Source organism: Ottowia flava (genome assembly GCF_008017535.1).
GTDB classification, from domain to species: domain Bacteria; phylum Pseudomonadota; class Gammaproteobacteria; order Burkholderiales; family Burkholderiaceae_C; genus Ottowia; species Ottowia flava.
Genome location: NZ_VRUA01000012.1, coordinates 1 through 54,609, shown reverse-complemented (window position 1 = coordinate 54,609; position 54,609 = coordinate 1). Strand labels below are relative to the sequence as shown.

The following is a 54,609-nucleotide window of genomic DNA, read 5'->3' as shown; positions in this document are numbered from 1 at the left end:
CGTAGGGGTTGTAGTCGTCGTTGAAGTTGCGCACCGCGCGCAGCACCACCAGGCGGCCCCCTGTGCCGGGGCGCACTCCGCTGCGGGCGATCATCCATTGGAAGGCGCTGTCCACGTCTGCCGGGCCGCCGCCCATGATCATGGTGGACGGCTCGAGCGGCTGGGCGGTTTGCGCTTTGGCGTCCGGGTTGCCGACCCAGAAATGTTCGTACGTGGCGGGCGTGGGCGGCGCGTCGTCACCGTCGTCGCCGCCGCCGCAGGCGACCAGGAGCGCAGGCAAAAGAAGGAGCAGCAGAAAACGGTACAAAGGCATGGTGACGATGGGTTGCAGCAAGAGGGGGGTACATCGGTGCAGGTTTCAAAGTGTAATTTGACGCCGATTTTTGCGGCACCTCACACACCGCACAACCCAGGGCCAACTGCCAAAAACCTGCGCAAAAGGCGCCGACTGCTACGCTTAGAGTAGCTGCCTGCGCAGGCAGTTGAATGGCCAGTGGCCTGTTGGGTCTGAATTCAGAGGCCGCGACGAGCGGTGTTCATGGGGGGCGTTTCATGGATTCCATTTCCCAGATCGTGCTGGGCGGCGCCGTCGCCGCGGTGGCCGTGCCGCCCGGGCACCGGCGCGCGGCGCTGCTGGCGGGTGCGGCGCTGGGCACGCTGCCGGATCTGGACAGCCTGCCGATCGCGCTGTTCACCGACGACCCGGTCGCCCTGATGACCTGGCACCGCAGCCTGACGCATTCCGCGCTGGTGCTGCCCTTCGTCGCGTGGGCGATCTGGGCCTTTTTTCGGCGGCGCGGCGGGCGCGTGGCCGAAGCGCCGCGCGCCTGGTTCTGGGCCATTCTGCTGGCGCTGGTGACGCACCCGCTGCTCGACGGCTTTACGGTGTACGGCACACAGCTGTGGTGGCCGCTGCCGCTGCAACCGACCATGTGGTCCAGCGTGTTCATCATCGACCCGCTCTACACCGTCTGGCTGCTGGCCGCCTGCGTGGTGGCCTGGGCGGTGCCGCGCAGGCCGTTGGCGCAGGGCGCATTGGTGGCGGGGCTGATGTTGTCGACGGCGTACCTGGGCTGGTCGGTGCTGGCCAAGTCGATGGTCGAGCGCGCCGCCGAGGCCGCGCTGGCGCAGCTGGGGCTGGCGGACGTCCCGCGCTTTTCGGTGCCCATGCCTTTCAACACCTTGCTGTGGCGCGTGGTGGCGATGACGCCGGAGGGTTACGTGGTGGGCGACCGTTCGCTGGTGGCGGACCGTGGGCCGATGCGCTTTGAAGCGCACACCAGCGACCGCGCGGCCCTGCAGGCGGTGGCCACGCTGCCGGCGGTGCAGCGCCTGACCTGGTTCAACCACAGGTTCATGCGGGCCGAGGCGCGGCCAGAGGCACCCGCCGTGGGCACTTCGCAGGTCAGTCCGGGCACGGAGTTGCTGGTCTTGAGCGATTTGCGCATGGGGCTGGAGCCGGCCTACACCTTCAACTTCGGCGTGGCGCGGCGCGCGGCCGGTGGCCCCTGGGAAGAAGTCGCACCACCGCTGCGGGCGCCGGCCGACGCTGGCGCGGCGCTGTCGCGCGAGGGCATCGGCCCGGCCTGGCGTGCCGTGTGGCAGCGGATCTGGCACGAACCGTCGCCTTGACATCGTCAATTTCGCTGGCCGCTCCGTGTCACACGTGGGTGAAAGCCCGGCTTGTGGGCGTGCATGGGCGCCGATAAGCTGCACTTCGTATAGCAACCCAGCGGCCAGTTGCGTCGGCCGCCGCATCGAACCCCGCGCACCAGGCGCCTGCCTCGCCCATGTCAGAAACCCCTTCGACCAGCCCTTCGCCCGCACCGCCTGCTGCCAACGGCGATGGCACCGCCTACCAGCCCTACGTGCCGCCGCCGTCGACTGTGCCGATGGCGGTGATGGTGCCGCTGGGCTTGATGGACCCGCTGCGCTGGCTGCGCCAGGGTTGGGCCGACTTCATGGCGGCGCCGGGGATCGGCATTTTCTACGGCCTGTGCTTTTGGGCGATGGCGGCGGTGCTGACGCTGGTGTTCCGCAACAGCCCGGAATACGTGATGTCGATCGCGTCGGGCTGTCTGCTGGTCGGCCCATTTCTGGCGATGGGCTTGTATGAAGTGAGCCGCCGGCGTGAATTGGGCATTGCGCCCGAGCTGTCGGCCTCGCTCACCTGCTGGGACCAGCACCTGCGCAGCATGGGCATGCTGGTGCTGGTGCTGATCGTGCTGGAGTTGCTGTGGGGCCGCGCGTCGCTGGTGGTGTTTGCCGTGTTCTTCAACACCGGCATGCCGTCCACCGCAGGCGTGTTGCAGGCGATCTTCAACCCGGAGAACCTGGAATTCGTGCTGGTCTACCTGGCCGTGGGCGGTGTGTTTGCGCTGCTGGTGTATTCGACGGCGGTGGTGTCGATTCCGATGATCCTGGACCGCGACACCGATGCCATCAGTGCCGCCATCACCAGCATCCGCGTCATGTTTGCGAACCCAATCACGATGCTGTGGTGGGGCTTTCTGATCACGCTGCTCATCGCCGTGGCCTTGGCCACCTGGGGCGCGGGCTTTGTGCTGATCGGCCCGCTGCTCGGCCACGCCACTTGGCACGCCTACCGCGGCGCCGTGCGCTGGCAGGAGCCGCCTGCGGCGACGGCTGAGGGTGCGGATGGTAAAGTGGATCGCATCTGAAGGAGACTGCTGAATTGGCAACCCCCAACTACGGTTACGAAAAGCGCCAGCGCGAGCTGGAAAAGAAACGCAAGAAGGAAGACAAGGCGCGGGCCAAGGCCGACCGCAAGGCAGGCCTGATTCCTGACGGCGAAGGCCAGGGTCCGGATGAAACCGGCGAAGCTGGAGACGGTGCGGGCGGCGAGGGCGGCGGCGAAGGTGGGAACGGCGGCAGCGGAGACTGAAGCCGGGCACCGCCACCGATGCCGTTCATCTGCGTCGGACGAATCCAGAAACGGGCGCTGTGCGCCCGTTTCTTTTGGGCGAGACAGAGCCCTTGTCTATCGGCTCGCTTCAGGCGATGACGTAGTGCACGCCGCTGAAGCGCCGGCGGAACGCCGCCACTTCTGTGGCCACCGTTTCCCCCGCCAGCGCGCGGGCGATCAGCCCCGCCAGCACGGGCATGTCGGCCGGGCCCATGCCCAGGCGCACGATCTCGGGCGTGCCCAGGCGCAGCCCGTTCAAATCCCCGTCCACCGCTTTGATCGGCAGGCCAATGCCGCAGGCCAGCAGACCGGACTGGGCCATCTGCCGCGCGGCGCGCTGCCCGCCACCCCAACGCGCGGCTTCCAACGCCAATTGGTGCGAGCTGGTGGCGCCACGGTCCATCGCGTAGACCGGCAGGCCCAGCGCCGCCAGCGCCTGCGCCAAGGCCTGGGCCGTGGCCTGCATCGCGCGAGCATAGTCAGGGCCGTGCACGGTCCAGTCGATCAGCCCACGCGCCAGCGCGGCCACGCGGCCGGGGTCGAAGTTGGCGGTCAGGCCCGGGTAGGCAATGGCGTCCAGGCGCTCGGCCAACTCGGCTTCATTCGTCACGATCAGGCCGCCGGCGGGGCCGCCCAGGCTCTTGTAGGTGCTCATCGTCATGGCGTGCGCACCTTCGGCCAGCGGGTTCTTCCACGCGCGGCCGGCGAACATGCCCGACAGGTGCGCCGCGTCGAACATCAGCCAGGCGCCGACCTCGTCCGCGATGGCGCGCAGGTCGGCCACCGGGTGTTCGAACAGGTTGAGGCTGCCGCCCGCGGTGATCAGGCGCGGCTTGACCTCGTGCGCCAGCTTGCGCAGGGCGTCCACGTCGATGCTGTAGCGCTGCGCGTCGATGGGCGCGGCCACGGTCTGCAGGCCGAACCAGCCCGCCGCGCCGGCCTGGTGGTGCGTGACGTGCCCGCCCACGTCCGGCGGCGGCGCGATGATGCGGTCGCCCGCGCGGCAGGTGGCCATGAAGACGTACAGGTTGGACAACGCGCCGGAGGCCACACGCACTTCGGCAAAGCGCGCATCGAACACCTGCGCCGCCAGACTGGCGGCCATCACTTCGATCTGCTCGATCGCTTCCAGGCCCACTTCGTACTTGTCGCCGGGGTAGCCCAGTGAGGCGCGGCTGCCCAGGCCACGCGCCAGCAGCGCCTCGGCCGCCGGGTTCATGACGTTGCTGGCGGGGTTGAGGTTGATGCCCTGCTCGTCGTGGATGCGGTGGTTGTCGGCCACCAGTTCGTCCAGACGTGCGACCAGCGCGGACGCGTCCAGCGTGGCCATCTGCTTGGCCAGGGCTTGCACGTGCGCTTCCGGCGCAGCGGGAACCCAGGGGCGGGTGGCGAGTGAGGACATGGTTCTGGGTTCCTTTCGCGCCACGGCGCGGGGTCAGGGCGACGGTGAGTGGGGCGGCGGCGCGGCCAGGATCTCGGCGCTGGCATGCGCCAGCGCGGTGCCCGAGCGGTCGGCCAGCACGACGGGCTGGGCCGCATCAAAGTGCGTGAAGTTGCGCCGCGTGGACGTGGCGTAACCCGGGTCGTAGTGGCGCGCCAGCAGGTCGCGCACCACGGCCTCGGTCTGGCCGCTGCGCACCAGCGCCTTCCATTCGTCCACCACGGCGCGGCCGCGCAGCGCGACCAGGGTGTCCAGCCGCTGGCAGAAGAAGTCGGGGTCTTGCACGAAGAACGGGTAGTCCTCCAGCAGCAGCGCCACGCGCTCGTCTTCCGACAAATCCACGCGCAGGCAGGGGCTGGCGCGCATGGCGTCGATCAGCGCATCGGACAGGGTGACGTTGCCGACCTTCTTGCTTTCGGCCTCCACGTACACCGGCCGTGCCGGGTCGAAGGCGCGCAGCGTTTCCCACACCAGCATTTCAAAGCGCTTTTGTGACGGCTGCGGTTGGCCGGGAATCAGCCCCAACACCGACGCGCGGTGGCTGGCCAGCCCTTCGAGGTCCAGCACCTGCGCGCCGGCGTCGCGCAGCGCATGCAGCAGGCGCGTCTTGCCCGAGCCCGTGGGCCCGCACACCACGCGGTAGCGCAGGCGCGCGACCTGCACTGGCAGGTCAGCCAGCATGGCGCGGCGAAAGGCCTTGTAGCCGCCTTCGATCAAATGCACCTTGAAGCCGATCTGCCCCAGGATCAGCGCCAGCGAACCGCTGCGTTTGCCGCCGCGCCAGCAGTACAGCAGGGGCTGCCAGTTCTTGGGTTTGTCCAGCACCTCGCGCTCGATGTGCGAGGCGATGTTGCGCGCCACCAGCGCGGCGCCGACCTTCTGCGCTTCAAACGGGCTGACCTGCTTGTACAGCGTGCCCACGCGCACGCGCTCGTCGTCGTGCAGGCTGGGCCAGTTCAGTGCCCCCGGCAGCCGGTCGTGCGCCCATTCGCTTTCACTGCGCGCGTCGATCACGGCGCTGAACGTGGCCAGACGCGCCAGCGCGTCTTCGGCGGCGATGGCATGGACGCTCACTTCAGCAGCTTCTGCAGTTCGGGCCAGATGTTGGCCAGGATGGTCGGGTGCGCCGACGCCGTCGGGTGGATGCGGTCGGCCTGGAACAGCGCGGTGGGGTCCGCGCCGTCGGCCACGCCCTTGAGCATGAAAGGCACCAGCGCCGTCTTTTCGGCCTTGGCCACTGTGGCGAACAGCTCGCTGAACTGCTTGCCGTAGGCGGCGCCGTAGTTGGGCGGCATCTGCATGCCCACCAGCAGCACCTTGGCGCCGGTTTTTCGCGCGGCCTGCGCCATGGCGACCAGATTGGCTTCGGTCATCTGCAGCGACAGCCCGCGCAGCGCGTCGTTGCTGCCGAGTTCGATCACCACCACGCCGGGCTGGTGCGTCTTCAGCAGACTGGCCAGGCGTGCGCGGCCACCGGCCGTGGTGTCGCCCGAGATGCTGGCGTTGACCACGGTGGCGGGTGATTTTTCTGCTTTCAGCTTCTGGTCCAGCAGCGCCACCCAGCCGGTACCGCGCGCCAGGCCGTATTCGGCGCTGAGCGAATCGCCCACCACCAGGATCTTGGGCGCGCTGGCCGCGCGGCCCAGCGTGGCGCCGAGCGCCAAAGCCGAACCCAGCAGAGTGGAGCGGATAAAGTGTCGTCGGAACAAGAAACTACCTCTCAATGACGGAACCCATGCCCGGCGCCACGCCGAACAGCCCTCATCCCCAGATCATCACGGTGGAGCATGTTTTCAAGTCGGTCACCGACTCCACCGGCACGCTGGATATTCTGCGCGATATCGATTTCGCCCTGGCCGCGCGCGAAACCGTGGCGATCGTCGGCGCATCGGGCTCGGGCAAGAGCACCTTGCTGTCGATCATCGCCGGGCTGGACACACCCACGCGCGGCACCGTGCGGCTGGACGGCGAAGACCTGTTTGCCGTGGGCGAAGACCAGCGCGCCGCGCTGCGCGCGCGCAAGGTCGGTTTCGTGTTTCAGGCCTTTCAGCTCATGGGCAACCTCACGGCACTGGAAAACGTGATGCTGCCGCTGGAGCTGGCCGGCCGCCGCGACGCGCGCGCGGCCGCTACCGACATGCTGGCGCGCGTGGGCCTGGCCGAGCGGCTGGACCGCTACCCCAAGGTGCTGTCGGGCGGCGAGCAGCAGCGCGTGGCGCTGGCGCGCGCCTTCGTCGTGCACCCGGCCGTGCTGCTGGCCGACGAGCCCACCGGCAGCCTGGACTTCGCCACCGGCGAAAAGATCATGGAGCTGATGTTTGCGCTGAACCGCGAGCAGGGCACGACCCTGGTCATGGTCACGCACGACCGCGCCATCGCCGCGCTGTGCGAACGCCAGCTGACGGTGGAAGCTGGGCGCATTGCGGCCGACGAGCGCGGCCCGCGCTGAGGATCAGTATTTCAAGGGTTTTTTGGCTGTAGCCCTACAGCCATCTGCGCGAGCAGCTATCGTTGAAATAGCAAAACGACGCGACTATCAAGGCCAGATGGCACATATCTCCCAGCCGGTGTCGCCGCGCCGCACCCACTTTCACAACTGAAAGGCGAAGGTGGCGATCACGCCTTCGCCGATGTCGCGCAGCCACGACGGCGGTGCGGCGCTGGCCGGCGTGCCGGTCTGCGCGACGCCGTCGATCCAGTCGGCCAGCCAATCGATTTCGTACGCACCGTAAAAAGCCGCCATCGCCTCGAAGTTGACGAACAGGCTGCGGCTGTCGAGGTTGGCCGATCCGCACAGCGCCAGCTGGTGGTCGACCACGACCGCCTTGGCGTGCAGCATCGCCGGCACCAGGCGCACGTCGGCGCCGGCCTCGACCATCTCACGCAGCGCGCGGCCACGGGCGATGTCGGGCAGCCGGTGGTTCGACTGGGCGGGCACGGCCAGCACCACGCGCACGCCGCGGCGCGCGGCCAGCATCAGCGCTTCGAGCAGGCCGTCGTCGGGCACGAAGTAGGGCGTGGACAGCAGCAGACGTTCGGTCGCGTGGAAGGCCGCCGACACCAGCAGCGCGTGCAGCACGTCGTCGTGGAAATCCGGGCCCGAGGGCACCCACTGCGCCAGGGGCACGCCGCGCAGCGCCGGGTCGCCCGGGCGCGGCTCGGCGCTGATCCAGGGATGCGGGCGGGCGTCGGCGCTGGCGCCGCTGGCGTCGGCCTGCGCCTCGATGGCCTGCTGCTCGTACAGATGGACCCGCTCGGCGTAGCCCAGGCGCGGGGCGCGGTTGAGTCCGCGCGCCAGGCGCCAGTCGCCTTCGAACAGGGCGTGCGCCTGCACCGCCAGCGTGCCGGTGGCGGTGAAGCTCAAGTCAAGCCACGGCGGATGGCCCGCGCTGCCGATGAAGTATTCGTTGGCCAGGTTGCGCCCGCCGCCCCACACCCGCAGGCCGTCGGCCACCACCAGCTTGCGGTGGTTGCGCAGGTTGGTGCGACTGCGGCGCGGGTTGTGGCGCAGCGGCATGAACAGGCGCGTTTGCACGCCGGCGGCTTGCAGCTGCGCGTCGTGGCTGCGCGCGCTTTTCAGGCTGCCGATGGCGTCGACCAGCAGGCGCACGCGCACACCGGCGCGGGCGCGCTCGCACAGCGTGCTGGCGACGGCGGCGCCGACCTCGTCGTCGCCCAGCACGTAGGTGCTCACGTCCAGCGTGTGTTCGGCCGACCGCATCAGTGCCTGCAGCGCGCGCAGGGCGTCGTCGCCGTCGGCCTGGAAGGCGACGGCCTGCTGCGGGTGCGCCTCGGCCACGCCCAGCGCGGCCAGCAGGCGCGTGGCCCAGGGCGGCGCCAGCACAGCCCAGGCGCCCTGCGGCGCGGGCTGGGCTTCGGTGCGCGGGCGCACCACCTTGCGCGTGCCAAAGACCAGAAAGAGTGGTACGCCCAGGTACGGAAAGGCGGCGATCGACATCACCCAGGCCAGCGCGGCGTAGGGGGCGCGGCGCTGGCGGCGGATGCGCGTGACGACCACGTAGGTCAGCAACCCGGCGGCGACAAAGGCCAGGTGTTCAAGCGGCGTCAGCGTGGGCAGGCGGATCATGGGCGGTGCCTGAGTCTAGGCGCTGGCGCGCGCCGCCTGCGGTGGCGAAGGGCGACGGCACGTGCGCGGCGGCCGCAGTGCCGACGCTGGATGGCTATAGGAAACTATGAAAATAGTAGCTGCTTGCGCAGGTGGTTGTAGGGCTGGGGGTCAAATTGGCTGAAAAACCCGCTTCCGGGCCTATGCCCGTGGGCGCGCGCCCGGATAATGCCGGGCATGTCTTCTCCCAAAGTTTTGTTCGGTTTTCACGCCGTGGGCGTGCGCCTCAAGACCGCGCCCGCGTCGGTGATCGAGGTGTATGCCGACCCCACGCGGCGCGACGCGCGCATGAAGCAGTTCCTGAACCGCGCGGCCGAAGCCGGCGTGCGCGTGATCGAAGCCGATGCCGCACGCCTGGCCAAGATGGCGGGCAGCGCCGGCCACCAGGGCGTGGTCGCGCGCGTGCAGGCGCTGGAAGGCGCTCGCTCGCTGGACGACTTGCTGGAAGACCTGGAAGCCGAAGGCGTGCCGCCGTTGCTGCTGGTGTTGGACGGTGTGACCGACCCGCACAACCTGGGCGCGTGCCTGCGCGTGGCCGACGGCGCCGGCGCGCACGCCGTGATTGCGCCCAAGGACCACGCGGCGGGCATCAACGCCACCGTGTCCAAGGTGGCCAGCGGCGCCGCCGAGACGGTGCCGTACTTCATGGTGACCAACCTGGCGCGCACGCTGAACGAGTTGAAGGAGCGCAACATTTGGGTCATTGGCACCAGCGGCGACGCCGAGCAGACGCTGTACCAGGCGGACATGAAGGGCGCGACCGCGCTGGTGCTGGGCGCCGAAGGCCCGGGCATGCGCCAGCTGACACGCAAGACCTGCGACGCGCTGGTGCGCATCCCGATGATGGGCGCGGTGGAAAGCCTGAACGTGTCGGTGGCCAGCGGCGTGTGCCTGTACGAGGCGCGCCGACAGCGCGGCGGCTGACGACCCAATTGCCCACGCGGCGCAGGCGTGGCTCAACCTGCCGGCATCTTCGATGGGTCGGCGTGCATGGCCTCCCAGACGTGCCCGTCCCGGTCGTCAAACGAAGATGTCGGTGGCTTTCATCGGGCGCTCTCTGGCGGAGCGGCTTCGCACACCTGCTTGAGCGACTGCAGCACCAAGGCCCAGGCGTGGTTGTTGAAGCCGGCAAAGCGCCCGTTCAGGTCGTAGCCGGGCTGGCGGAAGTCGAGCGTGGTCAGCGGGTCGATGGGCTGGGCGCTGACGGCGCGCTCGACCATCGCCGCGCCGCTGTTCGCGTCGTCGCTGAGGGTGAACACGAACTCCGTACCCACCCAGGCCGACGCCGGGTTGTCGGGCGGGTAGTCGCCGATGCAGGCCCACACCACGCGCTCGCCCGGCGTCTGCTCCAGCACGCGCAGCCGCACGGTGCCGTAGGGGCCGGCCTGGTGCGACAGGACCGTGCCTTCCGGTGTTTCGGCAACGCTTTGTTCGCCCCACCAGCGGCCGATCAGCGCGGGCTCGGCGATCATTTGGTAAACGCGTTCGCGCGGGGCGCGGATGGCCAGTTGGTGGTGGATGCCGTTCATGGGCGGTGCACTCGGGTTACAGCGTCTTGGCCAGGGCTGCCAGCTGGTCGGCGCAAATGCCCCAACCTGTCTCAAAGCCCATTTTCTCGTGCTCGGCCTTGGTCTCGGCCGTCCAATGGCGCACGCGCGCGGTGTAGCGGGTGTGCTCGCCTTCGGGCTCAAAGCTGATGATGCCGGTCATGAAAGGCTTTTTGGACGGCACCCAGCCGGCGGTGTACGCATCGGTGAACACCAGCCGGCGGTCGGGCACCACTTCTAGGTAGACGCCGGGGTTGGGCATTTCGTTGCCGTCCGGGTCGCGCATGACGATCAGGCTCTGGCCGCCCGGGCGCAGATCGACTTCGGCACGCGCCACGCTCCAGGGCTTGGGGACGAACCATTGGCGGATCAGCTCGGGCTCGGTCCAGCAGCGGAACAAGTCGTGGGGCGAAGCGGCGATGGTGCGCGTCAGCACCAGGTCGAGCGGATGGTCGGGAATCTGTGCGGGGTGGGTCATGGGAGGCCTTTCAAACAGCGGGAGAGGGAGAGGCGGGCGCCAGAAAGCGGGCAGGCACCTGATCGCAGAAGGGATAGAACTGCAGGTAGGGCTGGGCTTCGCGCAGCACGCGTTCGACCGAGGCGCGCGCCATCAGCCGGTCGAAGTAGGCCAGCAGATTGGGGTAACGCGGCGAGATCGGCTGCAGCGTGCTGCCGTAGAAGAGGGCGGGCGCGGCGGCACAGTCGGCCATCGAGAACTGCGCGCCGCAGACCCAGGGGCCACTCGTGCGCAGGTGGGTGTCGATCAGGGCCCAGGCGCGTTCCAGCGCGTCGCGCTGCGGCTGCATGTCGTCCTGGCGCGCGAACAGGCGGTCGGCCACGATGGCCTGCATCGGCGACTGCACGTGCAGGTCGAACACGCGGTCCCACAGGCGCACGTCCAGGGCTTCCTCGCGGTTGGCGGGCAACAGCGGTGTGGCGCCCGCGTAGCGCAGGTCCAGGTACTCGATGATCACGGACGATTCGGCCACGTTGCGGTCCCCGGCGCTGTCGTGCAGCACCGGAAACTTGACCAGCGGCCAGACCGCCGCCAGCGCGGCACGGTCGTCCGACTGGCTCAGGTCGATCAGCCGTGGCGTGAACGGCGTGCCCCCTTCGTACAGCGCCACCAGAGCCTTCTGGCAGTACGAGGACAGCGGGTGGTAGTAAAGGGTCAGGGCCATGCTGTTTGCCAGACGGGCGAGCGCCGCGCAGATCCGCGGCGCGCACGCGTCATTTCATGGAGTGCAGGCCGACCATGTTGCCCTCGGTATCGACCATAAGCGCGCAGAAGCCGAACTCCCCGATTGAGAACTTGGCCTGGTGCACCCGGCCGCCGGCTTGTTCGACACGCGCCTGCTCCACGGCGCAGTCCTCGCAGCCGAAGTACACCAGCGTGCCACCGGGGCCGGGCGGTGCGCCTTCCATCCTGACCAGCGCGCCACCCGCGCCACCGAGGTTCATGTCGGCGGGAAAGGCCAGCATTTGCATGCCGTTGGCGCTGGCATCGCCGGGCGGGGTGGGCAGGGCATTGAGCTGGACCTGGAAAACGGCTTCGTAGAACGCCTTGGCGCGCGCCATGTCGGTGACATGGATCTCGAACCAGACGACGGGGTTATGTTTCATGTTCGACTCCTGAGGTAACGGATGGACAACGGGGGTGGAAGCGCGGAGCGGGTCAACGGCGGTGTCAGGACTTGGGGGGTTCGGACACCACATTCACCATCCACGGCGTGCCAAAGCGGTCGGTCACCATGCCGAAGCCGGGCGACCAGAAGGTGGCTGCGAAAGGCATGGTGACCTGGCCGCCTTGCGCCAGACCGTCGAACACGCGCTGGCCTTCGCCCTGGCTGTCGACGCCGATCGACACCCACATGCCCTGCGGCTTCTTGTAGCCGCCGCCGCAGGCTTCCAGGTCCACGCCCGGGGCGTTGGGCATGGTGTCCGAAGCCATGATGGCCTGGGCGCCGACCTGCAGGTGTGCGTGCATGATGCGGTTCTTGGCAGCCTCAGGCAGCGGCGGCATGTCGGCGCCAGCGGGCATCTCGCCAAACGTGCCCTGGTACACGATCTGGCCGCCGAACAGCTTGGCGTAGAAGGCCATGGCTTCGGCGCAGGTGCCGTCGAAATTGAGGTAGGGAACGAATTGCATGGAAAGCTCCTTGGGGTAAGAGGAAAAAACAGTTCAGGGCAGGTTGATCTGCCAGGACACGCCGAAGCGGTCCGCCAGCCAGCCAAAGCGCTGGCTGAAGCCGTAGTCGTTCAGCGGCATCAACACGCCGCCGCCGTCGGCCAGTGCATCGAACAGGCGTTGCTGCTCATCGGGTGTCGTGCAGTCCACGAAGATTGAGCAGGCGGGCGTGAAATCGAACGCATGCCGGACCGGGCTGTCCGACACCAGAAATTCGCGCCCGCACACGCTCAGGCGAGCGAGCTTGACGGTGCCGCCGGTGGCTGTGGTGCCGCCGTGGCGCTCGACGCTGACGACCTGGGTGTTTGGCAGCGTGGCGGCGTAAAAGTCCATGGCCGCCTGGGCCTGCCCCTGAAACATCAGAAACGGCGTGGCGGTGGTCACGGCGCTGCCGCCTTGCCGTCGAACGCGGCCTGCAACTGGGCGATGTCGAGCTTCTTCATACCCATCATGGCTTTCATCGCGCGCTGGGCGCCGGCCTGGTTGGATGAGGTGTACATGGCCTCCCAGTCACGCGGCGTGATCTGCCAGGACACGCCGTAGCGGTCGGCCAGCCAGCCGCATTGCTGGGCGGCGGGGTCGCCGCCTTCGCCCAGGCGCGCCCAGTAGTGGTCGATCTCGGCCTGGCTGTCGCAGTTGACCATCAGCGACACGGCGGGGTTGAACTTGAACATCGGCCCGCCGTTGAGGCCCAGCATGGCCTGGCCGTCGAGCGAGAACGACACCGTCATGACCGAGCCCACCGGGCGGCCGTGCTGTTCGATGCCGACTTCGCTGTAGTGCGTGACGGCGTGTATCTGGGCGTTGGGGAAGATGTCCACGTAAAAGCGGGCGGCTTCTTCGGCCTGGGTGTCGAACCACAGGCAGGGTTGGATGCGTTGCAGGGCGGCCATGGCGGTCTCCTTTTCTTCAATGCGTTGGGGCAGCCGGCTCAGGCGTTCACCAGGACGGTGAAGCCGCCGAAGATCATGCGCTTGCCATCGAAGGGCAGCTGTTTCGGGATGTCAGGGTCGTCCATGACGGCGGCCATGCCGCGGTCACGCGTGAGCTTGTCGGGCCAGACGATCCACGAGAACACCACCGTTTCGTCCGGCTGGCATTTCACAGCCAGGGGGAAGGACGTCAGTTTGCCCTCGGGCACGTCGTCGCCCCAGCACTCAACCACGGACAAGGCGCCGTGCTTGTGGAAGACGCGCGCGGCGTCGGTGGCAACCTGGCGGTAGGTTTCGCGCTGCTGGGTCGGTACGGCGACGACAAAACCGTCGATGTAATTGCTGGCATTCATCATTGTCTCCTGATAGATGTGTACGGCGTCCACTTATTTTGCCGTAAAATGGACGCTGTCCACATTTAACCCTCAAGCACGCATGGTCAAAGCCCGCGCAGCCGCCGTTGCCGACGACAAAACGCCGTCCGTTCGCCGTGAAAGTTACCGTCACGGCGACCTGCGGCGCGCGCTGCTGAACGCTGGCGTGGCGCTGGCGCGCGAGGGCGGGCCGCCCGCGGTGGTCCTGCGCGAGGCCACGCGCCGCGCGGGCGTGGTGCCGAACGCCGCATACCGCCATTTCTCCAACCGCGACGCGCTGTTCGACGCCGTGCGCGGCGCCGCGCTGGGCGCACTGGCGCGCGCCATTGAGCGCGAAATCGCGCAGGCCACGCACAACATGACGGATGCCGCCGAGCGCGCACGCGCCGCGTTCAAGGCGGTGGGCACGGGCTACGTGCGCTTTGCGCAAACCGAATCGGGCCTGTTTCGATCAGCGTTTGCGGCGCAGCCTTACGACGTGGACGAATCCGACCGGCCCGACTACCGCGGCGAGGCCGGTCGAGACCCGTTCCAGATCTTGTGCGACGCGCTGGACGGCTTGGTCGCCGCCGGGGTGTTGAGCGCCGAACGCCGCCCCGGCGCCGAATTCCTGGCCTGGTCGGCCGTGCACGGCATGGCGATGCTCGCGCTGGACGGCCCCTTGCGCCGCGTCGACCCGGCGCACATCGAGGCGATGGCCCAGCGCCTGGTCAACATGGTCGAACAAGGGCTTTGAGCCCGCCCGAATGGCAACGACGGCGGCCGTGGCGTGACGGGCGCAGGCTGGTGGGCTACCCGATTTTTAAGCCAATTGGGGTTCTGGGCATACAACCACCTGCGCGGGCAGCTATAAAAATAAGAGTATTTCGGGTGCCCGCGACGTGAAAATGGGTGCCACGGTGTCACCCCTCAGCAGGCTTTACCAGCGCCGACACCACCAACGCGCACGTTGCGCCGTGTCCGAACGGGTATCTGAGATGGCGCGCCGGTCGCGTCGACCCTTTCTTAGCGCTCAGCCCGTCGGCAGCTCAAACACCAGGCAGGTCGTCGTCGCGTGGGCGTACAGCGTGCCATCCGGGCCGACCAGGCGCGCTTCGCCCGTGGCCAGCTGGCGCCCGGAATGAATGACCTGGCCGATGGCGCGCACGCGCGGCACTTTGGTGGAAATGGCGCGCACCATGTTCACGCCCAACTCCGCCGTGGTGTAGCCGCGCCCGGGCGGCATCATGGTGTGCACGGCGCAGCCCAGCGCCGAATCCAGTAGCGTGGCGAACCAGCCGCCGTGCACCGAGCCCATCGGGTTCAGCAACTGCGGCCCCGGCGTGCCCTGGAACACCGCGCGCCCTGGCCCGACGTCGATCAGCAGGAAGTCCAGCGTCTTGGCGATGGCGGCGTAGGGCAATTCGCCCGCCAGCATGGCCTGCATCATCGCCAGCCCGGTGCGGCCGGCCACCTGCTCGCGCGTGGCGACACCGGGGCCGGGGCCGCTGTCCAGGCGCGCGCGCACGGTCTGTTCTTCGGCCAGCCATTGGTCCAGTTGGTTGTCGGGGGAGGCAGACATGCAGATCCTTCAGGGGGTATCGATCGGTGGCGCGATGATGGCACGCCCTCAGGCGTCGGCCAGTCGCTCGCGCAACTCGGTCTTCAGCACCTTGCCGTAGTTGTTCTTGGGCAGCGCGCTCACGAAGATGTAGCGCTTGGGCCGCTTGAAGCGGGCGATGTGGTCCAGGCAGTGCGCGTCCAGTACGGCTTCGGTGGGCGCGGCCCCGGCGTGGGCGACGACGAAGGCAACCACGTTTTCACCCCACTGTGCATCGGCTTCACCGACCACGGCGACTTCGGCCACGCCCGCAGCGGTCAGCAGCGCTTCTTCCACCTCGCGCGGGTAGATGTTGCTGCCGCCGCTGATGATCAGGTCCTTGCTGCGGTCCTTCAACGTGAGGTAGCCGTCAGCGTCCAGACTGCCCATGTCGCCGGTGAACAGCCAGCCGTTCTGGATCGCGGCGGCCGTGGCGTCCGGGTTGGCCCAGTAGCCGGCCATGACGCTGTCGCCCTGGATCAGCACTTCACCGACGTCGCCCAGCGGCACGTCCACGCCTTGGCTGTCGGTCACGCGCACGCGCACCGGCGTTTGCGCCACGCCCACGCTGGCGAGGCGCTGGGCGTGGCGCGGGTGCGCGCTGCCCGCCAGGTCGGCGCGCGTCAGCACGGTGCCGACCATGGGCGTTTCGCCCTGGCCGTAGATCTGCACGAAGCGCGGACCCATCACCTGCAGCGCGCGCTGGATGTCGGCCACGTACATCGGCGCGCCGCCGTAGACGATGGTCTTGAAGGATTGCGCGCAGTCATCGGGCGACAGGCCGAGCGCCACCGCGTGGTCCACCAGGCGCCCGACGATGGTGGGCGCCGCGAACAGCGACAGCGGGCCGATGGCACGGCCCAGCGCGACCAGCTCGGCCGGGTCCACCCCGCCCGAGGCCGGCACCACGTGGCGCGCACCGGCCATCAGGTGCGGGATGGCGTAGATGCCGGCGCCGTGCGAGATCGGCGCGGCATAGGCGATCACGTCGCCGCGCGCCACCGGGTCCACGTCGACGAAATAGCCGGTGCCCATGGTCATCAGGTTGCGGTGCGTCAGCATCACGCCTTTGGGTCGGCCGGTGGTGCCGCTGGTGTAGAACAGCCAGGCGGTGTCGCCCAGGTCGCGCTCGGTCACCGGCACGGCCAGCGCGTCGGCCGCGGGGGCGAGCAAGGCGGCGGCTTCGTCGCCTTCCAGGTCGATCTGGCGTTCCAACCCGGCCAGCGGCCCGGGCGCGACGTCGGTGGTGACGAAGCCCCAGCGCGCGCCGCAGTTGGCGACGATCCATTCCACCTCGCGGGGGTGCAGCTTGGCGTTGACCGGCACCGCGACCAGGCCCGCCCACCAGATGCCCCACAGCGCTTCCAGGTAGCGCGGGTGGTTGCGCGCGAACAGCAGCACGCGCTCGCCTGGCTGCAGCCCGGCGGCGCGCAGACGCTGGGCCAGCCTGGCGCTGCGCGCGGCCCATTCGCCGTGCGTGGCGTGCAGGGCTTCACCGTTCAGGATGGCGGGCGATTCAGGGCGCTGGCGCGCCTGGCGCAGCAGCAGATGGGCCAGGGACATGGTCGGGCTTTTCTCCAGATGGTGCAACGGCCATTGTGAAGGAAATCAGCCACTGGCGCTGGCTGAAGCTGCGCGACCAGCTATCGAAAGAGTAGTGCTCGCAGGCGGTCTACTGCCTGTTGCCCCAGGGCCGCACATGGCCGCCGCATGCCCGCGGTGCGTCAGATCACGAACGGCCCCGGGTAGGCGTGCACGTGGCTGAAGTGGCAGGCCAGGCCGTCTTCGGGCGTCCAGCGGTACAAGCCGACCTTGGGCGGTTCCAGCCGGACCGCCAGCTGACCGTGCGTGCGCAGGTCCAGCTCCAGTTGGTGCGAGCAGGACGGCTCCACCAGCACGGGCGCACCACCCAGCAGACCGACCACCGGCCGGTGCAAGTGGCCGGCGGCGATCAGCTGCACGTTACCGTGGGCGCGCACCAGCGCCCCCAGTTGCTCGCGCCCGCGCAGCAGACCACAGCGGTCCATCACCTCCATGCCTGATACCAGCGGCGGGTGGTGCATGAAGATCACCACCGGCTCTCCGGCGCAGGCCTGCAGCTGACGCGCCAGCCAGTTGAGCTGGGTGTCGTCCAACTCGCCGTGAGGCCGGCGTGGAACGACGGTGTCCAGCCCGATGAAGTGCAGGCCACCGTGCTGGGTATGAAGGCAGATCAGCCCTTCGGGGGCGTCGGCGGCGGGGTCCAACATCTCACCCAGGATGCGGCGCGCGGCGGCGCGGTCATCATGATTGCCGAGCACGGCCCACACGCGCGGGCCACCGTCCGCGGGGCTGGGCAAGGTATCGGCGAGCACGGTGCGCAGGGTGTCGTAGTCGGACTCGGCGCCGCTATCGGCCAGATCGCCCGTGATGAGCAGCACCTCTGGCGCGGGGTCCAACTTGCGCACATGCGACAGGGCGCGCCGCAGCGCCTCCTGCGGACCAGGGTGGCCGGGCAGAAAGCGGGTGTCCAAGCCCAGGTGAGGGTCGGTGATGTGGGCGATCAGCATGACGGACTTCTGACGTAATGCACTCGCGCCGAGCATCGGACAGGCTGGGCCATGGCGCGCATGTAGGCCATAAGAATACCGCAGACTGTTTAACTAAAGTATGACAATTTCCGTACCGTTGCCTCTATCCGTACAAATTTCGCACTCCGTTGCGTTTTTAACGGTCGCGGCATTGTGCATACGCGGGTAGGTCGGTATGCCAGACACAGTCCACAGCGAACCGGATTGCCGGCGAAAAGATATAAGGCGCTGTGCAGCGCCAACAAGCCGGAACTGTGACAAGGCGGCGCCAGCAAAGGGGCGCAAAGACGCGCGCGGGTCTGAGGCGGCCGCTCAGACCGGCACGGTGTAGTTCAGCGCCATGCGCCCACCGTCGACCATGATGATCTCGCCGGTGATGTAGCTGCTGGCGTCGCTGGCCAGGAAGGCGACCACGTCGGCGATTTCGCTCGGCTCGCCCAGCCGCTTGAGCGGCGTGCGCATCATGATCTTGTGCTTGGCCTCGTCGCTGGTCAGCACGGCCTTGGCCGCCAGCTCGGTGGCGATGGTGCCGGGGCCGACGGCGTTGACGCGCACGCCGCGGTCGGCCAGCGCCAGCGCCATGGCGCGCGTCAGCTGGTTGATGCCGCCCTTGGTGACGTTGTAGCTGGCGATGTTGGGGATGGCCAGCACGCTGTTCACGCTGCTCATGTTGACGATGCTGCCGCGCCCGGCCTTGACCATTTCGCGCGCCACGGCCTGGCCCATCAGGAACGAGCCCTTCAGGTTGACGCGCAGCACGGCGTCGAAGTCGGCCTCGGTCACGTCGAGGAAGTCGGCGGCGCGGAAGATGCCGGCGTTGTTGACCAGCACGTCGATGCGCCCGAAGTCGGCCATCACCTGCGCCACCAGCGCGTCCACCTGCGCTTTGTTGCCGACGTCGCAGTGGATGTAGCGCGCCTTCAGCTCGCCCGCCAGCGCCTGGCCGGGCGCGTCGGCCACGTCGCAGAGCACGACCTGAGCGCCTTCCTGCGCGAAGCGGCGCGCGCAGGCCTCGCCAATGCCCTGGGCGGCCCCCGTGACGACGACGACGCGGCCAGCCAGGCCAAACGACACGGTGGAAGAAGCGGGCGCTGCGCTCATGGGCGATGTCTCCTTTTGTGAATCAAATAGGCCGCCAGCGCTACATGGGTCTGCGCGGGCAGCTATCAAAAAAATAGTAATCGGTAATCATCTTACCGGCGATTCGCCCGCCGGCCCACGGCCGCCACCGCTGTGCCGCTCGATCAGCCGCGCCAGCGCCTCGTGGCCTTCGCCCAGCGCCTGGTCGACCGCGGTGTGGCCATGCAGATCGGTCTGTTTCGGGTTGGCGCCGGCGTCCAGCAAGGCGCGCACGGCGGCGGTGTCGCCCCGGCGCGCGGCCCACATCAGCGCGGTGCGCCCCTGGCTGTCGGCGCTGTCGACCGGCGCGCCATCGGCCAGCGCTGCGCGCACGGCGGCCAGGTCGCCCGACTGCACGGCGCGCAGCAGGCGTTGGGCGGGTGCGGCGGCGGCGGGCGACGCCGCGCGCGCCGCGTTGGCTGCGGGGGCGCCAGGCGCGCTGGCGACGCCACCACTGGCTCCGGCGGACGCGGGCGCGCGGCGCTCCAGGTGGTTGGCGCCCGCGACCGCGGCGTCGTCCGGCGCGCGCGCGGCCGGTGCCTTGAGGTTGCCAGCGCCGATCGGTGCGCGCTGCGGTGCAGGCGCCATCTGGGCCGCTTCGCCCGCGGATTCGGTCATCACATCGGGCGGGGCCGCCGGGGCCGCGTCGCGCAGGGCCGCTGGCGCATCGCCCGTCGACGGTGCCGGAAATGCCTGGGGCGGCGCCGACATCGGGGCGTCGGCAAGCGGCGGTGGCGCAGGGCGCGCAGCGGGTGCCGGCGCGGGCGCCGGTGGCGCGGCAGGAGTTGGTTCCGCCCGCGCGCGGGAGCGGGCCTCTGGCGGAGGAGCGGGAACAGGCGCGGCCTGGGGAGCAGGCGTGGCTTCGCGCGCCTTGGCCGCGGACGGACCGGCGTGGCGGACGTCGTCGCGCGCCTGCGGCGCAGCTGCCGGTGCCGCAGGCGGGGCGTCTGCCTTGGCCGCAGCCGCCTCAGCTGGCGCGGCAGCCGGGGCAGACGACGCGACGGCCGGCTCGGCGGGCGCCGGGGCCACCTCTGCGCTGGGCGTGGCGGACGGTTGGCCCAGGCCCACGGCCTGATCGCCCGGCGGGCTGCGGTCGAACTGCAAGGCCAGCAGGCCGGCCAGGCCGAGCACGGCCACGCTGGCGGCGGCCGAGAACAGCCAGCGACGGTCGTTGGCGGCTTCCGGACGGCGGGCGACGCTGGTGGGCCCAGCGGCTGGGGCGGCCGCTTTCCCGTCGGCTGAGCCCGTCGCGGGCACTGCGGCGGCGGGCGCGTTGGCGCCTTGAGCCCGTTCTTCCGCTACCCGCGCGGCCTGCGCCAGCACGTTGGCGCGCAACGCGGCGCCGGGCGCCTGGTAGTCCAGCGCCGTCGCCTCGCGCCAGCGCGCCAGCAGCTCGTCGTCCTCGGGGCGGAACGTCGGGGCGGTCATGCCAGGGTCTCCAGGGCGCGGCGCAGGGCGCTGCGGGCGTAGCGCAGGCGGCTCTTGGCGGTTTCAAAGGGCACGCCGGTGGCGGCGGCGATGTCGGCCACGCTCATCTCGGCCTCGGCCTGCAGCAAAAAGGCTTCGCGCTGGTCGTCGGGCAGGGCCTGCACGGCGGCCAGCAGCTGTTCGGCCTGCTGGCGGGTTTCGATGCGGCGCACGGGGCCGAAGCCGGACGGCGCGGCCAGCGTGTCGGCCAGGCTGGGCGCGTCGTCATCGTCGTTGGCGCTGCCGTCCAGGCTGTGCGTGGGGCGGCTGGCGCGCAGGTGGTCGACCACGCGGTTGCGCGCGATGGTGAACAGCCAGGTGCCAAAGCGCGCGGGCGGCAGGTCGGCGCGCGAAGCGCTGGGCGCGTAGTGATCGGCCTGCTGGGCCACGCGCAGCCAGACGTCCTGCGCCAGCTCGTCCGCCGTGGCGGGGTTGCCAACGCTGCGCAGCACGAAGCGCCACAGCCGCTTTTCGTGCCGCGTGTACAGCGTCTCGAACGCGCGCAAGTCGCCCGCGGCGTAGGCGCGCATCAGGTCGGCGTCGGCGGGCAGGACGTCCACAGGCATGGCGCGGATTATGGCGAGCGCGGGTGACTGGCCCGCGCAGGCCGGCCAGCGCGCCCGGCCGTGCCCAGGCGGAAGGCGGCCGCGCACGCCCAACGAGGCGCGTGTGCGAGGCTCAGCGCCAGCGCGGCGGGTCAGGCACATAGCCTGCATCGGACGACTCCGGAAATGCGTCCGGGCGCTGCGGCACCGGACGCCCATATGCGGGGATCACGCCCATGGCGATCAGGTTGTCGCGGCTGTCGTAGCGGATGCTGATCACCTCATCGGGCTGGCTTGAGCGCCGGTCGAAGCGCGTGGTGCCACTGTATGAGGTCTCGCGCTCGCCGTGGCCGGTGCCCAGGCGCGGCGAGGCGGGGGCAGACTTTGACTGCGGCGACGCCTCGCGCACCTCGTCGCTGGGGTAGCCGTTGGGCGCGGCGGCTTCGTCGCTGCGCGCGGCACCGGCGGGGCTTTCGCGGGTCGACGGGTAACCGGGGTAGCGCGGCATGGGGTGGACGGGTGGCCGGTAGCGCTCGCGGAACACCGCTACGCCGATCACGCCGACGTTGTCTGGTCGGCCGGTGCGTGCGGCGTACGAACGCGGCAGTGCAGTGAAGTGAAAGGCCGCCACTTCGGCCTCGTTCTTGCGCCAACCGGTGATCTGGGCGTTCTGGTAGCGCGAGAGCACGTAGCCGGACTGGTCCCAGCTGGCGGTGTCGCCGGTGACGACGTTGACGCCGTCGACGGACATCACGCCCATCAGGCGTTCGCTGCTGGCGTTGCGGATCTGCACGGCGTAGCGCGCGCCGGGCCGTCCGGCGACCCACCATTCACCGTTGTGGTGGTACACGGGCAACCGGGTGCCGCTGTCGCGGTCGATCACGTCCACGTCGATCAGGCGGCCGACGGCATGCGCCGGCACCTGGGCCAGCAAGGTGGTGGCGGCCAGGGTGGCCGCGGCGGCGAGGCGGGCGAGTTTCATGCAGGATTCCTTCGAGAAAACAGGGGAACAGGCCTTGAAACGGGTCGGCGGCGCAAATGGGGTGACCAGAGGCCAGACAATGTGTGACGGCTGGTAACGCGGCGTGCGCCTGTGGGTGCTGGGCGCCAATGGGCCAGCCGCTCCCGCAGGTCCGCCTCTACACTGTCAAACCCCTTTTTTGACCGGTGTACCCACCATGACCGCGCTCACCCTGCCCGTGCTGTTCACCGACGTCGACGGGCGCGCGCGCTTTCGCGACGACCCGGTGGCGCTGGAGGAGGGCTCGCCCCTCGCGCGCCTGTCGGCGCTGCAGGCCTCGGGCGGTTGCCAGTTCCGGCGCAGCCCGGTCGGCTTTGCCAGCGACTTCCACTGCACCACCACGCCGCAATGGCTGGTGGTGCTGCAGGGCCGCATGGAGATCGGCCTGCAGGACGGCACCACCCGCGTGTTCGGCCCGGGCGAATGCTTTTATTCCAACGACACGCTGCCCGAAGGCGCCAGCTTCGATGCGCAGCGCCACGGCCACCGCAGCCGCCTGCTGGGCGACGAGGCCCTGGTCACGCTGTTCGTGCGGGCGTGATCACAGTGCCTTGTTTAATATCATTTTGATAGCTGCTTGCGCAGGTGGTTGTAGCGCTGCAGGTCATTTTGGTTTGAAAATATGTAAACGGCCCGCAGCGGCTTTCACCACGCCCGCGCCACCATCCACGCGCCCAGCAGCACCAGCGCGCCCATGAAGCACAGCTTGAAGCGCGCGGGCGACAGCCTCTGGCGCAGCCATTGGCCGGCCTGCATGCCGATCAGCGCCGGTAGCACCAGCAGGGCGGACCCCGCGGCAGCAGTGGCCGGGTACTGCTGGTTGAGCGCCAGCCCGAGCGCCAGCGCGACGGTGGACACGGTGAAGGCCAGGCCCATGGCCTGCACCAACTCGTCGCGCGCCAGGCCCAGCGCCTGCAGGTAGGGCACGGCCGGCACCACGAACACGCCGGTCATCGCCGTCACCAGCCCGGTCGCCGCGCCCACCAACGGCCCCGCCACGCGCTGCGCGGCGTCCGACACGCGCGGCAGCTGCGCGCCCGCCAGGCCCCAGCCGCCGTACGCGATCAGCGCCACGCCCAGCGCGGCCTCGGCCCACGCGCCCGAGGGCGCGCCCAGCCACCACGCGCCGGCCAGCGTGCCGACCACCACGCCGACCTGCATCGGCCCCAGCCGCCGCGCCAGCGCGGGCAGCGTGCGCCAGGGGCGCATCTGCCACACGTTGGTGACCAGCGAGGGCAGGATCAGCAGCGCCGCCGCCTGCGCCGGCGGCATGCGCAGCGCCAGCAGCGCCATCGCCAGCGTCGGCAGCCCCAGCCCGACGACGCCCTTGACCACGCCCGCGGCTAGGAACACGGTGACGCTGAACAGCAGGTGCGGGTCGGACAGCAGAGGTGCGGTGGACATGGCGGTACGGGTGGGAGTTGAGTTGTTGGGTGCCGATTCTGGGCGCGCCAGTCCGCCAAGTCACTGCGGCATCGCCACACGCTGGCTCAGCCTGTGGCTGAGGCTCATCGGCAAGGACGAACGCGCCGTGCTAGCCTGCGCGCATGCCCAACCCGCCTGCCGCCGATGCGCCTGGACCTGATCGACCTGCGCCTGTTCCTGCACGTGCACGAGCAAGGCAGCATCACCGCCGGCGCGGCGCGCAGCCACATGACGCTGGCCTCGGCCAGCGCGCGCATCCGGGCGCTGGAAGACGCGCTGGGCACGCCCCTGCTGCTGCGCGACCGGCGCGGCGTGCAGGCCACACCCGCCGGCCAGACCCTGGCGCGCGAGGCGCAGGCCGTGTTGGCGCAGATGGACCAGTTGCAGGCCGCGCTGGCCCAGCACATCCGCGGGCCCAAGGCGCACCTGCGCCTGCTGGCCAACACCTCGGCCGCCACCGTGCACCTGCCGCCGCTGCTGGCGCGCTTCCTGGCGGCGCACCCCGGCTACACGCTCGCGCTGGACGAGCGGCGCAGCGCCGACATCGCCGACGCGCTGCGCCGCGGCCGCGCCGACCTGGCCGTGCTGTCGGACGCGGCCGATCTGCAGGGGCTGGACGTCACCCCGCTGCGCGCCGACCCGCTGGTGCTGGTCGTGCCGCGCGGCCACGCGCTGGCCGGGCGCCGCCGGCTGGCGCTGGCCGATGCGCTGGGAGAGCCCTTCATCGGCCTGCCCGACACCAACGCGCTGCAGGCCCTGGTCACCGAGCAGGCGCGGCGCCTGCAGGACGGCTGGGATGGCCGCGTGCGGCTGGGCAGTCTGGAAGCGGTCTGCCGCATGGTCGCGCTGGGCGCCGGCGTTGCGGTGGTCCCCCGCGCCATGGCCGAACGCGAAGCCGCGTCCGGCCGCCTGCGCCGCGTGCCGCTGTCCGACGCCTGGGCCCAGCGCCAACTGGTGCTGGCGGGGCGCGATCTGGCGGCGTTGCCCGCGGCGACGGCGCGGCTGGCGCGGTTTTTGATCGACGCGACGGATGGCGGCGCGTCGGGTGCTTAGCCGGGGCGTTATGGCAGGGCGATCACCGGTCGCTGGCGCGCTTCACGATTGAGAGAGAAATCGGCCTGTGGCCCTACAAACACCAGCGCAGGCAGCTATCTAAGAGATAGCAGTTGGGTGGGTGAAGGGCGAAGCAGGCATGAAAAAAGGCTTCCTAAGAAGCCTTTCTTTTGAGCTGCGTGAGTCCGCGGTTCAGCGCCCGTAGCCGCCGCCCGCGCGGTTGCGGTTGCCACCGCCACCACCACCGAAACCACCTCGGCTACCGCCGCCGCTGCGGTTGCCACCGCCGCCACCGCCCTTGTTGCGGTTGCCGCCGCCTTTGCCCTTGCCCATCATGTCGATGCTGGTGCGCATCGGGTCGGGCTGGCCCACGGCGCCGTGGCTGGGGCCGCGCGGTGCGTTGCGGCGGCCGTGCAGGTTGGTCTGCAATGGGTCGATGTTGCGCGGCAGGTAGTCGGGGTCGCGGTCTTCATCGTCAAAGCCGAATTCGCGTGTGGCCTGCGGCGCTGGGCGTGGAGCATGGTGCGCGTTGCCGTTGCCGTTGCCGTTGCCGTTGCCGTTGCCGTTGCCGTTGCCACCCGCACGCGGGCCTTGGACGCTGTTGCCGTTGGCGTTGCCACCGCGGCCGCGGCGGTTGCGGCTGCGGCCGCTGCGCTCGCCCTGCGGACGGTCGCTGGGCGGACGGCTGCCTTCGATCGGCAGGCCGTCGGCACCCAGCTCGACCACTCCGTCGGCCCGGGGCGCATCGGCGCGCGGGCCAGTCGGGCGGCGGTTGCCCTGCTGCTGCGGCGCGCCACGGCCACCTTGGCCGCGTCCGCCGCCGCCCTGGGCAGCTTTGTTGTCGCGGATGCGCTGCATCATGTCCTGGCGCGCGGCACGGGCGGCGGCCTGCATGACGTCGCGGCTGGGCGGTTTGCCCAGGCCGCCCCACAGGGTCTGGCGGCCCATGGCGATCGGCTCGGCCTGCTCGCCTTCGGCAGGGCCGAAGCCGTCCAGGATTTCCACCGGGATCTGCTGCTTGGTGAAGCGCTCGATCTCGTGCATGAAGCCTTCTTCGTCCATGCACACCAGGCTCACGGCCTGGCCGCTGGCGCCGGCGCGGCCGGTGCGGCCGATGCGGTGGACGTAATCCTCGGGCACGTTCGGGATTTCGTAGTTGACGACGTGCGGCAGCTCATCGATGTCGATACCGCGCGCGGCGATGTCGGTCGCCACCAGGGCGCGCAGCTCGCCGCTCTTGAATTCGGCCAGCGCCTGCGTGCGCGCCGACTGGCTCTTGTTGCCGTGCAGCGCCATGGCCTTGATGCCGTGCTTGGTCAGGTACTCGGCCACGTTGTTGGCGCCGTACTTGGTGCGGGTGAACACCAGCACCTGGCTCCAGTCGCCCTGGTCGATCAGGTGGGCCAGCACTTCCTTCTTGCGGCCGCGGCCCACGGGGTAGATCAGCTGGCTGATGCGCTCGACCGTGGTGTTGGGCGGCGTGACCTGGATGTGCTTGGGGTCCTTGAGCAGGCCATTGGCCAGGTCGCGGATCTCGTCGCTGAAGGTGGCCGAGAACAGCAGGCTTTGCTTGGCCTTGGGCAGCAGGGCCAGCACCTTCTTGACGTCGTGGATGAAGCCCATGTCGAGCATGCGGTCGGCTTCGTCCAGCACCAGGATCTCGACCTTGGACAGGTCGATGAAACCCTGCTGTTGCAGATCGAGCAGGCGGCCAGGCGTGGCCACCAGGATGTCGCAGCCGGCCTTGATGCGGCTGATCTGCGGGGTCATGCCCACGCCGCCAAAGATGACGGTGGAACTCAGTTCAAGGTATTTGCCGTAGGCGCGCACCGATTCTTCAACCTGCGCCGCCAGTTCGCGCGTGGGCGTCAGCACCAAGGCGCGGATGCAGCCGGACGTGGCGCCGGGGCGACCGCTTAGCAGTTGCAGCATTGGCAGGGTGAAGCCGGCGGTCTTGCCGGTGCCGGTCTGTGCGCCGGCGAGCAGGTCGCTGCCCTCCAGAACGGCGGGAATGGCTTGCGCCTGCACGGGGGTAGGGGCGGTGTAGCCCTGTTCCTGCACGGCCTTCAGAATGGCCGGTGCCAGATTCAGATCTTCAAAGTTCATCTAAGTGTGTGGCGCCGGGTCTCTGTCGCGGCGCTGCTGCTTGTCAACCTGATCCGGCAAGGCTGCCGGGCCAGTCAAAGGCTGAAAGCGGGTTCTTCAAAAGCGGGCGATCGGGGCTTGTGTCTCCCTCATGACCCCAGCGCAAGAGCTGGCTGCACGGCTGTACTGGTGGGCCGCGAGCAGGGGCATTATCGCATGGCGGGGCGGTTTCGCCTGTGGGCAGTTTTCAACGCTTGCGGCGTGCGGTTGCCGAGGTGTTGCGTATCGGCGCCACGCATGGCATGTCCCCAGTGGCGCGGCGCGGCGCCGAAGCACCGATAATCGAGGTTGAACGGCGGGCGCTCCGCGCGCTTCGCAAACACGCCGTACCCCCATCCTTTTTTGAACGATTATGGCTCTGCGCCGGCTGTGGGTCTGCGCAGCAAGCTATTGATTTGAGAGTAAACACATGGCTCAGTATGTCTATACGATGAACCGCGTCAGCAAGATCGTGCCGCCCAAGCGGCAGATCTTGAAGGACATTTCGCTGTCGTTCTTCCCCGGCGCCAAGATCGGCGTGCTGGGCCTGAACGGCTCGGGCAAGTCGACGCTGCTGAAGATCATGGCGGGCATCGACAAGGAGATCGAAGGCGAAGCCATTCCGATGCCGGGCCTAGACGTCGGCTACCTGCCGCAGGAGCCGCAGCTCAACCCCGAAAACACGGTGCGCCAGGAAGTCGAGCTGGCCATGGGCGAGGTCAACGCCGCCCGCGCACGGCTGGAGGAGATCTACGCCGCCTACGCCGAGCCGGACGCCGACTTCGACGCCCTTTCCGAAGAACAAGGCAAGCTGGAAGCCGTGATCGCCGCCGCCGGCACCGACAGCGAACACCAGCTGGAGATCGCCGCCGATGCGCTGCGCCTGCCGCCATGGGACGCGGTGATCGGCAAGCTGTCGGGTGGTGAAAAGCGCCGCGTGGCGCTGTGCAAGCTGTTGCTGTCCAAGCCCGACATGCTGCTGCTGGACGAGCCGACCAACCACCTGGATGCCGAGAGTGTCGAGTGGTTGGAGATCTTCCTCAAGCGCTTCACCGGCACCGTAGTGGCCATCACCCACGACCGCTACTTCCTGGACAACGCGGCCGAGTGGATTCTGGAACTGGACCGCGGCCACGGCATTCCGTACAAGGGCAACTACTCCACCTGGCTCGATCAGAAAGAAGCGCGCCTGAAGCAGGAGCAGAAGACCGAGGACGCGCGTGCCAAGGCGATGAAAAAGGAACTGGAGTGGGCCCGCGCCAACCCCAAAGGCCGCCAGGCCAAGTCCAAGGCCCGTTTGGCCCGCTTTGAAGAGCTGAGCGATTACGAATACCAGCGCCGCAACGAAACGCAGGAGATCTTCATCCCCGTGGCCGAGCGCCTGGGCCATGAAGTCTTCGAATTCAAGAACGTCAGCAAGAGCTTTGGCGACCGCTTGCTGATCGATGACCTCAGCTTCAAGGTGCCCGCGGGCGCCATCGTCGGCATCATCGGCCCCAACGGCGCCGGCAAGTCGACGCTGTTCAAGCTGATCGCGGGGACGGAGCAGCCCGACTCGGGCGAAGTCACCATCGGCAAGACGGTGAAGATGGCCTTTGTCGACCAGCACCGCGACGCGCTGGCCGATGAAAAGACCGTGTGGGAAGACATCTCCGGCGGGCTGGACATCATCACCGTGGGCAAATTCCAGATGCCCAGCCGCGCGTACGCCGGCCGCTTCAACTTCAACGGGCAGGACCAGCAGAAGAAGATCGGCATGCTGTCGGGCGGTGAACGCGGGCGCCTGCACCTGGCCAAGACGCTGATGCAGGGTGGCAACGTGCTGCTGCTGGACGAACCGTCGAACGACCTGGACGTCGAAACCCTGCGCGCGCTGGAAGACGCGCTGCTGGAATTTGCCGGCAGCGTGATGGTCATCAGCCACGACCGCTGGTTCCTGGACCGCATCTGCACCCACATCCTGGCCGCCGAAGGCGACAGCCAATGGGTGTTCTTCGACGGCAACTACCAGGAATACGAAGCCGACAAGAAGAAGCGCCTGGGCGAAGAAGGCGCGCGCCCGCACCGCGTGCGCTACAAGGCGCTCAAGTAAGCAGGGTGTGCGCAGGGAGCTGCGCTATTCATAGCAAAAGGCCAGCGCATGCTGGCCTTTTTTGTCGGTGTGCGACGACGCTGGTGACGGCTACAGCAGGCCCTTGATCGCCAGCGCGCCCATGCCCAGCACGCCGGCTTGCCAGCCGATCAGGCGCAGCCAGCTGGCCTGGCGGCTTTCCACCCAGCGGTAGAGCAGGGCGCCAGCGGCGATCGACGCGGCCACGGCCACCGCCAAACCCAGCGCGTTGATGGCGATGCCGCTCGGCCACAGCGCGTGCCACACCGCGTTGACGAGCAGGCACACCGCGAAGTGGATCAGGAAGATGGAGTACGAACGCTGGCCCATCCACACCAGCGGCGCCCAGCGCGCATTGCGCCACGCCGCGGGCCAGCGCACCGCGCCCGCCGTGGCCAGGACCAGCGCGACGACCCAGGCCAGCGCGATGCGTGTGCGCCATTCCAGCGCCAGCGCGACCGCGCCGCAGGCGAGCATCGCCGCCACCCAGGCCGACCGCTCCAACGCGCTGCGGCTGTGCGCGGCCCACCAGGCCATCATGCCCAGCGCGTAGGCGCCGACGAAGTACAGCGCCCAGGGGTCGAGGTCGCTGTTCAGGTTCCACCACCACAGCGACACACAGGCCAGGGTGACGATGCCGATTTGCGCCAGCGTCGGGACCGTGGCCGAGCCGCCGGCGCCGCGCAGCGTACGACCGCTGAAACGCAGGCTGGCCCAGAACCACAGTGCACACAGCGCATACAACTGGAAGTCGATCGCCACATACCAGACCCCCGCCGACAGCGATTCCCAGCCGCCGATGCTTTGCACCAGCAGCAGGTGGGCCAGCACTTGGTCCCAGGTCGGCGCGTCGGACACGGAGGCGTGCACGAAGCCCAGCTCGCGCACGCCTTCGTTGATGAAGATCGTCACCACCAGCGCCGCGCAGTACGGCAGCGCGAGGCGCGCGAAGCGCTTGCCCAGCAGCGGCAGGGGCTCGCTCACACGCGGCACGCCCTGCGGTGCCAGGGCAGCCGCCGCCAGGTAACCGCCCAGCACCAGGAAGACCTGCACCGCCATGCGCCCGTACTCGAACAGCCCCTCCATCAGCGCCGACGCCGCAGGCCAGACGACATCGGCCATCGGTCCGTAGAACGCCAGGTGGTGGCCGATGATGACCAGGCAGGCCAGCGCCTTGGCCTGATCGATCCAGGGGTTGCGGGAGGTCACGTTGGGGGGAGGGCGAGTTGACAGCACGGCGGGCAGTCGCACCGCGGCAGGCAGGTTCTTGCGGTGGCGCTGGGAGCGTCCACAGGGTTCAAGGCGTCGGTCGAAAACTTGTAACGCGCCAGCCACGCGCCCGGTCGACAAGGTGGCGGTGGCGCAAATGAAGTGGGGGTGCTGTCCGTCAAGACCCAACCACGCGGCAATGGCCCGGCCGCAGGCAGGCGTGTCGGGGTATTTTGCTTCTCAAATGATAGCTGCTTGCACAGGTGGTTCTAGGTCTGGCGGGTAATATGGTCCTGAAAATCGCGCCATGCCCCGCCCGGGCCCATCAGGGCTTGTTGCCAGCGCTGGGCGTGGTGGATGCCCGACTGGCGTCGGTGGCCGCCTTGGCCGCTTCGGCCGCGGCCTTGGCGGCGTTGTCGGCGGCGGTGGCGGCGCTTTCGGACGAGCCGGTGTGGGTGCCTGCGGCTTCGGCGCTGCGGGCCGCGTTCTGGGCGGCCTGGGCGGCGGACGCTGCGGCGGCAGCAGCGTTGTTGGCCGCGCCCGCAGCGTTGGTGGCGTCGGACATCGCGGCACCGGCCGGCGCCGGGGTTTCAGGGGTGGCGGCTTCGCGCTTGCCGCAGGCGCCCAGGCTCAGGGTGGCGGCGATTAGGGCAAGGGCCAAGACATGGGGCGTACGGAAAAAAGGGTTTCGGGACATGCGTCACCTCCTTCGACTCGGGAAGACACCGCCGGCCCACTGCCCGCGACCGCTTCCGGTGGATGGCATGCCCGGATTTTTGGCCTGTGCGCGCGCCCAGGCTTGTCGGACAAGGCCCCGGCCGTGTGACAGGGCCCGGGGATGCATAAAAAAGCGCGCTGGCCTTACTTTTGCCGTGACCGGCTGATCGACGCGATCAAATGCCACAAGGGAATGGTCTCCTCGATGTAGGTGCGGTGGCCCTCCGGCGTCAGGCGGCGTCCGCGCACCATCACGACGCCCTGTGCTTCCTGAGCGGCCACGAAAGCCGGGTCGGCAACGGCCTGCACGATGGCGGCGTTCAGTTTGGCCTGCAGCGCAGGGGCCAAGCCTTTGGGCGCGTAAAAGCCATGCCAGATGGACAGCTCCAGGTCGCGCGAGAACATGCGGCGCAACGTTGTCAGGCGCTCAAACGGTGGCTGCGCCAGCGGCGTGCTGGTGGTTAGGGCGTAGCCCTGCACTTCGCCGGCCGCCAACGGGCCCTTGACGGTCGGCGTCTGGTCGCACAGCAAGTCGACCTTGCCGTCCTTCAGCGCCTTCATGGCCGGTGCACTGCCGGGAAAGTCGGCGTGGGCAAACGTCTTGCCGGTCAGGCTCTGCAGGAACAGCCCGCATAGGAACGAGGCCGAGCCCGCGCCAGCGTCGGCCAGGCGCACCTTGGCGGGGTCGGTTTCCGACAGCCACTTGACGAGATCGGACGGCGTCTTGGCCGCCAGCGTGGAGCGCCCGAGCACGACCATGGGCGATTCCAGCACGAGGCCGAGGTAGCTGAAGTCGGTCTTGGGGTCGAACGGCAGCTTCTCGCCCAGTGCGGGCAGCAAGGCAATGTTGGTGTTGGTGAAAAGAAGCGTTTTGCCATCCGGCGCAGCTTTGGCGACACTGGCCAGCCCATTGACGCCGCCAGGGCTGGGCATGTTCTTCACGCTGATCGTGGCGCCGTCCAGGGCCCGGCTGAGCGGCTTGAGCAGCGCGCGCAGCGTGCGGTCGGTCGGTCCATCAGCCGCGTAGGGAACGACGATGAGGATGGCGTCGGAGGTGGCGGCCAGCACGGGCGTCAGGCCGAGCGCGCAGCACGCGCTCAGCGCCACGCGCAACAGGGGACGGGACGAGGTGGCGCTGATGTCAGCGGCATATCGCAGAAAACGTCGCATGCGGTAGCCTTTCGGATTCAGCCAAGGGATTCGATATTGTGGCAAAACGTACTACAAACACCGACGCTTTAAGGGTATCTGTGGGCTGAGGGAGACACCCGGCCGCCCAAGGGGGAGCGCGGGTCGGCCTGAGCAGCTGACAGCCCGGCGCACTAACGCCTGGCGGCCGACAGGCGTTCGACCGCCTTGAGGGTCTCTTCGACGTGGCGCAGTGGGTCGCTTCCCTGGTGCGCAAAGACCACTTTGCCGTCCTGGCCGACGACATAGGAGATGCGGCTGGCCATGCCGGGCAGCAATGACGCGGCGTCGTAAGCACGGATGGTTCTGGCGTCGGGGTCGGAGGCCACGGCGAACTTGTCGCGGCACTCCTCCACGCTGAATTTCTTCAAGGTCTCGATGGTGTCGTGCGACATGCCGACCACGGTAGCGCCCAGCGCGGCGAAGCGGGGCGTGGCTTCAGCGAAAGCGTTGGCCTCGACCGTGCAGCCTTTCGTGAACGCCTTGGGAAAGAAGTAGAGCACCACCGGCCCTTTCTTCAGTGCCGCAGCCATGTCGAAGGCGAACGATTTGCCGGCCACTGCGGCGTCGGTCTTGAAGGGGGGAGCGGCGTCGCCCGGCTTGAGCGCTGCCAGCGTGCTCATGGCGGTTGATGCCGCCGCCAGGGCGACGCAGGCGTGGCGGGTGAAAAAGAAGGGTCGAGTCATACAGACTCCGTGGGCGCCACGACCGGCGCCGTTGCAGGCATGGTACGAAAATGCGAGAAGGGCTGCAGCGCGCAGTGCTGCGCGGCGGGCCCGGGCAGGCAGGGATGCGCCGTGAAAATCAGTTGCGGTCCGGGCGCGGCGCCCGGATCGGGCAGTAGCCGGGCGCGCAAGGCAGGGTGGGTGCGGCCACCAGCGCGTAGGGCTTGGGCAGGCGCTCCTCGACCAGCACCATCGGCGGGTAGTAGGTCATCGCTGCAGGTGCGACGTAGCCGCCTTCGTGGAAAGGACGCCACGTGGGGTTGAACTTCCCGGCATCAGGAATGCCGTGTTCCTTCCAGGGGGAGTTGGGCAGCACGTCGTCGTCGTTGACCGCGTCAGGTGCAGCATGGGCGGCGCCAGCCAGCAGGAAGGCGGCGGCAATCAGCAGGGCGGGTCTCTTCATGTTCGTTGGCTCCCTCGTGCCGCGGCGGTGCGCGGCCAGCAGTGTGAATGGCTGTGCAAGGCAGTGTAACGACTTGTCGGCCGTGGCCCTAGCGGTGCAGGTCGCCCCGCGTTGTCAGCGTGGCGCCTACGCTGCAGCCGGTCAGTCTGCGTGGCCGAGGCACGACAATGCGCGCCATGACCACAGCCGCCTCAACGTCCGCGCCGTCCGCGCGCCCCCGCATCGCCCTGGTCGCCACCGGCGGCACCATCGCCGGCGCCGGCACGGGGGGAGACGCAACGCCGTCCGCGGCTTACCAGTCGGCGGTGGTCACGGCCGACGCGCTGGTGGCCGGGGTGCCCGGCCTGGCGCGGCTGGCCGATCTGCGGGCGGAGCAGCTGTTCCAGATCGATTCGGCCGATTTCACCGACGAGCGCCTGCTGCAACTGGCGCGCCGCGTCGCTGCGCTGTGCGCCCAGCCCGACTTTGATGGCGTGGTCATCACCCACGGCACCGACACGATGGAGGAGACGGCGTACTTCCTGCACCTGACGGTGCCGACCGACAAACCCGTGGTGCTCACGGGCGCGATGCGTCCCGGCACCGCGCTGGCCGCCGACGGCCCGGTCAACCTGCTGCACGCGGTGGCGGTGGCGGCGCACCCGTCCAGCGCCGGGCGCGGCGTGCTGGTGGTGATGAACGAGCAGATTCACAGCGCGCGCGACGTCGCCAAGGTGCACGCCATGCGCGTGGACGCCTTTGCGTCGCCGCATGGCGCGCTCGGTCTGGTGGTGGAAGGCACGCCGCGCTGGTACCGCGGGCTGACGCGGCCGCATACGCGCACCAGCGAATTCGACATCGCCGCCATCGACACGCTGCCGCTGGTTGGCGTGGTGGCCAGCCACGGCAACATGCGGCGCGAGCTGTACGACGCGTGGGCCAGCGCCGGCGCGCGCGCCATCGTCCACGTGGGCTTTGGCGGCGGCACCGTGCCGGCCTACCTGCAGGCGCTGTTGCCCGAACTGCGCGACCGTGGCGTGCAAGTGGTGCGCGCGGCGCGGGTCGGCGACGGCCCGGTGATCCGCAACGCCAATTACGACGACGACGCGGCCGGCAGCGTGGTGGTGGACGATCAGAACCCGCAGCGCGCGCGGCTGCTGGCGGCGCTGGCGCTCACGCGCACGCAGGACGCGTGCGAGATCCAGCAGGTGTTCTGGCGCTACTGAGCGTTCTGGGCGAAGTGGTCGCCGCGGTCGCTCGCGCGCCATGGCGGCGGCCCTGCCCAAGCCCCTGGTGGGTCGCTTTGCGCGACCTTCCCCATGTGCTCGTATGCTATCGAATCGGAAGCTGCCTGCGCAGGTGGCTGTAGGTCTGAGCGCTGTTTTTCCACTCAAGCTGGCCGTTTGGCCAACAAGCGGCGCCGCACCTTCTCGATGTTGTTGCGCAGCGCAAACAGCTCTTCGGCGTGCGCCAGCGGCACGGCAATGCCGTTGGCCACGCGGTCCAGCTCGTCCAGCTCGTTCAGCAGCTCGTCGCGTTCGCCCGTCCCTTCGTCGACCTTGGTTTCGATGGCGCGCAGCCGCGCGTACCAGCGGAACACGCGCCGACGCACGCGGAAGGTGTACAGCGGCGGCACCACGCGCGACAGCGGCAGCAGCAGCACGATCAAACCGCCGATCACCAGCCACATGCGGTCCAGCAGGTTGCTGGCCCAGAACGGCAGGTAGCGCTGCCAGAACGGCGGTGTGCCGTTGATCGCGCGCTCGCCCTCGGCGCTGACCGGCAGCTCGCTGGTGCGCGTGTTGGGAAAGTCGCGCGTGCCGTTCAGCCAGCCAGCGCGGCTGTGGATCGACTGCGCGGCCTGCGCGAACAGCTGGCGCAGCGCGGGGTGCGTGTCTTCGCGCGACAGCAGCGAGGTGGTGGCCGCCAGCAGCGTGACGTCCTCCGGCGGAATGTCCTTGGCCAGGTCGGCGACGCCGCGCGGCAGCGTCACCGTGCTCAGGAAGGGAAAGCGCCGCGTGTACGCGTCGGCCTGGGCCAGTTCCAGCGGCTGCACGCCCGGCGTGCGCAACAGCTGGCGCACCACGGCGGATTGCGGCGCGCTGGTCAGCACCACGGCGTCCAGCTGGCCAGCCAAAAGCGCTTCGCCCGCGGCGTTGGGCGGCAGGTGCGACAGCTGCAGCTGCTCGGCGTTCAGGCCGTTGGCGCGCAGCAGGCGCTGCATCAGCTGCGGCACGCCGCTGCCGACCTGATCGACGTTGATGCGCAGGCGGCTGATCTGCGCCAGCGACTGCGGTTGCAGTGGCGGCGTGGGCGCCGGGGCCGACGCCGCATGTGCCGGTGGGGCGGCCGCAGGGGCTGCAGGCGCCGATGCCGCCCGGCCGGGCGCTGAGGCAGCTTCGGCGGGCATGGCCAGCGCCTGCGGGCGGTAGAAGATCCACAGCGGCTCGTAGAACAGCGCGCCGAGCGAAAGCAGGGTGGTGTCGTCCTCGCTGGCCGGCTCGGCGGCAGAAGCGGGCGCTGCGGCACCCGACGCCGCGCCATCCGGTGGCTGCGCCTGACCAGCGCCGTTGGCGGTGGCTGGCGCGGCACCGCTGCCACCGCGCACGAAGGCGACGTCGGCCTTGCCGTCGCGCAGCAGTTGCAGGTTGGCGACCGAGCCCTCTGTCGGAATCAGCTCGACCGTGATGCCTTCGCGCGCCAGCGCCGTGGCGTAGCGCTTGCCGAAGCCGGCGTAGGCGCTGCCTTCCGGCCCGGTGGCCAGGCGCACGGTCTTGGGTGGCTGCGGGTCCAGCCACCAGTACGCGGCCACCAGCAGGCCGACCGCGAGGATGGCCACAGGGCCGGCGGACGCGAGCATGTCGCGCACGCCCAGCACCCAGAGCATGATGGTTCTTCGCAAGGATCCCATCGGGCGATTCTATGGGGCAAATCAGCCGCTGGCGCTAGAACCACCAGCGCGGCCAGCTAGCAAATCTGCAGCAGAAGGTAACCACACCTCGCCCGCTGGCACGCCCTGCGCGGCCCGCACCGCGTTGACGCACGCGCGCGCCACCGCTTCACCGGCCATCACGCACAGCACGTTGAAATCCGTGGCCTGCGATTGCCCGGTGGCCAGGGCGAACAGCGTGTCGCCGTCGCTCATGGTGTGTACCGGGCGGATGGCGCGCGCCAGGCCGTCGTGGCCGGCGCCGGCCAGGCGCTGGCATTGCGCCTTGGTCAGCGGCGCGTCGGTGGCGACCACGCCGATGGTGGTGTTGGTGCCCGACAGCAGCGACAGCGGCGCCTCGCCCGCCAGCACGGCCGCCACGCTGTTGCGCAGCGCGTCGCTGGTGACGGTGCGTGCACCCGCAATGGGTACGCCGGTGGCCGGGTCGACCACGTCGCCCAGCGCGTTGACGGCGATCAGCGCGCCCACCGTGACGCCGTTCACCGTGACCGACGCCGTGCCGATACCGCCCTTCATCGCGTACGGCATACCGAACAGTTTGCCGACGGTGGCGCCCGCGCCCGCGCCCACGTTCCCTTGCGCCAGCGGCGCGTCGGACGCGGCGGCACAGGCGGCTTCGCCAGCGGCCGCGTCGGGGCGGATGCGCGCGTCGCCCACGTGCAGGTCGAACAGCACGGCTGCGGGGACGATGGGCACGATCTGCCCCGGCGCCGTGCCCACCGGCAGGCCGATGCCGCGCTCGCCCAGCCATCGCATCACGCCGCCGGCTGCGTCCAAGCCCCAGGCGCTGCCGCCGGTCAGCAGCACGGCGTGCACCACGCCGACCAGGTTGGCGGGGTCCAGCAGATCGGTTTCGCGCGTGCCGGGCGCCGCGCCGCGCACATCGACGCCGCCCACCGCGCCTTGCGGCGCGATGACCACGCTGCAGCCGGTGGGGCGGCGCGAGTCGGTGAAATGACCGGCCTGCAGGCCGCGCACCTGGGTGATGCCGCCGGCGTGCAGCGGGGGCGGGGCGAGGGGGAATTCGGTGGAAGCGACCATGCGCGGGCGGCGACAAGCGGGCAAAAGGGACGGTCGGCCATCGTAGCGTGCCCGCGTGGCAGGCCGCGAGCCCGTCGCCAGCGCGACTGACGGCCAGGCGCGACAATCGCTAAGGTCAGATGCCTTGCTGCGCGCCGCTGGGTGGCCGCTGCAGGGCGCTTCGTTTTTCTCGTCAGGATTGCCCGTGCCCTTGTCCCCCCCTGCTCCCCGTGCCCACCTTCACAACCGCGATGTCAGCTTTCGCGGCTACCAGCGCGATGACGGCCTGTGGGACATTGAAGCCGAACTGCGCGACGCCAAGACGATGGCTTTCACCATCCCCGGCGAGCGCACGCGTGCGGCGGGCGAGCCGATCCATGGCATGCGCATCCGCCTGACGGTGGACGACCAGACCGTGGTGCGTGCCATCGAAGTCGACATGGAGCACGTGCCGCATGGCCCCTGCCCCGAGGCCGCCGCGCCCATGCAGCGCATGGTGGGCGCCAGCCTGTCGCGCGGCTGGCGCCGCTCGATCGAAGAGCACCTGGGCGGCATCCAGGGCTGCACGCATTTGCGTGAGTTGCTGTTCAACATGGCGACGGCGGCGTTCCAGACCATGGTGCGCAGCCTGACGCTGCCCGACGGCGTGCCGCCGCCCTTCCTGGGCAAGTGCAAAACCTGGGACTTCGACAGCCCGACGGTGGAGAAGATCTACCCGATGTTCTTTCAGCGCCAGCACGAACGGGTGGACTGAGGCGGGGAGAGCGCGTTTCGACGAGATAGCAGGGACGCCCGTATCGGGTGGGGCGGCGCCGGTGACGTCAGACGTGCCGGAGCGCAGCGGCTGCGCTGGAGGCAATGTCTGGGCTGAATTTTCAGGAAAAAAGGCGGGTCGGCCTTAGAACCACCTGCGCAGGCAGCTATGCAAAAAATAGCAAATGGCGAGCGCGCGCAACGCGCGCGACGCGCCTTACAGCCACTTCTGCATCATGAGCGCGTGCCCTTCGGCCGGGTCGAGCACGTAGGGCGCGAAGCCAAAGCGCTCGTAGCTGCGCTGGGCCCGTTGGTTGCCGGACAGCACCTCCAGGGTTAGCTTGCAGCAGCCGCGTTCGCGGGCATGCGCCTGGCACGCCGCCAGCAAGGCCTGGCCAACGCCGCGTGCGCGGTGCGCCGGCAACACGGCCAGGTCGTGCACATTCATCAGCGGCCGCGCCTTGAAGGTGGAATAGCCTTCGATGGTGTTGATCAGGCCGATGGGCGCGTCGCCCAGCCAGGCGATGAAGCTCGCCGCCGAAGGCAGCTGCGCCAGGTCGTCGCACAGACGCTGTCTGACGTCCGCCGTCAGGGGCTCGCCGCCGCCCATTGGGTCTTGCGCATAGGCGTCCAGCAAGTCGATGAGCGCCGCGCGGTCGCGCGCGTCGGTGTAGTCGACGCGGCGCACCTGCAGCGCCGGGCTGTCGTCAGGGTGCATGGAATCAGTGCGGCCAGTGCGAGCCAGTGCGTCGCGTGGCGCGTCTTACTTGGACGCCTTGCCCTCCGCCGACTTGGCCGCAGGGGCTTTCGCGCCCGCCATCAGGGCGGCCTGGATGCGGTCCTTGTTGGCCGTCATGTAGGCGATGTTGGCCGCGTTGGTGCCGGCTTCTTCGGGCGTCTTGGGCTTCATCTCGGTAGCGACGCCGGCGCGCATGATGGCGAGCATGGTCATGACGTAGTCGCGCGCGGAAATCTGGTGCTTGTCCAGCAAGGCCTTGGCCTTGGGGTCGTTGTTCAGGCCGCTCGCCCAGCCATCCAGCGTGGTCGCGCCCTTGCCGATCGAGCCGCTGACTTTCTGTTCGCGCGCGTCCTTGACCAGCGCCAGGGCGCGGTCCACGGTTTCGTTGCTCAGGGTGTAGGTGAGCAGGGCGGTTTCGTCGGCGGCGGACAGCTTCGAGCCGCCTTTTTGCGCGGGCGCCTCGGCCTTGGCGGGGGCGGCAGGCGCATCGGCTTTCTGCTGCGCCATGGCCGCGCCGCTGCTCAGCCACAGGGCGGCGCCGACCAGCGCGGTGCTGGCGGCGGTCAGCCACAGCGGGCGGGTCAGGGCGCGGGGCAGGGTCTGGAGGGAAGTCGACATCAGAAAAATGGCTCCGAAAAGCGAGCAAAAGAAGCGAGGGTAGCGGCAACGCCACCCCCGCACGTCAACAGGTGTAACGCGCCAGCCCCGTGTTGCGCTGACCAGCGCAGGCCGTGCGACCTGGCTGCCGTGCCGCTTCAGGCGGCATATTCGTCCATCGGCAGGCAGCTGCAAAACAGGTTGCGGTCGCCGTACACGTTGTCGACGCGACCGACCGGCGGCCAGTACTTGACGCTGCCCGGCAGACGATGGGCGAGCGCCGCACCCACATCGCGCGGGTACGGGTGCGGCCAGTCGGCGGCCATCAGGCTTTCGGCCGTGTGCGGCGCGTTCTTCAGCGGGTTGTCGTCCTGCGGCCATTCGCCTTGTTCGATGCGGCGGATCTCGTGCCGGATGGCGATCATCGCGTCGATGAAGCGGTCGATTTCTTCCAGCGTTTCGCTTTCGGTTGGCTCGACCATCAGCGTGTTGGCGACCGGGAAGCTGAGCGTCGGCGCGTGAAAGCCGTAGTCGGCCAGGCGCTTGGCCACGTCTTCGGCCATCACGCCGCTGGTTTCCTTCAGGCCGCGCAGGTCCAGGATGCATTCGTGCGCCACGTGGCCATTGCCTTCGCTGGCGTACAGCGTGGGGTAGTGCTCGGCCAGGCGCTTGCTGATGTAGTTGGCGCTCAGGATCGCAGTTTCGGTGGCGTGCTTCAGTCCGGCCGCGCCCATCATGCGCACGTACATCCAGCTGATCGGCAGCACGCCGGCGTTGCCGTAGGGCGCGGCGCTGACCGGGCCGACGCCACCGGCGGGGGCGGGCTGTGCCTGGTCACCCTGGCCGGGGCGCGCGGGCAGGTAGGGCACCAGGTCTTCGACCACGCACACTGGGCCAACGCCCGGGCCACCGCCGCCGTGCGGGATGCAGAAGGTCTTGTGCAGGTTGAGGTGGCTGACGTCGCCGCCAAACGCACCCGGCGCGGCCACGCCGACCAGCGCGTTCATGTTGGCGCCGTCGACGTAGACGCGGCCGCCGTGCTGGTGCACCAGCGCGCACAGCTCCTTCACCTGCGTTTCGAACACGCCGTGCGTGCTGGGGTAGGTGATCATCACGCAGGCCAGTTGCAGGCTGTGCTGTTCGCACTTGGCGCGCAGGTCATCCAGATCGACGTTGCCTTGCTCATCGCATTGCGTGACGACAACCTTCAGCCCCACCATCTGGGCGCTGGCCGGGTTGGTGCCGTGCGCGCTGCTGGGGATCAGGCAAACATCGCGCTGCGTGTCGCCGCGCGCGGCGTGCCAGGCCTTGATGGCCAAGAGGCCCGCGTATTCGCCCTGGCTGCCGGCGTTGGGCTGCAGGCTGACGTCGGCGTAGCCGGTGATGGTCGACAGCCAGCGGCGCAGCTGCGCGTCCAGCTCGGCGTAGCCGGCCTGCTGGTCGGCTGGGGCGAACGGGTGAACGTTGCCGAACTCGGGCCAGGTGATGGGGATCATCTCGCTGGTGGCGTTCAGCTTCATGGTGCAACTGCCCAGCGGTATCATGCTGCGGTCGAGCGCCAGGTCTTTGTCGGACAGCTGGCGGATGTAGCGCAGCATGCCGGTTTCGCTGTGGTGGCTATTGAACACCGGGTGCGTCAGGTAGGCGCTGGTGCGCTGCAGCGCGGCGGGCAGCAGCGCCGGCGCCGTGCCTTCCAGCGCGGCAAAGTCGGGCAGCGGCTGGCCGTCCGCGAAGATGGTCCACAGCTGTTCGACATCGGCGCGGGTGTGCGTCTCGTCGAACGACACACACAGGTAGTCTTTCCAGGCTTTTCTCAGGTTGACGCCCGACTGGACTGCGCGCGCAGCTATCGAATCGGTAGCTGCGTCGGTCTTGAAGCTGACGGTGTCAAAGCCCGAATCGTGGTGCATGGCGGTGAAGCCCAGGGCCTTCATGCCGGCCGTGAAGACGCTGGCCAGGCGCGTCACGCGCTGCGCGATGCGCTGCAGGCCCTGCGGGCCGTGGTAGACCGCGTACATGCTGGCGATGACGGCCGGGAGCACCTGCGCGGTGCAGATGTTGCTGGTGGCCTTTTCACGGCGGATGTGCTGCTCGCGCGTCTGCAGCGCTAGGCGGTAGGCTGGCTTGCCGTGCACGTCCACGCTGACGCCGACCAGGCGGCCGGGCAGGCTGCGTTTGAAGGCGTCCTTGCAGGCCATGAAGGCCGCGTGCGGGCCGCCTGCGCCCATGGGCATGCCAAAGCGCTGCGTGCTGCCGACGACGATGTCTGCACCCATTTCGCCGGGCGTTTTCAGCAGCGTCAGGGCCAACAGGTCGGCGGCGAAGATCACGGCAGCGCCTTTGGCATGGGCCTTGTCGGCCTCGGCGCTCCAGTCCATCAGCCAGCCGCTGCTGGCCGGGTACTGGATCAGCACGGCGAAGTAATCGTCCGCGGCGATGGCGGCGTCCCACTCCGCGGCGGAATCCGCCACCTTGATCGTCAGGCCCAGCGGCGCAGCGCGTGTCTGCATCACCTCGATCGTCTGCGGGTGCGCGTCGCCAAAGACGACGATGGTGTTGCCCTTGGCCTTGACCGAGCGGCGCGCCAGCGTCATCGCTTCGGCCGCGGCGGTGGCCTCGTCCAGCATCGACGCATTGGCGATGTCCATGCCGGTGAGGTCCGTCACCATGGTCTGGAAGTTGACCAGCGCTTCCATGCGGCCCTGACTGATCTCGGCCTGGTAGGGCGTGTACGCGGTGTACCAGGCGGGGTTTTCGAGGATGTTGCGCAGGATCACGCCTGGTGTGTGTGTGCCGTAGTAGCCCTGGCCGATGAAGCTTTTCAGCAAGCGGTTCTTGCCGGCGATGGCCTTCAGTTCGGTCAGCGCTGAGGCCTCGGTCACGGCGGGCGGCAGGGCCATAACGTCGCTGCGCGCGATGGCGCGTGGGACGATGGCGTCGATCAGCGCCTGGCGCGAGGGCTCGCCGATGACGGCCAGCATCTGGCGCTCCTCGTCGGGCGTGACGCCGATGTGGCGGGCGATGAATTCGCCAGCGTTTTCCAACTGGCTCAGGTCGGGTGTGGCGGGTGCGGCAGGCTTGGCGGACATGCGTCGGGTCTCCAGTCAAAGCGTTCGGCAAGGCGCGCCAAGCCCGGGGCCGCCTGGCCCGCGGGCGCGGTGCGCCTCACGCAGCGCTCTGGCTGGGCGCTCAGGCGCCGGCAAAGGCCTGGTAGGCGGCTTCGTCCATCAGCGCGGTCAGTTGCCCGGCGTCGGACAGCTTGACCTTGAAGAACCAGCCCGCGCCGGTCGGGTCGCTGTTGGCCAGGCTGGGTTCGTCGCGCAGGCCTTCGTTGACTTCGGTCACCTCGCCGCTGATCGGCATGTAGACGTCGGCCGCGGCTTTCACGCTTTCGACCACGCCAGCGACTTCTTTCTGGGCGTAGGTCTTGCCGACTTCGGGCAACTCGACAAACACCACATCGCCCAGTGCGTCCTGCGCGTGCGTGGTGATGCCGACGGTGGCGATGTCGCCCTCAACGCGGATCCACTCGTGGTCTTCGGTGTATTTGATGGTCATGGGTTTGCTCCGGAAAAGAGAGCTGCTTGCGCAGATGCATAGCCGGCTACAGCCGGTTTTTTAAGAAAAATCAGCCGCGGTGGTAGCGTGGCGGAACAAAAGGCATGGCCGCCACTTCCATCGGCACGGCCTTGCCGCGCACGATGGCTTGCACCGGTGTGCCGATGGCGGCGAATTCGGGCGCGACGTAGCCCATGGCGATCGGCTGGTCGATGCTGGGGCCGAGCAGGCCGCTGGTGACCTCGCCTATGCGCTGACCGGCCGCGTTCTGCAACTCGGTGTGTTCGCGCACGGGGATGCGCTCCTTGGCGATCAGCCCAACCCGCTTGCGCGTGACCGATTGCGTACCGTCCAACTGCGCCAGCACGGTGTCGGCGCCGGGGAAGCCGCCGGCGCGTTCCCCGCCTGTGCGGCGCACCTTCTGCATGGCCCAGTTCAGGCCCGCCTCCACCGGGGTGGTTGTGGTGTCGATGTCGTTGCCGTACAGGCACAGCCCGGCTTCCAGGCGCAGCGAGTTGCGCGCGCCCAGGCCAATCGGCGCCACCTCAGGCTGGGCAAGCAGGGCGCGTGCCAGCGCCTCGGCCTGCGATTCGTGCACGAAGATTTCAAACCCGTCTTCGCCGGTGTAGCCGCTGCGGGTGATGTACAGGTCGGTGCCGTTCCAACTAAAGGGTGCGCCGGTCATGAAGACGAGCGCTTCCACGCCCGGCACCACGCGCGCCAGCGCATCCACGGCCTTGGGGCCTTGCAGCGCCAGCAGGCCGCGCTCAGGCATGGGCAGCACCTGGCAGCGGGTGCCGATGCGCGACTGGATGTGTTCGATGTCCGCGGCCTTGCAGGCGCCGTTGACGATCAAAAACAATTGCGGGCCTTCGCGCTCGCCCGATGCACGCGGCAGCGTGTCGCCCGCGGTGGCGCCCGGGTCGCCCCAGTTGACGAACATCAGGTCGTCCAGCACCGTGCCCTGATCCGACAGCAGCAGGCCGTAGCGCTGCTTGTGCACGCCCAGGCCCATCACGTCGACCGGCATCAGCGCTTCCAGCGCGGCGGCGGCGTCGGTACCCACCAGCTTCAACTGGCCCATGTGCGACACGTCGAACAGGCCGGCGCTGGAGCGGGTGTGCTTGTGCTCCGCCATCAAGCCAGCGGGGTACTGCACCGGCATGCTGTAGCCGGCAAACGGGACCATGCGGGCGCCCATTTCGATGTGCAGATCGTGCAGCGGGGTTTGCAGCAAGGGGGAGGTGTCGGCGGACATCGGTCGGGGCTCCTGGAATGCACGAAACAAGCATTGCACCGGGGCGCAAACCGCGCCGCCGGCATCGGGAACCCTGCTGTCCGCTTTACCTGAGAGATTCAAGGCGCTGGTGCATGGCACCGGCCTCTTGCCCCTTCGGTGGGCGGTGCAGATGGCCTGCGCCGCCTCTCTCCAACAGAATTGTGTGTCGTCAGTCCTTTTTGCCTGAGCGTTCGGCCTTCGGCGGCGCCGCAACTTCCGGCGCGCTCTCCTGACTGTGCGCGATTCTAGCGTGCCCAACCGCGCGGCGGGCTCACCGGTAGACCAGATCGCGCAGACCCAGCGACAGCGCCGGCACGTAGGTGATCACCAGCAGGCACAGCAGCACCACACCCACAAAGGGCAGCAGGTGGCGAATGATCTTGTCCAGCGAAATGCGCGCCACCGTGCAGGCCGCGAACAGGTTGACGCCGAAGGGCGGCGTGATCATGCCCAGCGCCAGGTTCACCACCATGATCAGCCCGAAATGCACCGGGTCGATGCCAAAGCGCTGCGCGACCGGCGCGAGGATCGGCGCCAGCACGATGATGGCGGCGCTGGTCTCGATGAACATGCCGATGATGAACAGGGCGGCGTTCACGCCCAGCAGGAACATCGCGGGGTTCTTGAGCACCTCTTCCAGCCAGTGGCCCACGGCCTCGGGCACGCCTGCGCGGGTGATCAGGAAGGCGAACAGGCCCGCGTTGGCGATGATGAACATGATCACCGCCGACGAGACGACCGACTTGCGCAGCGCCAGCATCAGGTCGGGAATCTTGATTTCGCGGTAGATCAGCATGCCGACGACCAGCGCGTACAGCACCGCCACGGCCGAAGCTTCGGTGGGCGTGAACACGCCGCCGTAGATGCCGCCCAGGATGATCACGGGCATGAGCAGCGCCCAGGCCGCCTGACGCGTGGCCGGCCAGATGCGCAGCCGGCCTTCGCCGTCGGTCTTGCCCCAGCCCTTCCACTTGCAGTAGAGCCACACGAAGAGCATCAACGCGCCGCTGATCAGGATGCCCGGGCCGAAGCCGGCGATGAACAGCTCGCCGATCGACACCTCTGCCGACACGCCGTACAGGATCATCGGGATCGACGGCGGAATGATCACGCCCAGTTCGGCGCTGGTCGCTTGCAGCGCGGCGGCGTAGCTGGTGGGGTAACCGTGCTTGATCAGCGCCGGGATCAGGATCGCACCGATGGCGAACGTGGTGGCCACCGACGAGCCGGACACCGCCGCGAAGATCATGCAGGTCAGCACGCAGGTCATGGGCAGGCCGCCCTGCACGCCGCCCACCAGGCTCTTGGCGAACTCGACCAGGCGGCGGGATATGCCGCCGGTTTCCATCAGGTTGCCGGCCAGGATGAAGAAGGGAATGGCCGCCAACGGAAACTTGTTGATCGAGTTGAAGATCTCCTTGGCGGAGATAAGCATGCTCGCATTGGTGACCTGGACGCCGACGATGGCCGCCAAGCCGATCGACACCGCCACCGAAATGCTGAGCGCAAAGCCCAGCACCATCGTGACCAACATGGCGCTGGTCATACGCGTCCCCCTGAAGGACGCGGCGCGTCAGCGTTGCGCCCAGACTGTGCACATTGGAGCGGTCCAGCGGTGCTCATTGCGCGGTCTCCAGTTCCATGCGGCGCGGATCCAGGTAGTTGGCGACGATGCCGAAGATCGAAAACACCGCGCCCACCGGCATGGCGATGTAGGCCCAGAACATCGACAGCGATTCCAGCCCCGCCATGGTCTGCACGCTGCCGCGCACCGCGTAGTCGTAGCCCCACCAGAGGATCACCAGCATCAGCGCCAGCGCCGCCAGCGCCACGACCAGGTCCAGCACGCGCTTGAGGCCGTCTGGCACGGCGCGGTACAGCGCATCCACGCTGACCATCGCGCCCTGGCGAAACGCCATGGGGATGCCCAGGAACACCATCCAGATCAGGCTGAAGCGGATCAGCACTTCGCTCCATTCGGCCGGCTGCTCCAGCACGAAGCGCGTGACGATCTGGAACACGCCCAGCCCCGATGCGATCACGAGCATGAGGCAGGCAAGCCCGAGCGCCACGCGGGTCGTCCACTTTTCGATGGTGAGGAACAGGGCTTTCATCGCATATCGGGATTCAGCATAAAAAAGGCCCGTACCGCAGGCGGGACGGGCGCAGGCAGCTATGAAAAACAGAGTTCTTCGGGTCGCTGCATCATCACTTCACGGCGCGGATACGGTCGAGGTTGGCCTTGCCAAATTCCTTCTCGAACTGCGCGTTCACCCCGCTCAGCGCGGCAGCGAACTTGGCCTTGTCGAGGTTGTCGATGACGGTCATGCCCTTGCTGCGCAGGTCGGCCACGCCTTTGGCATCGTCCTCGTCCACGCGTGCGCGGTTGGCCTTGGTGCCTTCCTTGGCGGCGTCGATGAAGGCCTGCTTGTCGGCGGCCGACAGCTTGTCGAACACGCCCTTGTTCATGACGAAGATGCAGGGCGAATACACGTGGCCGGTCAGCGACAGGTGTTTCTGCACCTGATCGAACTTGGCCGAGATGATGACCGGCAGCGGGTTTTCCTGGCCGTCCACCGTGCCCTGCTGGAGCGCGGTGAACACCTCGGGGAACGCCATCGGCGTGGTGATGATGCCGAAGGCCTTGTACGCGGCGATGTGCACCGGGTTTTCCATGGTGCGCATCTTCAGGCCCTTCAGGTCGGAAGGCTCCTTCACGTCGCGCTTGCTGTTGGTCATGTGGCGGAAGCCGTTTTCGGCCCACGCCAATGCCTTGAACCCCTTGGGCTCGAACTTGGTGAGCAGCTCCTGACCAATCGGACCGTCGAGCACCGCGCGGGCGTGCGCCTTATCGCGGAACAGGAAGGGCACGTCGAGAATCTTGGTCTCGGGCACGAAGTTGGGCACCGGGCCGGTCGAGCTGAACGCCAGCTCCTGCGTACCGAGCTGAACCGCCTCGATCGATTCACGCTCACCGCCGAGCGCGCCGTTGTAGAAGGTCTGGATCTTGTAGCGGCCGTTGGTGCGCTTCTCGACTTCCTTGGCGAAGGTGTCGATGGCGACGCCCTGGTGGGAGTTTTGCGCGACGGAAATGCTGATCTTCATCGTGGTCTGCGCGGCAGAGCCAGCGACGAGGCCGAAGGCCAGTCCAAGCCCGAGGGCCAGTTGATGCAGCTTCATGGGGTTGTGTCTCCTGTGTCGGTACGGGCCACGTCAGTTGGGCGCGGCGGGCAGATGCGCATTATGGGCGGCACACCCGCAGCACCGCCACGGGGTTTTCGCGCATCGCGGGGCGAGCCGCCGCATGGGCGGCGCCGGTCACTTCACCGCGCGAATGCGGTCGAGGTTGGCCTTGCCGAACTCTTTCTCGAACTGCGCATTGGCTGGCGCCAGTGCAGACACGAACTTGGCCTTGTCAACCTTGTCGACGATCTGCATGCCCTTGCCGCGCAAGTCGGCCACGCCCTTGGCGTCGTCTTCGTCCACGCGCGCACGGTTGGCCTTGGCGCCGGCCTTGGCGGCCTCGACGAACGCCTGCTGATCGGCAGGCGAGAGCTTGTCGAACTGCGCCTTGTTCATCAGGAACGCCATCGGCGAATACGCGTGGCCGGTCAGCGTCAGGTACTTCTGCACCTGCTCCAGCTTTTGTGACACGATCACCGGCAACGGATTTTCCTGTCCGTCCACCGTGCCTTGTTGCAGGGCCGCGAACACTTCCGGCCACGCCATGGGTGTGGTCAGGATGCCGAGCGACTTGTAGGCGGCAATGTGCACAGGGTTTTCCATGGTGCGCATCTTCAGGCCCTTGAGGTCGTCCGGGCTGTTGATGGCGCGCTTGTTGTTCGTCATGTGCCGAAAGCCGTTGTCGCCCCAGGCCAGCAGCTTGAAACCCTTGGGCTCGAACTTCTTGGCCAGCTCCTGTCCGAAGGCGCCGTCGAACACCGCCCGCGCGTGCGCTGAGTCGCGGAACAGGAAGGGCACGTCAATGATCTTGGTGTCGGGCACGAAGTTGGGGATCGCGCCGCTGGTGGCGAACGTCAATTCCTGCGTGCCCAACTGCACCGCCTCGATCGATTCGCGCTCGCCGCCGAGCGCGCCGTTGTAGAAGGTCTGGATCTTGTAGCGGCCGCTTGTGCGCTTTTCGACTTCCTTGGCGAAGGTGTCGATGCCGATGCCCTGGTGACCGTTCTGGGCCGCAGAGACATTGATTTTCATCGCGGTTTGGGCAGATGCGCCTGCCGAGAAGCAAAGAACCCAACCAAAGATCAGCGCGCTGCGACGCATTCCATTCATACCTTTGTCTCCATGTCGTACGGTGCAATGCCGCGCCGGAAACGCCATTATGGGGACATCAAACTGTCTCACTGGTACGGGTTTGCGCGGATTCCTCCTCGCCAGGCGCGTTGTGAGCCAGGTCCACGCAGATCAGCGGGCACACCCAATCGGTTCGATGCGCAGATAGACGAGGGTCTGATTGAGCGCGCTTTGTCCTTGGTGGTGCAGCCACCTTCATGCGCCATCACGTAGGGAACAGGGCCACCGAATCCAAACCGCGCGCGGCACTTGCATAGCAGCAACTTGCACGAAAGCGACCTTGTCGCCCACGACGCTGATGCAGTGTCTGGCTGGATCTGCGCGGGAGGTGTGGCGTGCTCGTATGCTTCGGTGACCTTGGTGCGCCAAAGCATCTCCAAGTTTGCTGCGAGACAAAAGGTAAAAATCAGCGGCAAAAGGTCACTACATCCCGGAGTAATTGGGGCCGCCGCCGCCTTCTGGCGTCACCCAGACGATGTTCTGTGTCGGGTCCTTGATGTCGCAGGTCTTGCAGTGCACGCAGTTCTGCGCATTGATCTGCAGGCGCTGTGCGCCGCCGCCGGTCGCCTCGTCGGCCACGAACTCGTAGACACCGGCCGGGCAGTAGCGGCCCTCGGGGCCGGCATACTCCGGCAGGTTGATGCGCACCGGCACCGTCGGGTCTTTCAGCGTCAGGTGCGCGGGCTGGTTCTCTTCGTGGTTGGTGTTGCTGATGAACACGCTGGAGAGGCGGTCGAAGGTCAGCTTGCCATCGGGCTTGGGGTAGGCGATGGGTGCGCACTGCGCGGCGGGCTTGAGCTGCGCATAGTCGGGCTCGTGGCGGTGCAGCGTCCATGGTGCGTGGCCGCGCAGCACGTACTGCTCGAAGCCGTTCATCACCGTGCCCACCGTCAGGCCCTTCTTGAACCAGTTCTTGAAGTTGCGGTCCTTGTTCAGTTCAACCGCCAGCCAGCTCTTTTCAAACGCTTCGGGGTAGGCCGTCAGCTCGTCGTGCTGGCGACCGGCTGCCACCGCGTCAAAAGCGGCTTCGGCGGCCAGCATGCCGGTCTTGATGGCGGCGTGGCTGCCCTTGATGCGGCTGACGTTCAGGTAACCCGCGTCGCAACCGACCAGCGCGCCGCCCGGGAAGATGGTCTTGGGCAGCGCCAGAATGCCGCCGGCGGTGATGGCGCGCGCGCCGTACGACAGGCGCTTGGCGTTCACGTTGCCGTTGTCGTCGGTGAAGTACCACTTGACGCGCGGGTGCGTCTTCCAGCGCTGGAACTCCTCGAAGGGGCTCAGGTACGGGTTCTTGTAGTTCAGGCCGACCACGTAGCCGCAGTACACCTTGTTGTCTTCCGCGTGGTACAGAAAGGCGCCGCCGTAGGTGTGCTCGTCCATTGGCCAGCCGGCGGTGTGCATGACGAAGCCCGGCGTATGGCGGCTGGGGTCGATCTCCCACAGCTCCTTGATGCCGATGGCGTAGCTTTGCGGGTCGCTGTCGGCGTCAAGCTTGTAGCGCGCGATCAGCTGCTTGCCCAGGCTGCCGCGCGAGCCTTCGCAGAACAGCGTGTACTTGGCGTGCAGTTCCATGCCCAGCTGGAAGTTCTCAGTCGGCTGGCCATCCTTGCCGATGCCCATGTTGCCCGTGGCCACGCCCTTCACGCTGCCATCGTCGTTGTAGAGCACTTCCGCGGCGGGAAAGCCGGGGAAGATCTCCACGCCCAGCGCTTCGGCCTGCTGCGCCATCCAGCGCACCACGTTGCCCAGGCTGACGATGTAGTTGCCGTGGTTGTTCGCGAACGGTGGCAGCAGCAGGTTGGGCACCCGCATGCCGTCGGTTTCGTTCAGGAAGACGTAGGCGTCGTCGGTTACCGGCTGGTGCAGCGGCGCGCCTTTTTCCTGCCAGTCGGGGATCAGCTCGGTCAGCGCCTTCGGGTCCATCACCGCGCCCGAGATGATGTGCGCGCCGGGCTCCGAGCCCTTTTCCAGCACCACCACCGACACATCCTGGCCGCGCTCGGCCGCCAGCTGCTTGATGCGGATCGCGGCCGACAGGCCAGCCGGGCCGGCGCCCACGATGACGACGTCGTATTCCATGGCCTCTCGGGGGCCGTATTGCTGGATGATTTCCTCGGGTGTCATGGGCGGTGATCTCGTCGTGTTTTGAAATAATGGCCAGCCGCCGCGCGCGAACCGCACCGGCTGTCGGGTCTGTGACCCATTGTATTCAGGCCGCGCGGCATGATGCACCACTTGCGCGACAGCGCGCGATCCGTTTTTTGGGGGCTTTTTCCGTGACCTACAGCATCGATCTTTCCGGCCGCGTGGCCTTTATCACCGGCGCTTCCGGTGGCCTGGGCGCCCAGTTCGCGCGCACGCTCGCCAAGGCCGGCGCCGGCGTGGTGCTGGCCAGCCGGCGCATGGACCGCCTGAAGGACCTGCGCGCGCGCATCGAAGGCGACGGCGGTGACGCCCACGTGGTCGAGTGCGACGTGAGCGACGTGCATTCGATCAAGGCCGCCGTGGCCCACGCCGAAACGGAAATGGGCTCGATCGACATCCTGGTCAACAACTCGGGCGTGTCCACCACCCAGCGCATCCAGGACGTGACCGAGGACGATTACGACTTCGTCTTCGACACCAACGTGCGCGGCGCCTTCTTCGTGGCGCAGGAAGTGGGCAAGCGCATGCTGGCGCGCTCGCGCGGTGCGGCGCCGGGCAGTTTCACCGGCGGGCGCATCATCAACATCGCCAGCATGGCGGGGCTGAAGGTGCTGCCGCAGATCGGCGTGTACTGCATGAGCAAGGCCGCCGTGGTGCAGATGACCAAGGCCATGGCGCTGGAATGGGGGCGCTTCGGCATCACCGTCAACGCCATCTGTCCCGGCTACATCGACACCGAGATCAACCACGCGCATTGGCAGACCGAGCAGGGCCAAAAGCTGATTTCGATGCTGCCGCGCAAGCGCGTGGGCGAGCCCAAGGACCTGGACGCGGTGCTGATGATGCTGGCCAGCGACCAGAGCCACTTCGTCAACGGCGCCGTGATCGCGGCCGACGACGGCTTCGCGCTTTGATGGCGAATTAGGCTCCAGCGCTTATCAGGAAAGCGCAAGCAGCTACGTTTGTCATAGCAAAATCATGCTGACCGGTATCGCGGCTGGCCTGGCCGCCGGTGCCCTGTGGGGGCTTGTTTTCGTTGCGCCGCGCATGGTGGCCGAATTTGGGGGCATCAACCTCACCGCCGGGCGCTTCATCGTCTACGGCGTGGCCTCGGTCGTGGCCATGGCCGCAGCCGGTCGGCGCGTGCGCTGGCCGACGGGGGCGCAGGCCTGGGGCGCGCTGTGGCTCAGCGTGCTTGGCTTCACCGGCTACTACCTGGTGCTGGTGCTGGCCATCCGCGACGCGGGGACTGAGTTGCCTGCGCTCATCGTCGGCACCATTCCGGTGTGGGTCATGCTGCTGGGCAAGCCGCACGGCCTGCGCTGGGCGGCCCTGCTGCCCGGGCTTGTGCTGACGGTCGCGGGCATTGTGCTGATGGCGCAGTGGCCAGGCGCGACCATGGGTGTTGCGCACGGCCAGCACTTCGCGCGCGGCATCGTGCTGGCCCTGGTCGCCATGGCGTGCTGGACGGCGTTTGCGCTGCTCAACGCGGCCTGGCTGCGCCGCCACCCCGAAGTGCGCGCCACCGACTGGGCCAACTGGCTCGGCCTGGCCACCGGCCTGGGCGGTGCGATCATGGCGCTCGCCTGGGGCAATGCGCCCGCCGCGCTGATGGCCGAGCCACGCTGGCCGGTGTTTGCGCTGGTCGTGGTGGCCATCGGCTTTGGTGCGAGCTGGCTGGCGACGATACTGTGGAACATGGCGAGCCAGCGCCTGCCGGCGAGCCTGTGCGGGCAACTGATCGTGAGCGAGACGCTATTCGCCTTGCTGTACTCTTTTCTCTGGGATGGACGCTGGCCCACGGCCACGCAGTGGGCGGCGGCCGGATTGTTCACCGCTGGCATCCTGGCCAGCATCAAGGCACACCGATGAAGATCGAGATTCCCGAACGCAAGAAGCTGGTGTTTGAAACCCGCATGCCCGTGCGCTGGGGCGACATGGACGCCATGGGCCACGTCAACAACGCAACCTACTTCCGCTACATGGAAAGCGCGCGCATCGACTGGTTCCGCTCGGCCGGCTTCGCGCCTGACGCCAGCGGCGAAGGCCCGGTCATCGTCAACGCGTTCTGCAACTTCTACCGCCAGTTCGAGTACCCGGACGAGATCCTGCTGAAGATGTACGCCAGCGACCCGGCGCGCACCACGTTCGAGAGCTGGGTGACGATGGAAAAGGTGGCGGAGCCCGGCGTCATCTGCGCCGCCGGTGGCGCGACCACCATCTGGGTCAACTTTCCCCGGCAGAAAGCAGTGGACTTGCCCGACTGGATGCGCACGCTGGTCAGCGACTGAGCGCCCGACGGCGCGGGAAAAGCAAAACGGCCGCAGACGCGGCCGTTTTTCTAAGTAAGCGGGTGTCACTCCGGCTGGCGCCCGGGCGCCAACCGGTTCAGACCTTACTCGCCAGCAGCGTGCGTCGGAGCCACGCGGTGTTGCTGGGCAACCGTGGAGCCGTCGAACACACCCGAAGCCGGCGGGTTGGCAATGGCTTGGGCACGCACTTCAGCGCGGGTCAGGCTGGCGTTGCTTTGGGCCACCGTCTGGCCGTCGAAAACACCCGAAGCGGGGCGCTGGGCGACAGCTTCGTTGCGCACGCTGTCGCGGGCGACGGTCGACACGGCCTTGGCTTCGTTCAGGAACAGCGGGCCTTCGCCGCTGGCGGGCACTTGGGCCATGGCGTTGCCGGCGAACAGAGCGGACAGGGCAGCAGCGGCGGCGATGGAAGCGAACTTGGTCATGGTGAATATCCTCGATTAACTGGTCTTCAAAGTGCCAGCAGACTTTGCTGGCGGTGTTTGTGGCCGTGGCGCTGAGACAAGCCTTTTTGAGGGGCTTGGCCTTGCGCAGCTGCCATGACCTGTACTTTGCGCCTGGGGAGGGGTTTGAAAAAGGACCTGGGAGGCAAGGCACTGTTTCGGGGTTGGAAACAATGGGGCCGTTGGAAGGCTTCGACCCGCCGGCGCGGCGCAGCTTCCGGTGGCTGTCATTTGAGCGGGCTGCTCAGCCATCAGAAGGTGGGCCTGGTCCGTGTCAACGCTTGAAGACCACGGCGCTGTGCGGCGCACAGGCCGTAAAGAATTAAAGTAGAAATGGCCTGTAGAGCAGGCCAGATTTGCGCGAGCAGCTATCGAACGGGTAGCGTCGAAGGCTCGGCATCCCCGGCATCCCCGGCATCCACGGCGCCGCTGTCGGCTATGGGCTCCGTGCGGGCGTGCGGCAGTGGCACCAGCGCTTGCTCGAACTGGCGCGTGGCGTCGGGCCAGTTGAACTGTTCGGCGTGGCGGCGCACGCCATCGCGCGGTTTCTTCAGTGCGGCCAAGCACGCTGCGCGCAGGTCGTCATCCAGCGCACCACCCGGCGAGTGGTGGCCCACTACGTCGATCGGCCCGGGCACGGGAAAAGCCGCCACCGGCGTGCCGCAGGCCATGGCCTCGGCCATCACCAGGCCGAAGGTGTCGGTCACGCTGGGAAAGACCATCACATCGGCGGTGCGGTAGACGGCGGCCAGCTCGTCCCCGCCCAGCACTCCAAACCAGCGCACGCCGGGGAACTGGCGCTTCAGCCTGGCTTCTTCCGGCCCGGTGCCGGCCACCCACTTTTCGCCCGGCAGGTCGAGCGACAGAAAGGCCTGCACCTGCTTTTCGACCGCCAGCCGGCCCACGTACAGGAACACCGGCACGTGCGAGCGCGGCAGGCGCGAGCCATCGGGCGTGAAGGCTTCCAGGTTGACGCCGCGCGACCACAGCCGCGCGCGGGTGAAGCCGCGCTGCACCAGGTCGGTCACGATGGCGGGCGTGGGCGCCAGCGTGGTCTGCGCGGCGTTGTGAAAGCGGCGCAGCAGCGCGTAGCTCCAGTCCAGCGGAAGGTGCACGCGCGCCTGCACGTATTCAGGAAAGCGGCTGTGGTACGCAGTGGTGAAGGGCCAGCTGCGGCGCAGCGCTACGCCGCGCGCGGCCCAGCCCAGCGGGCCTTCGGTGGCGATGTGCAGGCAGTCGGGCTGCACCTTGTCGATGTGCCGGGCCACGGCGGCGCGGCTGGCCAGGGCGAGCGAGATTTCAGGGTAAGTGGGGCAGGGCACCGAGCGGAAGTCCTGCGGCGACAGGATGTGCGTGCTGTGGCCCATCTGCTGCAGATGGCGGGTGGTCATCTTCAGCGTGCGCACCACGCCGTTGACCTGCGGCTCCCACGCATCGGTGACGATCATGATCTTCATCGGTGCTATTGAACTGGTAGCTGCCTGCGCAGGTGGTTGTAGGGCGCAAGCACTTTTTATTGAAATGCAGGCGCAGCGCCATGCGTCGACCCTCTGATTGGAGCGCCGCCGTGTGAAGCGGGCGTGACGGTGTCGTGTCAGGTCGACAGGGCGCCCAGGCGCGGCCGGCCGCCGGTGCGGGGAAAAGCGGGCTCGTGCAGGCTAGCTGTAGTTTCTCAACACGTTGTTCCCGTCGAATGCGAGTCGCGTGATGGGAGGCAGGTGTTCGGTGGCT

The 54,609-nt window shown here is 68.3% G+C and carries 55 protein-coding genes and 1 riboswitch (1 of these 56 only partly in view); of the genes, 14 read left to right on the top strand and 41 right to left on the bottom strand.

Translation table 11 applies throughout. From position 1 onward, the window contains the following. Positions 1-334, bottom strand: the 5' end (the start) of a protein-coding gene (locus FVQ98_RS12865) for a cyanophycinase (protein ID WP_187265725.1). 869 nt of this gene lie to the left of the window's left edge; the window shows 334 of its 1,203 coding nt (coding positions 1-334); it begins with the start codon at positions 332-334; its stop codon lies beyond the left edge, outside the window. Positions 335-552: 218 nt separating this feature from the next. Between FVQ98_RS12865 and FVQ98_RS12860 the strand changes: the two genes are divergently transcribed. From FVQ98_RS12860 to FVQ98_RS12850, 3 genes are all read left to right on the top strand, one after another. Beyond that, a complete protein-coding gene (locus tag FVQ98_RS12860; protein WP_147913852.1) occupies positions 553-1,632 on the top strand; it encodes a metal-dependent hydrolase in 1,080 nt (359 codons plus the stop codon). Between the two features lie 158 nt (positions 1,633-1,790). Continuing rightward, positions 1,791-2,681 (top strand): DUF2189 domain-containing protein, encoded by an 891-nt coding sequence (locus tag FVQ98_RS12855; RefSeq protein ID WP_187265724.1) that lies wholly within the window; start codon positions 1,791-1,793, stop codon positions 2,679-2,681. Between the two features lie 14 nt (positions 2,682-2,695). Beyond that, entirely contained in the window at positions 2,696-2,905 is a 210-nt protein-coding gene (locus tag FVQ98_RS12850; protein WP_147913851.1) for a hypothetical protein, read from the top strand. Positions 2,906-3,014: 109 nt separating this feature from the next. Here the strand turns inward: FVQ98_RS12850 and FVQ98_RS12845 are convergent, their stop codons facing one another. Genes FVQ98_RS12845 through FVQ98_RS12835 form a run of 3 tightly spaced genes read right to left on the bottom strand, consistent with a single transcriptional unit; the run spans position 3,015 to position 6,076 of the window. Further along, positions 3,015-4,328, bottom strand: coding sequence for a serine hydroxymethyltransferase (locus FVQ98_RS12845; protein WP_147913850.1), 1,314 nt, complete (start codon positions 4,326-4,328; stop codon positions 3,015-3,017). Between the two features lie 33 nt (positions 4,329-4,361). Beyond that, complete coding sequence (gene mnmH / locus FVQ98_RS12840) at positions 4,362-5,441, bottom strand: tRNA 2-selenouridine(34) synthase MnmH (RefSeq protein WP_147913849.1); 1,080 nt, start codon at positions 5,439-5,441, stop codon at positions 4,362-4,364. Next, complete coding sequence (locus FVQ98_RS12835) at positions 5,438-6,076, bottom strand: arylesterase (RefSeq protein ID WP_147913848.1); 639 nt, start codon at positions 6,074-6,076, stop codon at positions 5,438-5,440. The genes mnmH and FVQ98_RS12835 overlap by 4 nt, the downstream gene beginning before the upstream one ends. Before the next feature lie 14 nt (positions 6,077-6,090). Here FVQ98_RS12835 and FVQ98_RS12830 point away from each other — a divergent pair, with 14 nt between their 5' ends. Then, a complete protein-coding gene (locus tag FVQ98_RS12830; RefSeq protein ID WP_255507769.1) occupies positions 6,091-6,816 on the top strand; it encodes an ABC transporter ATP-binding protein in 726 nt (241 codons plus the stop codon). Between the two features lie 141 nt (positions 6,817-6,957). Here the strand turns inward: FVQ98_RS12830 and FVQ98_RS12825 are convergent, their stop codons facing one another. Continuing rightward, positions 6,958-8,454, bottom strand: coding sequence for a phospholipase D-like domain-containing protein (locus FVQ98_RS12825; protein ID WP_147913847.1), 1,497 nt, complete (start codon positions 8,452-8,454; stop codon positions 6,958-6,960). A 216-nt stretch (positions 8,455-8,670) separates the two neighbouring features. On the opposite strand from FVQ98_RS12825, the gene rlmB reads away from it, so the two are divergent. Then, entirely contained in the window at positions 8,671-9,417 is a 747-nt protein-coding gene (rlmB, locus tag FVQ98_RS12820) for a 23S rRNA (guanosine(2251)-2'-O)-methyltransferase RlmB (RefSeq protein ID WP_147913846.1), read from the top strand. Positions 9,418-9,536: 119 nt separating this feature from the next. Here the strand turns inward: rlmB and FVQ98_RS12815 are convergent, their stop codons facing one another. The 8 genes from FVQ98_RS12815 to FVQ98_RS12780 all read right to left on the bottom strand — a co-directional run bounded on the left by FVQ98_RS12815 (position 9,537) and on the right by FVQ98_RS12780 (position 13,513). After that, entirely contained in the window at positions 9,537-10,022 is a 486-nt protein-coding gene (locus tag FVQ98_RS12815; protein WP_147913845.1) for an SRPBCC family protein, read from the bottom strand. A gap of 16 nt (positions 10,023-10,038) precedes the next feature. Next, positions 10,039-10,518, bottom strand: coding sequence for an SRPBCC family protein (locus FVQ98_RS12810; RefSeq protein WP_147913844.1), 480 nt, complete (start codon positions 10,516-10,518; stop codon positions 10,039-10,041). Positions 10,519-10,528: 10 nt separating this feature from the next. Then, complete coding sequence (locus FVQ98_RS12805; protein ID WP_147913843.1) at positions 10,529-11,221, bottom strand: glutathione S-transferase family protein; 693 nt, start codon at positions 11,219-11,221, stop codon at positions 10,529-10,531. Between the two features lie 49 nt (positions 11,222-11,270). Further along, positions 11,271-11,663 carry a VOC family protein gene (locus FVQ98_RS12800; RefSeq protein ID WP_147913842.1) on the bottom strand — a complete coding sequence of 131 codons (393 nt, stop codon included), beginning with the start codon at positions 11,661-11,663 and terminating at the stop codon, positions 11,271-11,273. A 64-nt stretch (positions 11,664-11,727) separates the two neighbouring features. After that, positions 11,728-12,189, bottom strand: a complete 462-nt coding sequence (locus FVQ98_RS12795; protein WP_147913841.1) for a VOC family protein — start codon at positions 12,187-12,189, stop codon at positions 11,728-11,730. Positions 12,190-12,222: 33 nt separating this feature from the next. After that, the gene (locus FVQ98_RS12790) at positions 12,223-12,612 is read right to left on the bottom strand and encodes a VOC family protein (protein ID WP_147913840.1); all 390 of its coding nucleotides are present in this window, start codon (positions 12,610-12,612) and stop codon (positions 12,223-12,225) included. Beyond that, positions 12,609-13,121: a VOC family protein gene (locus FVQ98_RS12785; protein ID WP_147913839.1), complete on the bottom strand. Its 513-nt coding sequence runs from the start codon at positions 13,119-13,121 to the stop codon at positions 12,609-12,611. The genes FVQ98_RS12790 and FVQ98_RS12785 overlap by 4 nt, the downstream gene beginning before the upstream one ends. A gap of 38 nt (positions 13,122-13,159) precedes the next feature. After that, entirely contained in the window at positions 13,160-13,513 is a 354-nt protein-coding gene (locus FVQ98_RS12780) for a DUF1428 domain-containing protein (RefSeq protein WP_147913838.1), read from the bottom strand. An 82-nt stretch (positions 13,514-13,595) separates the two neighbouring features. Here FVQ98_RS12780 and FVQ98_RS12775 point away from each other — a divergent pair, with 82 nt between their 5' ends. Further along, entirely contained in the window at positions 13,596-14,270 is a 675-nt protein-coding gene (locus FVQ98_RS12775; protein ID WP_147913837.1) for a TetR/AcrR family transcriptional regulator, read from the top strand. Positions 14,271-14,546: 276 nt separating this feature from the next. Here the strand turns inward: FVQ98_RS12775 and FVQ98_RS12770 are convergent, their stop codons facing one another. The 7 genes from FVQ98_RS12770 to FVQ98_RS12740 all read right to left on the bottom strand — a co-directional run bounded on the left by FVQ98_RS12770 (position 14,547) and on the right by FVQ98_RS12740 (position 21,796). Further along, complete coding sequence (locus tag FVQ98_RS12770; protein ID WP_147913836.1) at positions 14,547-15,095, bottom strand: PaaI family thioesterase; 549 nt, start codon at positions 15,093-15,095, stop codon at positions 14,547-14,549. Between the two features lie 48 nt (positions 15,096-15,143). Further along, entirely contained in the window at positions 15,144-16,676 is a 1,533-nt protein-coding gene (locus FVQ98_RS12765) for a class I adenylate-forming enzyme family protein (protein ID WP_147913835.1), read from the bottom strand. A 161-nt stretch (positions 16,677-16,837) separates the two neighbouring features. After that, positions 16,838-17,662 (bottom strand): metallophosphoesterase, encoded by an 825-nt coding sequence (locus FVQ98_RS12760; RefSeq protein WP_187265723.1) that lies wholly within the window; start codon positions 17,660-17,662, stop codon positions 16,838-16,840. Positions 17,663-17,995: 333 nt separating this feature from the next. Next, on the bottom strand, positions 17,996-18,784 hold the full coding sequence (locus tag FVQ98_RS12755) for an SDR family NAD(P)-dependent oxidoreductase (protein ID WP_147913833.1): 789 nt from the start codon (positions 18,782-18,784) through the stop codon (positions 17,996-17,998). Positions 18,785-18,871: 87 nt separating this feature from the next. After that, a complete protein-coding gene (locus FVQ98_RS12750; protein ID WP_147913832.1) occupies positions 18,872-20,230 on the bottom strand; it encodes an ankyrin repeat domain-containing protein in 1,359 nt (452 codons plus the stop codon). Further along, entirely contained in the window at positions 20,227-20,835 is a 609-nt protein-coding gene (locus FVQ98_RS12745) for a sigma-70 family RNA polymerase sigma factor (protein ID WP_255507768.1), read from the bottom strand. The genes FVQ98_RS12750 and FVQ98_RS12745 overlap by 4 nt, the downstream gene beginning before the upstream one ends. 112 nt (positions 20,836-20,947) lie before the next feature. Further along, positions 20,948-21,796, bottom strand: coding sequence for a hypothetical protein (locus tag FVQ98_RS12740; RefSeq protein ID WP_147913831.1), 849 nt, complete (start codon positions 21,794-21,796; stop codon positions 20,948-20,950). Between the two features lie 196 nt (positions 21,797-21,992). Here FVQ98_RS12740 and FVQ98_RS12735 point away from each other — a divergent pair, with 196 nt between their 5' ends. Continuing rightward, positions 21,993-22,376: a cupin domain-containing protein gene (locus FVQ98_RS12735; protein ID WP_147913830.1), complete on the top strand. Its 384-nt coding sequence runs from the start codon at positions 21,993-21,995 to the stop codon at positions 22,374-22,376. Positions 22,377-22,480: 104 nt separating this feature from the next. Here FVQ98_RS12735 and FVQ98_RS12730 read toward each other — a convergent pair whose 3' ends face one another. Next, positions 22,481-23,239 (bottom strand): sulfite exporter TauE/SafE family protein, encoded by a 759-nt coding sequence (locus FVQ98_RS12730; RefSeq protein WP_147913829.1) that lies wholly within the window; start codon positions 23,237-23,239, stop codon positions 22,481-22,483. A gap of 165 nt (positions 23,240-23,404) precedes the next feature. On the opposite strand from FVQ98_RS12730, the gene FVQ98_RS12725 reads away from it, so the two are divergent. Next, positions 23,405-24,313 (top strand): LysR family transcriptional regulator, encoded by a 909-nt coding sequence (locus FVQ98_RS12725; RefSeq protein WP_147913828.1) that lies wholly within the window; start codon positions 23,405-23,407, stop codon positions 24,311-24,313. 192 nt (positions 24,314-24,505) lie between these two features. Here FVQ98_RS12725 and FVQ98_RS12720 read toward each other — a convergent pair whose 3' ends face one another. Beyond that, positions 24,506-26,419, bottom strand: coding sequence for a DEAD/DEAH box helicase (locus tag FVQ98_RS12720; protein ID WP_147913827.1), 1,914 nt, complete (start codon positions 26,417-26,419; stop codon positions 24,506-24,508). A 448-nt stretch (positions 26,420-26,867) separates the two neighbouring features. Here FVQ98_RS12720 and ettA point away from each other — a divergent pair, with 448 nt between their 5' ends. Further along, positions 26,868-28,529: an energy-dependent translational throttle protein EttA gene (ettA, locus tag FVQ98_RS12715; protein ID WP_147913826.1), complete on the top strand. Its 1,662-nt coding sequence runs from the start codon at positions 26,868-26,870 to the stop codon at positions 28,527-28,529. Between the two features lie 90 nt (positions 28,530-28,619). Here ettA and FVQ98_RS12710 read toward each other — a convergent pair whose 3' ends face one another. The 5 genes from FVQ98_RS12710 to FVQ98_RS12690 form a co-directional block, all read right to left on the bottom strand. Then, positions 28,620-29,756 carry an acyltransferase family protein gene (locus FVQ98_RS12710; RefSeq protein ID WP_255507767.1) on the bottom strand — a complete coding sequence of 379 codons (1,137 nt, stop codon included), beginning with the start codon at positions 29,754-29,756 and terminating at the stop codon, positions 28,620-28,622. Positions 29,757-30,081: 325 nt separating this feature from the next. Further along, complete coding sequence (locus FVQ98_RS12705; protein WP_147913825.1) at positions 30,082-30,453, bottom strand: hypothetical protein; 372 nt, start codon at positions 30,451-30,453, stop codon at positions 30,082-30,084. Between the two features lie 164 nt (positions 30,454-30,617). Then, complete coding sequence (locus tag FVQ98_RS12700) at positions 30,618-31,643, bottom strand: tripartite tricarboxylate transporter substrate-binding protein (RefSeq protein WP_147913824.1); 1,026 nt, start codon at positions 31,641-31,643, stop codon at positions 30,618-30,620. A gap of 152 nt (positions 31,644-31,795) precedes the next feature. Then, positions 31,796-32,347 carry a peroxiredoxin gene (locus tag FVQ98_RS12695; protein WP_147913823.1) on the bottom strand — a complete coding sequence of 184 codons (552 nt, stop codon included), beginning with the start codon at positions 32,345-32,347 and terminating at the stop codon, positions 31,796-31,798. A gap of 118 nt (positions 32,348-32,465) precedes the next feature. After that, positions 32,466-32,789 (bottom strand): hypothetical protein, encoded by a 324-nt coding sequence (locus FVQ98_RS12690; protein WP_147913822.1) that lies wholly within the window; start codon positions 32,787-32,789, stop codon positions 32,466-32,468. A gap of 176 nt (positions 32,790-32,965) precedes the next feature. Here FVQ98_RS12690 and FVQ98_RS12685 point away from each other — a divergent pair, with 176 nt between their 5' ends. Beyond that, positions 32,966-33,994, top strand: coding sequence for an asparaginase (locus FVQ98_RS12685; RefSeq protein WP_222707605.1), 1,029 nt, complete (start codon positions 32,966-32,968; stop codon positions 33,992-33,994). Positions 33,995-34,158: 164 nt separating this feature from the next. On the opposite strand, the gene FVQ98_RS12680 is transcribed toward FVQ98_RS12685, so the two are convergent. Then, positions 34,159-35,679, bottom strand: a complete 1,521-nt coding sequence (locus tag FVQ98_RS12680) for a TAXI family TRAP transporter solute-binding subunit (RefSeq protein ID WP_147913820.1) — start codon at positions 35,677-35,679, stop codon at positions 34,159-34,161. 21 nt (positions 35,680-35,700) lie between these two features. After that, positions 35,701-36,759, bottom strand: a complete 1,059-nt coding sequence (locus FVQ98_RS12675; RefSeq protein ID WP_147913819.1) for a P1 family peptidase — start codon at positions 36,757-36,759, stop codon at positions 35,701-35,703. Between the two features lie 184 nt (positions 36,760-36,943). Here FVQ98_RS12675 and FVQ98_RS12670 point away from each other — a divergent pair, with 184 nt between their 5' ends. Then, positions 36,944-37,492 (top strand): DUF2889 domain-containing protein, encoded by a 549-nt coding sequence (locus FVQ98_RS12670; RefSeq protein WP_147913818.1) that lies wholly within the window; start codon positions 36,944-36,946, stop codon positions 37,490-37,492. A 216-nt stretch (positions 37,493-37,708) separates the two neighbouring features. On the opposite strand, the gene FVQ98_RS12665 is transcribed toward FVQ98_RS12670, so the two are convergent. From FVQ98_RS12665 to FVQ98_RS12620, 10 genes are all read right to left on the bottom strand, one after another. Continuing rightward, entirely contained in the window at positions 37,709-38,209 is a 501-nt protein-coding gene (locus FVQ98_RS12665; RefSeq protein ID WP_147913817.1) for a GNAT family N-acetyltransferase, read from the bottom strand. 45 nt (positions 38,210-38,254) lie between these two features. After that, positions 38,255-38,848, bottom strand: a complete 594-nt coding sequence (locus tag FVQ98_RS12660) for a hypothetical protein (protein WP_147913816.1) — start codon at positions 38,846-38,848, stop codon at positions 38,255-38,257. Between the two features lie 137 nt (positions 38,849-38,985). Continuing rightward, positions 38,986-41,916: an aminomethyl-transferring glycine dehydrogenase gene (gene gcvP / locus FVQ98_RS12655; RefSeq protein ID WP_147913815.1), complete on the bottom strand. Its 2,931-nt coding sequence runs from the start codon at positions 41,914-41,916 to the stop codon at positions 38,986-38,988. A 100-nt stretch (positions 41,917-42,016) separates the two neighbouring features. After that, positions 42,017-42,385: a glycine cleavage system protein GcvH gene (gene gcvH / locus FVQ98_RS12650; protein ID WP_147913814.1), complete on the bottom strand. Its 369-nt coding sequence runs from the start codon at positions 42,383-42,385 to the stop codon at positions 42,017-42,019. A 70-nt stretch (positions 42,386-42,455) separates the two neighbouring features. After that, on the bottom strand, positions 42,456-43,643 hold the full coding sequence (gcvT, locus tag FVQ98_RS12645; protein WP_147913813.1) for a glycine cleavage system aminomethyltransferase GcvT: 1,188 nt from the start codon (positions 43,641-43,643) through the stop codon (positions 42,456-42,458). A gap of 66 nt (positions 43,644-43,709) precedes the next feature. After that, a riboswitch (glycine riboswitch) is annotated at positions 43,710-43,828 on the bottom strand. Positions 43,829-43,935: 107 nt separating this feature from the next. After that, positions 43,936-45,210 (bottom strand): TRAP transporter large permease, encoded by a 1,275-nt coding sequence (locus tag FVQ98_RS12640; protein ID WP_147913812.1) that lies wholly within the window; start codon positions 45,208-45,210, stop codon positions 43,936-43,938. A gap of 73 nt (positions 45,211-45,283) precedes the next feature. Further along, positions 45,284-45,778 (bottom strand): TRAP transporter small permease, encoded by a 495-nt coding sequence (locus tag FVQ98_RS12635; protein WP_147913811.1) that lies wholly within the window; start codon positions 45,776-45,778, stop codon positions 45,284-45,286. Positions 45,779-45,872: 94 nt separating this feature from the next. Continuing rightward, positions 45,873-46,844, bottom strand: coding sequence for a TRAP transporter substrate-binding protein (locus FVQ98_RS12630; RefSeq protein ID WP_147913810.1), 972 nt, complete (start codon positions 46,842-46,844; stop codon positions 45,873-45,875). 138 nt (positions 46,845-46,982) lie between these two features. Beyond that, the gene (locus FVQ98_RS12625) at positions 46,983-47,948 is read right to left on the bottom strand and encodes a TRAP transporter substrate-binding protein (RefSeq protein WP_147913913.1); all 966 of its coding nucleotides are present in this window, start codon (positions 47,946-47,948) and stop codon (positions 46,983-46,985) included. A 453-nt stretch (positions 47,949-48,401) separates the two neighbouring features. After that, on the bottom strand, positions 48,402-50,102 hold the full coding sequence (locus FVQ98_RS12620) for an electron transfer flavoprotein-ubiquinone oxidoreductase (RefSeq protein WP_147913809.1): 1,701 nt from the start codon (positions 50,100-50,102) through the stop codon (positions 48,402-48,404). Between the two features lie 152 nt (positions 50,103-50,254). Here FVQ98_RS12620 and FVQ98_RS12615 point away from each other — a divergent pair, with 152 nt between their 5' ends. The 3 genes from FVQ98_RS12615 (at position 50,255) to FVQ98_RS12605 (ending at position 52,414) form a co-directional block, all read left to right on the top strand. Next, the gene (locus FVQ98_RS12615; protein WP_147913808.1) at positions 50,255-51,037 is read left to right on the top strand and encodes an SDR family oxidoreductase; all 783 of its coding nucleotides are present in this window, start codon (positions 50,255-50,257) and stop codon (positions 51,035-51,037) included. 64 nt (positions 51,038-51,101) lie between these two features. Next, the gene (locus tag FVQ98_RS12610; protein WP_147913807.1) at positions 51,102-51,995 is read left to right on the top strand and encodes a DMT family transporter; all 894 of its coding nucleotides are present in this window, start codon (positions 51,102-51,104) and stop codon (positions 51,993-51,995) included. Next, complete coding sequence (locus FVQ98_RS12605; RefSeq protein WP_147913806.1) at positions 51,992-52,414, top strand: acyl-CoA thioesterase; 423 nt, start codon at positions 51,992-51,994, stop codon at positions 52,412-52,414. The genes FVQ98_RS12610 and FVQ98_RS12605 overlap by 4 nt, the downstream gene beginning before the upstream one ends. 104 nt (positions 52,415-52,518) lie before the next feature. Here FVQ98_RS12605 and FVQ98_RS12600 read toward each other — a convergent pair whose 3' ends face one another. Continuing rightward, entirely contained in the window at positions 52,519-52,860 is a 342-nt protein-coding gene (locus FVQ98_RS12600; RefSeq protein ID WP_147913805.1) for a hypothetical protein, read from the bottom strand. Positions 52,861-53,246: 386 nt separating this feature from the next. Then, positions 53,247-54,335 carry a glycosyltransferase family 4 protein gene (locus FVQ98_RS12595; protein WP_147913804.1) on the bottom strand — a complete coding sequence of 363 codons (1,089 nt, stop codon included), beginning with the start codon at positions 54,333-54,335 and terminating at the stop codon, positions 53,247-53,249. Positions 54,336-54,609: the final 274 nt, after the last annotated feature.

What these genes read in the sequence shown, in the direction of transcription:
- FVQ98_RS12860 (WP_147913852.1), top strand. Translation starts at nt 553, where the DNA reads ATGGATTCCATTTCCCAGATCGTGCTGGGCGGCGCCGTCGCCGCGGTG.
- FVQ98_RS12855 (WP_187265724.1), top strand. Translation starts at nt 1,791, where the DNA reads ATGTCAGAAACCCCTTCGACCAGCCCTTCGCCCGCACCGCCTGCTGCC.
- FVQ98_RS12845 (WP_147913850.1), bottom strand. Translation starts at nt 4,328, where the DNA reads ATGTCCTCACTCGCCACCCGCCCCTGGGTTCCCGCTGCGCCGGAAGCG.
- FVQ98_RS12830 (WP_255507769.1), top strand. Translation starts at nt 6,091, where the DNA reads ATGACGGAACCCATGCCCGGCGCCACGCCGAACAGCCCTCATCCCCAG.
- FVQ98_RS12825 (WP_147913847.1), bottom strand. Translation starts at nt 8,454, where the DNA reads ATGATCCGCCTGCCCACGCTGACGCCGCTTGAACACCTGGCCTTTGTC.
- rlmB (WP_147913846.1), top strand. Translation starts at nt 8,671, where the DNA reads ATGTCTTCTCCCAAAGTTTTGTTCGGTTTTCACGCCGTGGGCGTGCGC.
- FVQ98_RS12815 (WP_147913845.1), bottom strand. Translation starts at nt 10,022, where the DNA reads ATGAACGGCATCCACCACCAACTGGCCATCCGCGCCCCGCGCGAACGC.
- FVQ98_RS12810 (WP_147913844.1), bottom strand. Translation starts at nt 10,518, where the DNA reads ATGACCCACCCCGCACAGATTCCCGACCATCCGCTCGACCTGGTGCTG.
- FVQ98_RS12805 (WP_147913843.1), bottom strand. Translation starts at nt 11,221, where the DNA reads ATGGCCCTGACCCTTTACTACCACCCGCTGTCCTCGTACTGCCAGAAG.
- FVQ98_RS12800 (WP_147913842.1), bottom strand. Translation starts at nt 11,663, where the DNA reads ATGAAACATAACCCCGTCGTCTGGTTCGAGATCCATGTCACCGACATG.
- FVQ98_RS12795 (WP_147913841.1), bottom strand. Translation starts at nt 12,189, where the DNA reads ATGCAATTCGTTCCCTACCTCAATTTCGACGGCACCTGCGCCGAAGCC.
- FVQ98_RS12785 (WP_147913839.1), bottom strand. Translation starts at nt 13,121, where the DNA reads ATGGCCGCCCTGCAACGCATCCAACCCTGCCTGTGGTTCGACACCCAG.
- FVQ98_RS12780 (WP_147913838.1), bottom strand. Translation starts at nt 13,513, where the DNA reads ATGAATGCCAGCAATTACATCGACGGTTTTGTCGTCGCCGTACCGACC.
- FVQ98_RS12775 (WP_147913837.1), top strand. Translation starts at nt 13,596, where the DNA reads ATGGTCAAAGCCCGCGCAGCCGCCGTTGCCGACGACAAAACGCCGTCC.
- FVQ98_RS12770 (WP_147913836.1), bottom strand. Translation starts at nt 15,095, where the DNA reads ATGTCTGCCTCCCCCGACAACCAACTGGACCAATGGCTGGCCGAAGAA.
- FVQ98_RS12765 (WP_147913835.1), bottom strand. Translation starts at nt 16,676, where the DNA reads ATGTCCCTGGCCCATCTGCTGCTGCGCCAGGCGCGCCAGCGCCCTGAA.
- FVQ98_RS12760 (WP_187265723.1), bottom strand. Translation starts at nt 17,662, where the DNA reads ATGCTGATCGCCCACATCACCGACCCTCACCTGGGCTTGGACACCCGC.
- FVQ98_RS12755 (WP_147913833.1), bottom strand. Translation starts at nt 18,784, where the DNA reads ATGAGCGCAGCGCCCGCTTCTTCCACCGTGTCGTTTGGCCTGGCTGGC.
- FVQ98_RS12750 (WP_147913832.1), bottom strand. Translation starts at nt 20,230, where the DNA reads ATGACCGCCCCGACGTTCCGCCCCGAGGACGACGAGCTGCTGGCGCGC.
- FVQ98_RS12745 (WP_255507768.1), bottom strand. Translation starts at nt 20,835, where the DNA reads ATGCCTGTGGACGTCCTGCCCGCCGACGCCGACCTGATGCGCGCCTAC.
- FVQ98_RS12740 (WP_147913831.1), bottom strand. Translation starts at nt 21,796, where the DNA reads ATGAAACTCGCCCGCCTCGCCGCCGCGGCCACCCTGGCCGCCACCACC.
- FVQ98_RS12735 (WP_147913830.1), top strand. Translation starts at nt 21,993, where the DNA reads ATGACCGCGCTCACCCTGCCCGTGCTGTTCACCGACGTCGACGGGCGC.
- FVQ98_RS12730 (WP_147913829.1), bottom strand. Translation starts at nt 23,239, where the DNA reads ATGTCCACCGCACCTCTGCTGTCCGACCCGCACCTGCTGTTCAGCGTC.
- FVQ98_RS12725 (WP_147913828.1), top strand. Translation starts at nt 23,405, where the DNA reads ATGCGCCTGGACCTGATCGACCTGCGCCTGTTCCTGCACGTGCACGAG.
- FVQ98_RS12720 (WP_147913827.1), bottom strand. Translation starts at nt 26,419, where the DNA reads ATGAACTTTGAAGATCTGAATCTGGCACCGGCCATTCTGAAGGCCGTG.
- ettA (WP_147913826.1), top strand. Translation starts at nt 26,868, where the DNA reads ATGGCTCAGTATGTCTATACGATGAACCGCGTCAGCAAGATCGTGCCG.
- FVQ98_RS12705 (WP_147913825.1), bottom strand. Translation starts at nt 30,453, where the DNA reads ATGTCCCGAAACCCTTTTTTCCGTACGCCCCATGTCTTGGCCCTTGCC.
- FVQ98_RS12700 (WP_147913824.1), bottom strand. Translation starts at nt 31,643, where the DNA reads ATGCGACGTTTTCTGCGATATGCCGCTGACATCAGCGCCACCTCGTCC.
- FVQ98_RS12695 (WP_147913823.1), bottom strand. Translation starts at nt 32,347, where the DNA reads ATGACTCGACCCTTCTTTTTCACCCGCCACGCCTGCGTCGCCCTGGCG.
- FVQ98_RS12690 (WP_147913822.1), bottom strand. Translation starts at nt 32,789, where the DNA reads ATGAAGAGACCCGCCCTGCTGATTGCCGCCGCCTTCCTGCTGGCTGGC.
- FVQ98_RS12685 (WP_222707605.1), top strand. Translation starts at nt 32,966, where the DNA reads ATGACCACAGCCGCCTCAACGTCCGCGCCGTCCGCGCGCCCCCGCATC.
- FVQ98_RS12680 (WP_147913820.1), bottom strand. Translation starts at nt 35,679, where the DNA reads ATGGGATCCTTGCGAAGAACCATCATGCTCTGGGTGCTGGGCGTGCGC.
- FVQ98_RS12675 (WP_147913819.1), bottom strand. Translation starts at nt 36,759, where the DNA reads ATGGTCGCTTCCACCGAATTCCCCCTCGCCCCGCCCCCGCTGCACGCC.
- FVQ98_RS12665 (WP_147913817.1), bottom strand. Translation starts at nt 38,209, where the DNA reads ATGCACCCTGACGACAGCCCGGCGCTGCAGGTGCGCCGCGTCGACTAC.
- FVQ98_RS12660 (WP_147913816.1), bottom strand. Translation starts at nt 38,848, where the DNA reads ATGTCGACTTCCCTCCAGACCCTGCCCCGCGCCCTGACCCGCCCGCTG.
- gcvP (WP_147913815.1), bottom strand. Translation starts at nt 41,916, where the DNA reads ATGTCCGCCAAGCCTGCCGCACCCGCCACACCCGACCTGAGCCAGTTG.
- gcvH (WP_147913814.1), bottom strand. Translation starts at nt 42,385, where the DNA reads ATGACCATCAAATACACCGAAGACCACGAGTGGATCCGCGTTGAGGGC.
- gcvT (WP_147913813.1), bottom strand. Translation starts at nt 43,643, where the DNA reads ATGTCCGCCGACACCTCCCCCTTGCTGCAAACCCCGCTGCACGATCTG.
- FVQ98_RS12640 (WP_147913812.1), bottom strand. Translation starts at nt 45,210, where the DNA reads ATGACCAGCGCCATGTTGGTCACGATGGTGCTGGGCTTTGCGCTCAGC.
- FVQ98_RS12635 (WP_147913811.1), bottom strand. Translation starts at nt 45,778, where the DNA reads ATGAAAGCCCTGTTCCTCACCATCGAAAAGTGGACGACCCGCGTGGCG.
- FVQ98_RS12630 (WP_147913810.1), bottom strand. Translation starts at nt 46,844, where the DNA reads ATGAAGCTGCATCAACTGGCCCTCGGGCTTGGACTGGCCTTCGGCCTC.
- FVQ98_RS12625 (WP_147913913.1), bottom strand. Translation starts at nt 47,948, where the DNA reads ATGCGTCGCAGCGCGCTGATCTTTGGTTGGGTTCTTTGCTTCTCGGCA.
- FVQ98_RS12620 (WP_147913809.1), bottom strand. Translation starts at nt 50,102, where the DNA reads ATGACACCCGAGGAAATCATCCAGCAATACGGCCCCCGAGAGGCCATG.
- FVQ98_RS12610 (WP_147913807.1), top strand. Translation starts at nt 51,102, where the DNA reads ATGCTGACCGGTATCGCGGCTGGCCTGGCCGCCGGTGCCCTGTGGGGG.
- FVQ98_RS12605 (WP_147913806.1), top strand. Translation starts at nt 51,992, where the DNA reads ATGAAGATCGAGATTCCCGAACGCAAGAAGCTGGTGTTTGAAACCCGC.
- FVQ98_RS12600 (WP_147913805.1), bottom strand. Translation starts at nt 52,860, where the DNA reads ATGACCAAGTTCGCTTCCATCGCCGCCGCTGCTGCCCTGTCCGCTCTG.
- FVQ98_RS12595 (WP_147913804.1), bottom strand. Translation starts at nt 54,335, where the DNA reads ATGAAGATCATGATCGTCACCGATGCGTGGGAGCCGCAGGTCAACGGC.